The 55,682-nt window shown below is 70.0% G+C and carries 55 protein-coding genes, 1 tRNA gene and 1 pseudogene (2 of these 57 only partly in view); 27 read left to right on the top strand and 30 right to left on the bottom strand.

Features of this window, described 5'->3' with window-relative positions:
- Positions 1–694 carry the 3' end of an NADH-quinone oxidoreductase subunit NuoN gene (nuoN, locus tag ACH34Q_RS18485; protein ID WP_395984189.1) on the top strand. 899 nt of this gene lie to the left of the window's left edge, so the window shows 694 of its 1,593 coding nt (coding positions 900–1,593); its start codon lies off the left edge, out of view; the stop codon is at positions 692–694.
- A gap of 9 nt (positions 695–703) precedes the next feature.
- A complete protein-coding gene (locus ACH34Q_RS18490) occupies positions 704–1,726 on the top strand; it encodes a polyprenyl synthetase family protein (RefSeq protein WP_395984190.1) in 1,023 nt (340 codons plus the stop codon).
- Positions 1,727–2,139: 413 nt separating this feature from the next.
- On the opposite strand, the gene ACH34Q_RS18495 is transcribed toward ACH34Q_RS18490, so the two are convergent.
- The 9 genes from ACH34Q_RS18495 to rarD all read right to left on the bottom strand — a co-directional run bounded on the left by ACH34Q_RS18495 (position 2,140) and on the right by rarD (position 12,361).
- On the bottom strand, positions 2,140–2,736 hold the full coding sequence (locus ACH34Q_RS18495; protein WP_395984191.1) for a GTP-binding protein: 597 nt from the start codon (positions 2,734–2,736) through the stop codon (positions 2,140–2,142).
- Positions 2,717–3,133, bottom strand: coding sequence for a DUF742 domain-containing protein (locus ACH34Q_RS18500; RefSeq protein WP_395984192.1), 417 nt, complete (start codon positions 3,131–3,133; stop codon positions 2,717–2,719). Before ACH34Q_RS18500 ends, ACH34Q_RS18495 begins: the two co-directional genes overlap by 20 nt.
- On the bottom strand, positions 3,133–3,558 hold the full coding sequence (locus tag ACH34Q_RS18505) for a roadblock/LC7 domain-containing protein (RefSeq protein ID WP_395984193.1): 426 nt from the start codon (positions 3,556–3,558) through the stop codon (positions 3,133–3,135). The genes ACH34Q_RS18500 and ACH34Q_RS18505 overlap by 1 nt, the downstream gene beginning before the upstream one ends.
- The gene (locus ACH34Q_RS18510; RefSeq protein WP_395984194.1) at positions 3,558–6,119 is read right to left on the bottom strand and encodes a nitrate- and nitrite sensing domain-containing protein; all 2,562 of its coding nucleotides are present in this window, start codon (positions 6,117–6,119) and stop codon (positions 3,558–3,560) included. The genes ACH34Q_RS18505 and ACH34Q_RS18510 overlap by 1 nt, the downstream gene beginning before the upstream one ends.
- A gap of 277 nt (positions 6,120–6,396) precedes the next feature.
- Entirely contained in the window at positions 6,397–8,268 is a 1,872-nt protein-coding gene (locus tag ACH34Q_RS18515; RefSeq protein ID WP_395984195.1) for a prenyltransferase/squalene oxidase repeat-containing protein, read from the bottom strand.
- A complete protein-coding gene (locus ACH34Q_RS18520; RefSeq protein WP_395984196.1) occupies positions 8,265–9,188 on the bottom strand; it encodes a terpene synthase family protein in 924 nt (307 codons plus the stop codon). Before ACH34Q_RS18520 ends, ACH34Q_RS18515 begins: the two co-directional genes overlap by 4 nt.
- Positions 9,185–10,555 (bottom strand): cytochrome P450, encoded by a 1,371-nt coding sequence (locus tag ACH34Q_RS18525; protein ID WP_395984197.1) that lies wholly within the window; start codon positions 10,553–10,555, stop codon positions 9,185–9,187. Before ACH34Q_RS18525 ends, ACH34Q_RS18520 begins: the two co-directional genes overlap by 4 nt.
- 449 nt (positions 10,556–11,004) lie before the next feature.
- Positions 11,005–11,394, bottom strand: a complete 390-nt coding sequence (locus ACH34Q_RS18530) for a hypothetical protein (protein WP_395984198.1) — start codon at positions 11,392–11,394, stop codon at positions 11,005–11,007.
- Positions 11,395–11,434: 40 nt separating this feature from the next.
- Entirely contained in the window at positions 11,435–12,361 is a 927-nt protein-coding gene (rarD, locus tag ACH34Q_RS18535; protein WP_395984199.1) for an EamA family transporter RarD, read from the bottom strand.
- Positions 12,362–12,437: 76 nt separating this feature from the next.
- On the opposite strand from rarD, the gene msrA reads away from it, so the two are divergent.
- The 3 genes from msrA (at position 12,438) to ACH34Q_RS18550 (ending at position 14,408) form a co-directional block, all read left to right on the top strand.
- Positions 12,438–13,082 (top strand): peptide-methionine (S)-S-oxide reductase MsrA, encoded by a 645-nt coding sequence (msrA, locus tag ACH34Q_RS18540; protein WP_395984200.1) that lies wholly within the window; start codon positions 12,438–12,440, stop codon positions 13,080–13,082.
- Positions 13,083–13,481: 399 nt separating this feature from the next.
- Positions 13,482–13,961, top strand: a complete 480-nt coding sequence (locus ACH34Q_RS18545; protein ID WP_395984201.1) for a hypothetical protein — start codon at positions 13,482–13,484, stop codon at positions 13,959–13,961.
- Between the two features lie 90 nt (positions 13,962–14,051).
- The gene (locus ACH34Q_RS18550; RefSeq protein WP_395984202.1) at positions 14,052–14,408 is read left to right on the top strand and encodes a DUF4288 domain-containing protein; all 357 of its coding nucleotides are present in this window, start codon (positions 14,052–14,054) and stop codon (positions 14,406–14,408) included.
- A gap of 64 nt (positions 14,409–14,472) precedes the next feature.
- On the opposite strand, the gene ACH34Q_RS18555 is transcribed toward ACH34Q_RS18550, so the two are convergent.
- A complete protein-coding gene (locus ACH34Q_RS18555) occupies positions 14,473–14,661 on the bottom strand; it encodes a hypothetical protein (RefSeq protein WP_395984203.1) in 189 nt (62 codons plus the stop codon).
- A 414-nt stretch (positions 14,662–15,075) separates the two neighbouring features.
- On the opposite strand from ACH34Q_RS18555, the gene ACH34Q_RS18560 reads away from it, so the two are divergent.
- Together ACH34Q_RS18560 and ACH34Q_RS18565 are read left to right on the top strand one after the other, a co-directional pair.
- Positions 15,076–15,927, top strand: coding sequence for a helix-turn-helix domain-containing protein (locus ACH34Q_RS18560; protein WP_395984204.1), 852 nt, complete (start codon positions 15,076–15,078; stop codon positions 15,925–15,927).
- A 253-nt stretch (positions 15,928–16,180) separates the two neighbouring features.
- Positions 16,181–16,363 (top strand): DUF397 domain-containing protein, encoded by a 183-nt coding sequence (locus ACH34Q_RS18565; RefSeq protein WP_395984205.1) that lies wholly within the window; start codon positions 16,181–16,183, stop codon positions 16,361–16,363.
- Between the two features lie 17 nt (positions 16,364–16,380).
- Here ACH34Q_RS18565 and ACH34Q_RS18570 read toward each other — a convergent pair whose 3' ends face one another.
- Positions 16,381–16,995 (bottom strand): hypothetical protein, encoded by a 615-nt coding sequence (locus ACH34Q_RS18570; RefSeq protein WP_395984206.1) that lies wholly within the window; start codon positions 16,993–16,995, stop codon positions 16,381–16,383.
- 353 nt (positions 16,996–17,348) lie between these two features.
- Between ACH34Q_RS18570 and ACH34Q_RS18575 the strand changes: the two genes are divergently transcribed.
- Entirely contained in the window at positions 17,349–17,702 is a 354-nt protein-coding gene (locus ACH34Q_RS18575; RefSeq protein ID WP_395984207.1) for a thioesterase family protein, read from the top strand.
- Here ACH34Q_RS18575 and ACH34Q_RS18580 read toward each other — a convergent pair.
- The gene (locus ACH34Q_RS18580) at positions 17,680–18,195 is read right to left on the bottom strand and encodes a GNAT family N-acetyltransferase (protein ID WP_395984208.1); all 516 of its coding nucleotides are present in this window, start codon (positions 18,193–18,195) and stop codon (positions 17,680–17,682) included. The genes ACH34Q_RS18575 and ACH34Q_RS18580 overlap by 23 nt on opposite strands.
- Positions 18,196–18,481: 286 nt before the next feature.
- Here ACH34Q_RS18580 and ACH34Q_RS18585 point away from each other — a divergent pair, with 286 nt between their 5' ends.
- Positions 18,482–19,726, top strand: a complete 1,245-nt coding sequence (locus ACH34Q_RS18585; protein ID WP_395984209.1) for an MFS transporter — start codon at positions 18,482–18,484, stop codon at positions 19,724–19,726.
- 410 nt (positions 19,727–20,136) lie between these two features.
- On the opposite strand, the gene ACH34Q_RS18590 is transcribed toward ACH34Q_RS18585, so the two are convergent.
- From ACH34Q_RS18590 to ACH34Q_RS18600, 3 genes are all read right to left on the bottom strand, one after another.
- Positions 20,137–21,024 (bottom strand): ABC transporter permease, encoded by an 888-nt coding sequence (locus ACH34Q_RS18590; RefSeq protein ID WP_395984210.1) that lies wholly within the window; start codon positions 21,022–21,024, stop codon positions 20,137–20,139.
- A 34-nt stretch (positions 21,025–21,058) separates the two neighbouring features.
- Positions 21,059–23,614 carry an alpha/beta fold hydrolase gene (locus tag ACH34Q_RS18595; protein WP_395984211.1) on the bottom strand — a complete coding sequence of 852 codons (2,556 nt, stop codon included), beginning with the start codon at positions 23,612–23,614 and terminating at the stop codon, positions 21,059–21,061.
- Positions 23,615–23,774: 160 nt separating this feature from the next.
- Positions 23,775–24,431, bottom strand: coding sequence for a TetR family transcriptional regulator (locus ACH34Q_RS18600; protein ID WP_395984212.1), 657 nt, complete (start codon positions 24,429–24,431; stop codon positions 23,775–23,777).
- 125 nt (positions 24,432–24,556) lie between these two features.
- Between ACH34Q_RS18600 and ACH34Q_RS18605 the strand changes: the two genes are divergently transcribed.
- Entirely contained in the window at positions 24,557–27,094 is a 2,538-nt protein-coding gene (locus ACH34Q_RS18605) for an MFS transporter (RefSeq protein ID WP_395984213.1), read from the top strand.
- Between the two features lie 44 nt (positions 27,095–27,138).
- Complete coding sequence (locus ACH34Q_RS18610; RefSeq protein ID WP_395984214.1) at positions 27,139–27,966, top strand: YceI family protein; 828 nt, start codon at positions 27,139–27,141, stop codon at positions 27,964–27,966.
- A gap of 135 nt (positions 27,967–28,101) precedes the next feature.
- On the opposite strand, the gene ACH34Q_RS18615 is transcribed toward ACH34Q_RS18610, so the two are convergent.
- The 4 genes from ACH34Q_RS18615 to ACH34Q_RS18630 form a co-directional block, all read right to left on the bottom strand.
- On the bottom strand, positions 28,102–29,532 hold the full coding sequence (locus tag ACH34Q_RS18615) for a hypothetical protein (RefSeq protein WP_395984215.1): 1,431 nt from the start codon (positions 29,530–29,532) through the stop codon (positions 28,102–28,104).
- Positions 29,533–29,622: 90 nt separating this feature from the next.
- Positions 29,623–29,826, bottom strand: a complete 204-nt coding sequence (locus ACH34Q_RS18620) for a DUF397 domain-containing protein (protein WP_395984216.1) — start codon at positions 29,824–29,826, stop codon at positions 29,623–29,625.
- Positions 29,827–29,890: 64 nt separating this feature from the next.
- Positions 29,891–30,106 (bottom strand): DUF397 domain-containing protein, encoded by a 216-nt coding sequence (locus ACH34Q_RS18625; RefSeq protein WP_395984217.1) that lies wholly within the window; start codon positions 30,104–30,106, stop codon positions 29,891–29,893.
- An 18-nt stretch (positions 30,107–30,124) separates the two neighbouring features.
- On the bottom strand, positions 30,125–30,979 hold the full coding sequence (locus tag ACH34Q_RS18630; protein ID WP_395984218.1) for a helix-turn-helix domain-containing protein: 855 nt from the start codon (positions 30,977–30,979) through the stop codon (positions 30,125–30,127).
- 183 nt (positions 30,980–31,162) lie between these two features.
- On the opposite strand from ACH34Q_RS18630, the gene ACH34Q_RS18635 reads away from it, so the two are divergent.
- Genes ACH34Q_RS18635 through ACH34Q_RS18645 form a run of 3 tightly spaced genes read left to right on the top strand, consistent with a single transcriptional unit; the run spans position 31,163 to position 32,315 of the window.
- On the top strand, positions 31,163–31,486 hold the full coding sequence (locus ACH34Q_RS18635) for a hypothetical protein (RefSeq protein ID WP_395984219.1): 324 nt from the start codon (positions 31,163–31,165) through the stop codon (positions 31,484–31,486).
- Positions 31,483–31,905 (top strand): ATP-binding protein, encoded by a 423-nt coding sequence (locus ACH34Q_RS18640; RefSeq protein ID WP_395984220.1) that lies wholly within the window; start codon positions 31,483–31,485, stop codon positions 31,903–31,905. Before ACH34Q_RS18635 ends, ACH34Q_RS18640 begins: the two co-directional genes overlap by 4 nt.
- Positions 31,902–32,315, top strand: coding sequence for a hypothetical protein (locus tag ACH34Q_RS18645; RefSeq protein WP_395984221.1), 414 nt, complete (start codon positions 31,902–31,904; stop codon positions 32,313–32,315). The genes ACH34Q_RS18640 and ACH34Q_RS18645 overlap by 4 nt, the downstream gene beginning before the upstream one ends.
- A 6-nt stretch (positions 32,316–32,321) precedes the next feature.
- Here the strand turns inward: ACH34Q_RS18645 and ACH34Q_RS18650 are convergent, their stop codons facing one another.
- Entirely contained in the window at positions 32,322–33,116 is a 795-nt protein-coding gene (locus ACH34Q_RS18650) for an SDR family oxidoreductase (protein WP_395984222.1), read from the bottom strand.
- Positions 33,117–33,228: 112 nt separating this feature from the next.
- Here ACH34Q_RS18650 and ACH34Q_RS18655 point away from each other — a divergent pair, with 112 nt between their 5' ends.
- Positions 33,229–33,753, top strand: coding sequence for a hypothetical protein (locus ACH34Q_RS18655; RefSeq protein WP_395984223.1), 525 nt, complete (start codon positions 33,229–33,231; stop codon positions 33,751–33,753).
- A gap of 101 nt (positions 33,754–33,854) precedes the next feature.
- On the opposite strand, the gene ACH34Q_RS18660 is transcribed toward ACH34Q_RS18655, so the two are convergent.
- From ACH34Q_RS18660 to ACH34Q_RS18690, 7 genes are all read right to left on the bottom strand, one after another.
- Positions 33,855–34,274 (bottom strand): DUF2809 domain-containing protein, encoded by a 420-nt coding sequence (locus tag ACH34Q_RS18660; RefSeq protein WP_395984224.1) that lies wholly within the window; start codon positions 34,272–34,274, stop codon positions 33,855–33,857.
- 283 nt (positions 34,275–34,557) lie between these two features.
- Entirely contained in the window at positions 34,558–35,334 is a 777-nt protein-coding gene (locus ACH34Q_RS18665) for a SecDF P1 head subdomain-containing protein (RefSeq protein ID WP_395984225.1), read from the bottom strand.
- Between the two features lie 128 nt (positions 35,335–35,462).
- Positions 35,463–36,539, bottom strand: coding sequence for a 2-oxoacid:ferredoxin oxidoreductase subunit beta (locus ACH34Q_RS18670; RefSeq protein ID WP_395984226.1), 1,077 nt, complete (start codon positions 36,537–36,539; stop codon positions 35,463–35,465).
- A complete protein-coding gene (locus ACH34Q_RS18675) occupies positions 36,532–38,370 on the bottom strand; it encodes a 2-oxoacid:acceptor oxidoreductase subunit alpha (RefSeq protein WP_395984227.1) in 1,839 nt (612 codons plus the stop codon). The genes ACH34Q_RS18670 and ACH34Q_RS18675 overlap by 8 nt, the downstream gene beginning before the upstream one ends.
- A 273-nt stretch (positions 38,371–38,643) precedes the next feature.
- Complete coding sequence (locus tag ACH34Q_RS18680) at positions 38,644–38,793, bottom strand: putative leader peptide (RefSeq protein WP_395984228.1); 150 nt, start codon at positions 38,791–38,793, stop codon at positions 38,644–38,646.
- Positions 38,794–38,855: 62 nt separating this feature from the next.
- Positions 38,856–40,064, bottom strand: a complete 1,209-nt coding sequence (locus ACH34Q_RS18685) for a hypothetical protein (protein ID WP_395984229.1) — start codon at positions 40,062–40,064, stop codon at positions 38,856–38,858.
- Positions 40,065–40,376: 312 nt separating this feature from the next.
- Positions 40,377–41,504: a hypothetical protein gene (locus ACH34Q_RS18690; RefSeq protein ID WP_395984230.1), complete on the bottom strand. Its 1,128-nt coding sequence runs from the start codon at positions 41,502–41,504 to the stop codon at positions 40,377–40,379.
- A 354-nt stretch (positions 41,505–41,858) separates the two neighbouring features.
- On the opposite strand from ACH34Q_RS18690, the gene ACH34Q_RS18695 reads away from it, so the two are divergent.
- The 4 genes and pseudogenes from ACH34Q_RS18695 (at position 41,859) to nuoH (ending at position 45,003) form a co-directional block, all read left to right on the top strand.
- On the top strand, positions 41,859–42,230 hold the full coding sequence (locus tag ACH34Q_RS18695; protein ID WP_395984231.1) for an NADH-quinone oxidoreductase subunit A: 372 nt from the start codon (positions 41,859–41,861) through the stop codon (positions 42,228–42,230).
- A 76-nt stretch (positions 42,231–42,306) separates the two neighbouring features.
- A pseudogene (locus ACH34Q_RS18700) lies at positions 42,307–42,789 on the top strand (NADH-quinone oxidoreductase subunit B); the annotation flags it as partial.
- A gap of 698 nt (positions 42,790–43,487) precedes the next feature.
- The gene (locus ACH34Q_RS18705) at positions 43,488–44,054 is read left to right on the top strand and encodes an NADH-quinone oxidoreductase subunit C (RefSeq protein WP_395984232.1); all 567 of its coding nucleotides are present in this window, start codon (positions 43,488–43,490) and stop codon (positions 44,052–44,054) included.
- Positions 44,047–45,003 carry an NADH-quinone oxidoreductase subunit NuoH gene (nuoH, locus tag ACH34Q_RS18710; protein WP_395984233.1) on the top strand — a complete coding sequence of 319 codons (957 nt, stop codon included), beginning with the start codon at positions 44,047–44,049 and terminating at the stop codon, positions 45,001–45,003. The genes ACH34Q_RS18705 and nuoH overlap by 8 nt, the downstream gene beginning before the upstream one ends.
- Positions 45,004–45,036: 33 nt before the next feature.
- On the opposite strand, the gene ACH34Q_RS18715 is transcribed toward nuoH, so the two are convergent.
- The gene (locus tag ACH34Q_RS18715) at positions 45,037–45,939 is read right to left on the bottom strand and encodes a ComEA family DNA-binding protein (RefSeq protein WP_395984234.1); all 903 of its coding nucleotides are present in this window, start codon (positions 45,937–45,939) and stop codon (positions 45,037–45,039) included.
- 171 nt (positions 45,940–46,110) lie between these two features.
- On the opposite strand from ACH34Q_RS18715, the gene ACH34Q_RS18720 reads away from it, so the two are divergent.
- The 7 genes from ACH34Q_RS18720 (at position 46,111) to htpX (ending at position 53,431) form a co-directional block, all read left to right on the top strand.
- Entirely contained in the window at positions 46,111–46,581 is a 471-nt protein-coding gene (locus ACH34Q_RS18720; RefSeq protein ID WP_395984235.1) for a 4Fe-4S binding protein, read from the top strand.
- Positions 46,578–47,228, top strand: coding sequence for an NADH-quinone oxidoreductase subunit J (locus tag ACH34Q_RS18725; RefSeq protein ID WP_395984236.1), 651 nt, complete (start codon positions 46,578–46,580; stop codon positions 47,226–47,228). Before ACH34Q_RS18720 ends, ACH34Q_RS18725 begins: the two co-directional genes overlap by 4 nt.
- Positions 47,228–47,614 (top strand): NADH-quinone oxidoreductase subunit NuoK, encoded by a 387-nt coding sequence (nuoK, locus tag ACH34Q_RS18730; protein WP_395984237.1) that lies wholly within the window; start codon positions 47,228–47,230, stop codon positions 47,612–47,614. The genes ACH34Q_RS18725 and nuoK overlap by 1 nt, the downstream gene beginning before the upstream one ends.
- Complete coding sequence (locus ACH34Q_RS18735; protein WP_395984238.1) at positions 47,611–49,539, top strand: NADH-quinone oxidoreductase subunit L; 1,929 nt, start codon at positions 47,611–47,613, stop codon at positions 49,537–49,539. Before nuoK ends, ACH34Q_RS18735 begins: the two co-directional genes overlap by 4 nt.
- Entirely contained in the window at positions 49,536–51,047 is a 1,512-nt protein-coding gene (locus ACH34Q_RS18740) for a NuoM family protein (protein WP_395984239.1), read from the top strand. The genes ACH34Q_RS18735 and ACH34Q_RS18740 overlap by 4 nt, the downstream gene beginning before the upstream one ends.
- 1 nt (position 51,048) lies before the next feature.
- On the top strand, positions 51,049–52,503 hold the full coding sequence (locus tag ACH34Q_RS18745; RefSeq protein WP_395984240.1) for an NADH-quinone oxidoreductase subunit N: 1,455 nt from the start codon (positions 51,049–51,051) through the stop codon (positions 52,501–52,503).
- Between the two features lie 73 nt (positions 52,504–52,576).
- Complete coding sequence (gene htpX, locus ACH34Q_RS18750) at positions 52,577–53,431, top strand: zinc metalloprotease HtpX (protein ID WP_395984241.1); 855 nt, start codon at positions 52,577–52,579, stop codon at positions 53,429–53,431.
- Positions 53,432–53,558: 127 nt separating this feature from the next.
- Here the strand turns inward: htpX and ACH34Q_RS18755 are convergent, their stop codons facing one another.
- Positions 53,559–54,047, bottom strand: a complete 489-nt coding sequence (locus tag ACH34Q_RS18755; RefSeq protein WP_395984242.1) for a YajQ family cyclic di-GMP-binding protein — start codon at positions 54,045–54,047, stop codon at positions 53,559–53,561.
- Positions 54,048–54,225: 178 nt separating this feature from the next.
- Here ACH34Q_RS18755 and ACH34Q_RS18760 point away from each other — a divergent pair.
- A tRNA-Tyr gene (locus tag ACH34Q_RS18760) sits at positions 54,226–54,307 on the top strand.
- A gap of 121 nt (positions 54,308–54,428) precedes the next feature.
- Here ACH34Q_RS18760 and ACH34Q_RS18765 read toward each other — a convergent pair.
- Positions 54,429–55,682, bottom strand: partial view of a tyrosine-type recombinase/integrase gene (locus ACH34Q_RS18765; protein WP_395984243.1) — the 3' portion only. Its footprint extends 135 nt past the window's final position; the window shows 1,254 of its 1,389 coding nt (coding positions 136–1,389); its start codon lies beyond the right edge, outside the window; the stop codon is at positions 54,429–54,431.

The raw sequence follows: 55,682 nt of genomic DNA on the forward strand, positions 1-55,682 counted from the left end.
CGGCGCGATGCTGCGGGTCTACTACGTCGCGCTGGAGACCCTCCGGTGGGACTGGCGGCCGGCGATGTGGGGCGTGGCCATTCTCACAATGGTGGCCGGCTCGGTGATCGCGATCACCCAGACCGACATCAAGCGGATGCTGGCCTACTCCTCGATCGCGCACGCGGGCTTCCTGCTCATGGGCGTGATCGCCACCTCCGAGAACGGGCTGTCGAGCACGCTGTTCTACCTGGTCGCGTACGGCTTCACCACGGTCGGCGCGTTCGCCGTCGTCACCATGGTGCGGGACGCGGGCGGCGAGGCCGGGCACCTGTCCCGGTGGGCCGGGCTCGGCAAGCGCTCCCCGGTCGTGGCGGGGGTGTTCGCCTTCTTCCTGCTGGCCTTCGCCGGTATCCCGCTGACCAGCGGTTTCACCGGAAAGTTCGCGGTCTTCAAGGCGGCGATCGAGGCCGGTGCCACCCCGCTGGTCATCGTCGGCGTGCTGTCGTCGGCGATCGCGGCGTTCTTCTACGTCCGGGTGATCGTCGTGATGTTCTTCAGCGAGCCGGAGGCCGACGGTCCCTCGGTCGTCGCCGGACCGGCGACCGCGGCTGCGGTCGCGCTCGGTCTGACGGCTACTGTGGTACTCGGTGTGCTCCCTCAGCCAGTGCTGGACCTTGCGGGGCATGCCGCGACACAGATGTTCGTCCGGTAGGGGGCTTGGGTGAGTGCAGTTTCCGGCGGGGGCACGGGGGAAGGGCCTTTCGGCCTGCCCGTCGACCAGGGTCTGGCGGCCGACGTGCAGGAACGGATCGCCGCGGTCGAAGCGCTCCTGCTGGATTCGGTGCACAGCGACGACCCGCTGCTCGCCCAGGCGTCCAAGCACCTGGTCGAGGCGGGCGGGAAGCGGTTCCGGCCGATGCTGGTGCTGCTGGCCTCCCACTTCGGCGACCCCGCCGCGGCCGGCATCGTCCCGGCCGCGGTGGTGGTCGAGCTGACCCATCTGGCGACGCTCTACCACGACGACGTGATGGACGAGGCGACGGTCCGGCGCGGTGAGCCCTCGGCCAACTCCCGCTGGACCAACACGGTCGCCATCCTGACCGGCGACTACCTGTTCGCCCGCGCCTCCGACCTGCTGGCCGACCTCGGTCCCGAGGCCGTGCGGATCCAGGCACGGGCGTTCGCCCGCCTGGTCCGCGGCCAGATCCAGGAGACGGTCGGGGTCGCCCCCGAGGCCGACCCGCTGGCGCACTACCTGCAGGTCGTGGCGGACAAGACCGCCTCGCTGATCGCGGTGTCCGGCCAGTTCGGCTCGCTGCTGGCGGGCGCCGACCCGCGGGTGGTCGAGACGATCACCGACGCCTGCGAGAAGATCGGCGTCGCGTTCCAGCTGTCCGACGACATCCTGGACATCTCCTCCGAGGCCGAGCAGTCGGGCAAGACCCCCGGCACCGACCTGCGCGAGGGCATCCGCACCCTGCCGATGCACCACGTGCTCGCCGGCATCGGCTCCGGTCCCGACGACGCCCGGCTCCGCGAGCTGCTCGTCCAGGACCTCACCGACGACGCGCTCCACGCCGAGGCCCTGGCGCTGCTGCGCGACCATCCGGCGATGGACCGGGCCCGCGCCGACCTGCGCGACTGGGCCGAGAACGCCCGCACCCAGCTCCTCACCCTGCCCGAGATCCCCGCACGAGAAGCCTTCACCGGCCTCTGCGACTACGTGGTCTCCCGTACGGGCTGATCTTGTCATTGTGGGGGGCGACCCCCCACGCCCCCCGGCGGGGCGCGCACACCCTGCGCTCGCTGGCGCTCGCTCCGGGTGCACCCGCCCCTTGGCAGGGGGCTCCGCCCCCCGCACCCCCCGCTGTGGGCTCCGCCCCCTAGCCCCCCAATGTGCAACGCTGAACGCCCGTCCCAGAGGTCTGGGCGGGCGTTTCGCAATTTCTACGACCCCTGACCCCGGCCGGGGGTCCAGGGGGCGGAGCCCCTTGGCGGGGGTGCGGGGGCGGAGCCCCTGCCAAGGGGCGGGTGCCCCTGAAAGGAGCGCCAGCGACTGGAAGGGCGCGCGCCCCGCCGGGGGGTGTGGGGGGTCGCCCCCCACACTTGGAAGGTGTGCGCGCCCCGCCGGGGGGCGTGGGGGGTCGCCCCCCCACATCAAACAGGTGTCAGTCCCCGGGTTTTCATGGCGTGCAGGACCATGTGGATGAGGACCTTTTTGCAGGACTCCAGGTTGCGGGCGTCGCAGAGCATGACCGGGACCTTCGGGCCCAGGTTGAGGGCCAGCTGGATCTCCTCCAGGTCGTACTGGCGGGCGCCCTCGAAGCAGTTGACGGCCACGACGAACGGGGTGCCCCGCCGTTCGAAGTAGTCGACGGACGGGAAGCAGTCCGACAGCCGGCGGGTGTCGGCCAGGACGACCGCGCCGAGGGAGCCGAGCGCGACCTCGTCCCACATGAACCAGAAGCGTTCCTGGCCGGGAGTGCCGAAGAGGTAGAGGACGTACTCGTCCCGCATGGTGATGCGGCCGAAGTCCATCGCGACCGTGGTGGTGTTCTTGCGCTCCACCCCGGAGACGTCGTCGACGCCGACGCTCTCGTCGGTGAGGATCTCCTCGGTACGCAGCGGCGCGGTCTCGGAGACGGTGGCGACCATGGTGGTCTTGCCCACGCCGAAACCGCCGGCGATCACGATCTTGACCGCGGTGGGGAGCCTGCGGCCGTGCGTGTCGGGACTAGAGGGCCCGGAGACCATCGATCACCGCCTTGTAGAGCCTGATGTCGTGCATGTCCGCCTCGGGCTCGGGCTCCTGCATGGTGACGAACCCCTTGTCGAGGAGGTCGCTCAGCAGGACCCGTACGGTCGCGACGGGCAGGTTGAGATGGCCGGTGAGCTCGGCGACCGACAGCACCGACTGGCACAGCTGCAGGATCGCGCGGTGCTCGGGACCCAGGCCGACGTGGCCGTCGGTGTCGCCGGCGATCGCCACCACCAGGGTGATGAGGTCGAAGTCGCCCCGGGTGGGCTCGATCCGGCCGCTGGTCATCACGTACGGGCGCACCATCGGCCCGGCGCGGTCGTCCAGCAGCCGGTCGTGCTGTGCGGGATCGCCGGGTCGTTGCTCCTCGAACGGATCCTCGGGCGGCATCATCAGTTGGCCCGGCCTTCCCTGGCGGCCAGGTCCGAGCGCGACGGCGTGCTCAGGTGGTGGCCCATGGCGGTGACCAGCATCGCCATCTCGTAGGCGATCAGGCCGACGTCGGCCTCCTCGTCGCTCAGCACCGCCAGGCAGGCGCCCTTGCCCGCGACCGACACCAGCAGGAACGCCGACTGCATCTCGATGATGGTCTGCCGGACGGGGCCGCCGCCGAAGCGGGTTCCGGCGCCCTTGGCCAGGCTCTGGATTCCGGCGGCGACGGCGGCGAGATGCTCCCCGTCGTCCTGGGTGAACGCGCGGGAGGAGGCCATCAGCAGGCCGTCCGCCGAGAGCACGACCGCGTGCTCTGCGTGCGGGAGCCGGCCCACCAGATCGTCCAGCAACCAGCTCAGGTCTGCCGAAGAACCGGTCTTCTGCATCACTGCTCGTCCTCGCCTTCTGCTGCGTTGTCGGTACCGGACCTGGCGGCCTCGGACCGGCCGCGGCGGGTGCCGCGTTGGTAGGAGCCCATGATCCGCAGGATGTCCTCGGGCGAGCGGCCCTGGTCGGGCTCGGGCTCGGGCTCCTGCGCCGTGAGCGGCTCGTCCGTGCGCAGCGGTGGCGCCAGGCTCGCCTGCGGTACCCGGACGGGCAGGCCGGACGGGGTGCTGTCGATGTCGGGCACGGGGGGCAGGTCCTCCGGGGTCGCGGTCTCGGGACGCGCGGCTCCTTCGGGCACGGCGTCATTCGGATCGGTCACCCGGCCGGTGGCCGGGCCATGGTCGTCGCCCGGCGAGGCCGGTCCGGCCGCGCCGAGCGGTCCCGTCTCGGACGGTGAGGGCGCTGCCGGTGAGGGCGCTGCCGGTCGGGGCGCCGCCGGGTGGGGCGGGTCGGGCACCGCCATCAGCGAGGGCGCCGTGTGCCGCGCCCCGGGATTCGTGCTGGAGCCGGCGGCGAGGTCCTGCCCGGCGGCCGTACCGCCCTGAGGGAGGTCCACGTCCGGTGCGCCCGCACCGACCATCGTCGGCTGGCGGACGATGAGGCCGTTCTCCGTGGTGGCCCCGGCGGGGACGGGACGCGGGCCCGGTGACACGGCGTCGGCCTCGCTACCGGCCTCGGCTCCGGCGGTCGTACGGGCCACGGCGGCGGCACCGGACACGGGCGCGGGGTCGTCGGCGACCAGCTCGCGCGGGATCACCACGACGGCCGTGGTGCCCCCGTACGCCGAGCGCTTGAGCATGACGTGCAGGCCGTAGCGTTCGGCGAGCTTGCCGACCACGAACAGGCCGAGCTGGACCGAGCTCTGCAGGTTGAACTCGGGCGGGTCGGCGATCCGCGCGTTGACGTCGGCGAGCTTCTCGTCGGTCATGCCGAGCCCGCGGTCCTCGATGTCGATCGCGAAGCCGCTGGCGACCAGGTGGCCGCCGATCTGCACGACGGTGTCCGGCGGCGAGAACGACACCGCGTTCTCGATCAGCTCGGCCAGCAGGTGGGTGACGTCGCCGACCGCGCGGCCGGACAGCTCGATCGGGCCGAACGGCAGCACCTGGACCCGGGTGTAGTCCTCGACCTCGCCGACCGCGGCGCGGACCACGTCCACCATCGGGACCGAACGGCGCCAGCCGCGGGCCGGGATGGCGCCGGACAGGACGATCAGGTTCTCGGCGTTGCGCCGCATCCGGGTGGCCAGGTGGTCGAGCCGGAACAGCTCCTCCAGGTCCTTGGTCTCGATGTCGCGGCGGCGCTCCATCGTGTCCAGCATGCTCAGCTGCCGGTGCACCAGGGTCTGGGTGCGGCGGGCCAGGCTGAGCAGGACGTCGCGGATGCCGCGGCGCAGTTCGGCCTGCTCGACCGCGGTACGGATCGCGGTCTCCTGCACGGCGTTGAACGCCTTGCCGACCTGGCCGACCTCGTCGTCGCCGAACCGCAGCGGTGGTGCCTCGGCGGCCACGTCGACCTTCTCGCCGTGCCCGAGCCGTTCCACCACGCTGGGCAATCGTTCCTCGGCCAGTTCCCAGGCCGCGCCGCGCAGCTTCTCCAGCTGCCGGACCAGCGCCCGCGCGGTGTTGATCGACACGACGATGGACATGATGACCGCGATCAGGCCGAGGCCACCGGCCAGCAGCAGCCGGACCACGACCCAGATGCCGATCGGGGTGGCGCGCTCGACCAGCCGGTCGCCGGCGGCCTGGACGATCTTCCGCGTCTGGGCGAGCGCGGACTCGGTGGTGGCGCGCCACTGCTCGGGGCTCACCCGCGGGCGCTGGCCCGGGCGGCTCTTGAGCAGGACGTCCTCCAGCGCGCGGACCTTGGCCAGTTCCCGGTTGCCGGACATCTCGGTGAACTGGCGGGGCTCCACGTCCCGCAGGTCGGCCATCGCGCGGTCGTGGGCGTACCGCCGGATGCCGATGGTCTGCTGGATTCCCTGCAGGTCGGCGGGGCTCGCCCTGCCGCCGGCGAGCACGCCCGCGACCTGCGCGTCCTCGAGGGAGAGCAGTTCCCAGGTGCGGTTGGCGGCGATCTGGGCGCGGAGGGTGTCGGTGAACCCTTCGTCGTCCAGGGTCGCCATCGCGTCGTACATCCGGAAGTTGGCCTCGTTGATCCGGGAGTACTGCTGGAACGCCTGGTCGCGGGTCACCGCGCCGATGTCGATGGCCTGGCGCTGCTTGCCGAGCCCGCGGAGCAGGCCCATGGCCTCGTCGATGCGCCGTTCCAGCGAGTCGTCGGCGGCGCGCTTGATGGAGCCGCTCGCGGCCCGCTTGAGTACCACCGCCACCGTCTTGTCGGTGGTGGCCCGCTGTGCCACCAGGGCATCGCGTTGCTGCTGCGAACGACTGGCGAGATAGACCACGGTGAGCCGTCGCTCCTGCTGGAGCGAGACCAGCATGGGGTCGCTCGGCGCGACGACGCTGTCCAGCGTGCTCACCCAGAGGAGGTTGATGCCTTCTCGGGCCGTCACCCACGCCGCGAACGCCCACAGGGCGGTGAGGGACAGCAGCATCGCCGTAATCTTGGTTCGCAGTCGCGAGTTGCGAAAGCGCATTGAAATCGCCCAACAATTATCAAGGTGCTTGCAATGCGCGGTGACATCCCGGTTGCAAGGCACGTGCGGCAGGTTGCGGGGAACGCCGGCGTCAACCGGTTTGGTGCACGCAGAACCTTACCAACGTACTCATAACGCCTCAAGGTGAATCGTTTACTTCGGTAGATTCCCCGCACTGCCGGGAGAAGGTGAGGTAATTCATACTACCGAAACGTGCTCGACACCTGAGTGCCTGTCACCTGAGGCTTGTCACCTGAGTAAGGTGCAGTGCGGCCAGCGTCACCGCCTTGACGATGGTGATCGGGTGATACGTATCTTTGTCATGCCAAAGGGGTGTTTTGTTGGCTTCGGCGATGAAAGACGTTGTTAGTCCGATTTTTGCGCCGGGGACAGGGGTGGGGACAAGGCCGTTGACCGGGCCGGGACCGGCCGCCGGGCCCTCGGCCGCCGGCATCGCCGCCCGCAGGTAGGCGGCTCCGCGGGCGACCGCCGGGCGGGCCTCGTCCGCGAGCGGCGGGCCGAGCAGGAGGACGTGCAGCGCGTACGCCGTCTCCTCCGGGGTCCCGTCCCAACGGCCCCACGAACCGTCCGGACGCTGCGTCTCCAGCACCCAGCGCGTGGCACGTTCCGCCGCGAACGCGGCACCATTCGCAATCCCGCCATCGGCATCGCTCGGGGCGCCGCTCGGAACGCGTATCGCACCACCACCGAACCGCGCAAGGGCCGCGGCGGCACAGGCGGTCGCGTAGTACGGCGAGGCGTGCCAGCGATCCCTCCACGCGCCGTCCGCGTCCTGCTGTTCGCACAACCAGTTCGCCACTTTGGCCACCGTGGCGGCATGGCGGGGCCCGCCGCGACCCGTGCTCTGCATGTAGTGACCGAATGCTTCCAGCACGTGCGCATTGGTGGTGATGGAATGGCCGTTCTCGCCCTGCCAGGTGCACATGTGCGTGGACGTCTCGTACTCCCACAGAAGATCCGGCGGATGCGGGCGTCCGAGCAGGGACAATGCGTACAGGACACCGGAACTGCTGTCGGCGTCGGGCGGCAGACCGGACCCGCCGCCGGTCCCGGCGCCGCCCAGACTGGCGCTCATCTCGTCCAGCATCCGGGACGGCACCGACAGGGGGATACCCGCGCGCGCCAGCCAGCTCAGCACCCAGCCGCGCTCGAACTCGGTGATCGGCGCCGCGACGGGGACCGGACCGCCGTGCCGCTCGACGGTGTCCTCCAGGTAGCGCAGCGCCGCCGACCGGTCCGCCGCGTCCCCGCCCCCGGGGCCGCCGTCGCCGGGACGGTCGTCGCCCAGCCAGGCGGCGGTGGCCGCGGGGGAGGCACCGACCGTTCCGGAAGGCTCGGGACGCACCGCACGCGCCGCCCTCGCCGACCCGTCGGCGATCTCCAGTGCGTGCAGCAACTTCGCCGGGACGGCCGTGCCCCGGTCGAGGAGCTCCCGGACCAGCGACGCCGTTTCTCCGGTCATGCCGGCGGGCGCCCGCAGCGGCCCCGACTCCCCCCACGACTCCAGGCCCGAGGGCGGGTGGGCGCGTACCGCTTCCAGCCGCCGGTTGATCAGTTCGATCAGGTACGGGGTGATGTGCTCGATCGCCGGCATGTCGGGCACCTCGACCGGCCCGCCGCCCCGCGGATCCGCTGCCCCGTCCCCGGGCGTTCCGGCACCGAGTCCGGGCAGGAGCCGTCCGGACACCATGCGCAACGCCTCGTCGACGGCCTTCACCAGCTCCGCCTGTGGCACTCCGGGCACCGCCTCGGGCGGGACGCCGGGAGCACTCGGGTGCGCGCCTTGCCCGGCCGGCGTGGGGACGAGGACCGAGAGCAGGGCGTCCGTCGCGCTCAGCGTCGGGGTCAGCGCGTACCCGTCGTCCGGCAGGCCCCAGCCGCCGTCCGGACGCTGCGCCGCCAGCAGGAACCGGACCCGTTCGGCATGCCCGGCCAGCCAGGGCGCCAGCGACACCAGCCGGCCCGTCTCGTACACCGAAGGGGAGGAGCGGCCCCCGGGATGGGCGATCAGCTCATCGACGATCCGCGCGGCGGCCGCGGCGGCATCGACCAGGCCCGCCTGGTGCGGCGCCTCGTCCACGGTCACAGCGACCCCCAGTAGTCGCTCACTCCGTAGAACGCCGTGCTGTAGCCGATCTGCCGCTCCAGGTACGCCACCGGCTCGGGGCACTCGTTCCGCAGCGGGGCCAGCAGCGTCCGGCAGCCTTCGACCACCTCGCCGATCCGGGCGGTGATCCCGGCCCCGTCCACGCCGAGCATCTGCGCGTTGAGGTCGCCCCAGGTCATGTCGCGATCGAGCGTGGCCAGATCGTTCAGCAGGCGCAGCACCTTCTGCACCTCCCGGCTGATCGTCTGGAGCGGCCCGGTGTGCGCGAGCGTCGCCGGGTCGGCGCGGACGATCCAGTGCGAGATGTTGACCCAGGCGGACCCGTAGTTGTCGGCGTTGTCGAGGTAGGTATCGAAGGACGGCAGCGCGGCCTTGTCGCCGGACGCGGCGGCGGCCTTCCAATCCCACTCCCGCGCGCCCGCCTCCAGCAGCCGGGCCAGCTGCGCCCGCCAGTCGGCACGCAACTCCGGGAAAGCGGGCGAGGCTGCGACCTCGTCGCGGATCTCGGCGAGGAAGCCGGTGAGGCCGTCCCCGGGCACCGGATCGCCGCCGTCGGCCACGGCCAGGCAGCGCCGGTTGAGGTCCTCGATCTCCTCCCGCGCGGCCGCCTTGTGGTCGACCAGCCAGTCCAGCCCGAAGATCCACAGCGAGGTGCGGTTGGCGACGCGCAGCGCACGGGCGTCCAGGTCGGGCGAGCCGAAGGCGTTGGCGCAGGCTACGGCGTGGTATGTGGTGGCGTCGATGGGCTTGGCGGAGAACAGATCCGGGTGCGCCTCGGCGCAGGCCACCAGGTCGCGCCCGGCGCGTACCGCCTGGGCCATGACCGCGCCCGCGCCGAACGCCTCCTGCACGAGGTCCGGGGGCCGGTGCCCCGGACCCGGTACGGCCGGGGCCGTCACGCCTGCCGCCGGATCGGGGTCAGCTCCATCTGGATCGGCCGGCTCGGCCGCAGCGTGGCGCCGATGCGCGGCTCGGCCGGAACCGTTTCCAGCAGCCGCGGGCGGAACCGGCTCAGGATGCTGGTCAGGATCAGCTCGGCCTCGAAGTTGAACACGTGCCGGCCGATGCACATGTGCGGGCCGCCGCCGAACGGGAAGTAGGCGTACCGGTGGTGCGAGCGGGCCCGCTCGGGGGCGAACCGCTCGGGGTCGAACTCCAGCGGCCGCTCCCACACCGACTCCAGCCGGTGCGTGAGGTACGGGCTGACCAGCACGGTCTGGCCGGCCTTGACCGGCACGCCGCCGAGGTCGGTGTCCTTCAGCGCGATCCGCGGGAAGATCCAGCCGACCGGGTAGAGCCGCAGCAGCTCCTGGATGACCTGCTTGACGTAGGGCAGGCGGTGCAGGTGGTCGGGACGGACCCGGTCGGTCCCGACCACGCCCTCGATCTCCGCCACGAGCCGGTCGGCGATCTCCGGATGCCGGTCCAGGATGGGCCAGAGCCAGGTCAGCGACACGGTGGTGGTCTCGGTGCTGGTCGCCCACATCGACAGCAGGTTGTTGCGGATCCAGGCGTCGTCCAGCCCGCTGCCCTCGGTCATCCGGGCCTGGCACAGCGCGGTGAAGATGTCGAAGCCCTCGCCGGGATCGTCGCGGTACCGGTCCACCAGTTCGTACAGCGTCTCGTCCATGACCTTGGCTGCCTCGGCGAAGGCGCGGTCGCCGGGCAGCGGGATCTGGCGCGGCACGAACGGCATCAGGAACCGGAACGCGATGGAGGTCGCCACCTTCTCCATCGCCGGGCCGAGCCGGTCCGCCTCGGCCTGCTTGATCTTGTTCCCGAACAGGATCTTGATCACGGTCTCGTTGACGATCCGGTTCATCTCCGGCAGCACCGTGATCGGCTCGCCCGCGCGGGCGGGCGCTTCGAGGGTGTCGACCGAGGTGTTGATGGCGTCGGCCATGCTCTCGGTCAGCGCCCGGACGTGCTTGGTGGAGAACACCGGCTGCAGGATCCGCTTGCTGACCTCCCACTCCTGGCCCTCGGACATGATGCTGCCGCCGAAGAGGCTGTGCAGCGGCTGCCAGAACGTGCCGGCGCGGACGAAGTTCTCCGACTCACCCTTGAGCACCTGCTGGACGTGGTCCGGGTGCGTCGCCACAAAGGGACGGGACGCCCCCAGATCGAGTCTGATGACGTCCCCATTGGCCGTGCGTCCGATGCGTTCCAGTTCCCTTAGTGGATCTCGAACAAATCGAGAGAGTGTTCGATAAAGCGGAAAGGACCTGGCCTTGGACGCCGGGCTCGCAACAACGTCAACGGACATTCTCACTGCCTCTCAGGGGGGCTGTCAGCGGTGTCAGGAGCCGCCTGGGCTCGTAGAAGGCGGCGCGAGCGGGGGGATCGTCGGGCGTTCTCTACGTTCCTGCGAAGGTTGTGCGTTATGTGCGTTTCTGGGGAAGTATCACATGATCAACTAACGGGATCAAGGGTCAGGATGGTAGGAAATATATGCATTTGCGAGTGACCTTCCTCACTTGCCTAAGGAGCGTCAACTGACGTGAAGTAACTAGTCAGAACACCGGCCGTCACCAGAACGCACCAAACGATCACTCAGTGTGATCAAGGTTTGGCGCGGCGCAACAATGGATACTTAGTGGGGGAAAGGATTTTTGGGTCAGGCGGCCGTCGGCCGCGGACCCTTCCTCAGTGCACGCCGGCGAATGAAAATCCTGCCGCGTTCAGCAACGGCCGCGCCATTGAAATGGCGGGAAGTCAGTTGCCCTTCTGGGTCGCGCGCGCCATCTGCGGGTTGAGTGCCCCCGGCAGCAGCGAGGGCCAGGACCGCTCGGTGGAGACGCTGAGCCGCCCGCTGACCTGACGCGTGCCGCAATCGGCCACCACGGTGTAGGTCCCCGCGCCGATGCTGCGCTCCAGCTTGGCCGTACCGGCCCCGTCCTTCAGCCGGACCCCCACGGCGAACGCGGTGGACTCGGCGCTCCCCTTGCAACCCGGGGCTCTCAGCCGGACCCGCTCGCCCGGGTGGGCCACCTGCGGGCTGACGCTCATCCCGTCGCCGACCGCGCCCTCATCGCCCGAAGCCGGGGCCGCGAAGCCGGCCGCGATCACGGCCACTCCCACCACCGTGAAGCTGAGCAGGCGCAACCGGACTCCTCGAACGCGGGGAAGTGTGACCTCCGGCACTTTAGTGCCTCGAGATCCTCTCCTCTAGAGATGCGTCGAAACCGGGCGAAGTTCGACGATCTTCCAGGATGGCGGCCCGTCGAGCGCGCAGCCCGTCCCAGGTCAGTACGGTCAGTGCCGTCCAGACCAGAACGAACCCGGCCCACCGTCCCGGCGGCATCGCCTCGCGCTGGATCAGCAGCCCGATCAGGAACTGCAGCACCGGTGTCAGGTACTGCAGCATCCCGATCACGCTCAGCGGCAGCCGGATCGCCGCCCCGTTGAACAGCAGCAGCGGGATCGCCGTGACCACCCCGGCGCCCACCATCAGCACCACATGCCAGACCCCGTGATGCCCGAACGCCGCGTCCCCCTGCCCCTCCAGCGCCAGCGCGAATCCCACCGCCGGCAGGAACATCACCGCGGTCTCCACCGCCAGGCTCTCCAGCGAGGGCATGTTCGCGAACTTCTTGACCAGCCCGTACGTACCGAACGCCAAGGCCAGCACCAGCGCGATCCAGGGCGGCTGCCCGTAGTCCACGCTCAGCACGACGACGGCGCACCCGCCGAGCCCGACCGCGACCCACTGCCACTTCCGGAGCCGCTCGTGGAAGACCAGGACCCCGAACATCACGCTGATCAGCGGATTGATGAAGTACCCCAGCGCCGCGTCCAGCGTGTGCCCGGAGTTGACGGCGTAGATGTAGACGCCCCAGTTGATCGTGATGACCGTCGCCGCCACCACCAGCAGTCCCGCCTGCCGCCAGGTCAGCCCCCGGATCCACCGCCGGGCGAAGGCGAGCATCACCAGCACGGCCAGCAGCGACCACGTGATCCGGTGCGCCAGGATCTCCACCGGTCCCGACGGCTTCAGCAGCGGCCAGTAGAGAGGGAACAGCCCCCAGATCGCGTACGCCCCGATCCCGAAGAGCAGCCCCTGACGGTTCACGCCCGCCACCGTAGCAGCACGTAATTACCCAAATGCGGTCATGCTGATGTCACCCCACACCGCGTACTCTGAAGGCATGTTCGCGATGACCCAGATGGTGTCTCCGGAGAGTGCCCTGCCAGGCCGCGAAGAGCCGATCCCGGTCCCGCCCCGGCACGAGGTTCTCGACGCCCCCCTCGCCCCGCCCTACCCGGACGGCGCCGAGATCGCCGAGTTCGCCCTGGGCTGCTTCTGGGGCGCCGAACGCAAGTTCTGGCAGACACCCGGCGTCCTGTCCACCAGCGCCGGCTACGAGGGCGGCTACACCCCCAACCCCACGTACGAAGAGGTCTGCAGCGGCCGTACCGGCCACACCGAGACCGTCCGCGTCGTCTACGACCCCGCCCAGGTCTCGTACGAGGACCTCCTGCGCGTCTTCTGGGAGTCCCACGACCCCACCCAGGGCATGCGCCAGGGCAACGACATCGGCACCCAGTACCGCTCGGCCGTCTTCCACCGCGACGACAACCAGCAGAAGCTCGCCGAAGCCTCCCGCGCCGCGTACCAGAAGGTCCTCACCGCCGCCGGCTACGGCACCATCACCACCCAGGTCACCCGAGCCACCGACTTCTACTTCGCCGAGGACTACCACCAGCAGTACCTGCACAAGGAGCCCAACGGCTACTGCGGCATCGCCGGCACGGGCCTTTCCTGCCCGATCGGCGTCGCCCGAGCCGAGTGACCTGGACGGCCGCCGACGAACTCGCGGCCCTGTGGGCGGAACACTTGGGCCTGGCCCTCCCGGACGGGCTGCGATGGCTGGACATGCCGAGCGGCGAGTCGGTAGCGGCCTTGGACACGTACATGGCCGGATGCATCACCGCCTACCTCGGGGAGGGCACCCTCGACGCGCAGAGGCAAAGGATCCTTCGGGACTGCGCCGAGCGACTCGGGGGTGCGCGTCCGCAGGTGAACGGCGTAGACGCCGAATACGTAAGCCGTCTCCTCCGGACAGCCGAACTGGTCGATGCCCTGGCCACGGCCGCGTTCGACCGGGGGGAACACCTGGGTCCTGGACGAGGAAACTCATGATGACCACTGGCGGGCTCAATCGTTCGGCTGGGATCGCGTCGGCCGCCGGATGAGCCCGGATGCATTTCCCGAGCTCCGCTCGCTGATGTCCGGCCTGAGCCCGGAGGAATTTTCGGCGATCGGCATGCTGGACCTGCAACGGCTCAAGGTCGAACAGGCGGGGGTCGGGGCCGCGACCGCCGCGAACATGACGGAGCCGATGTACGGCGTTTTCGCCTGCCTTCGGATGTGGTTCTTCTTGATCCTGCGCATGGAGGAGGGCTGGCCGCGTACGGACTACTACATGGTCTACGAGTATCTGAACGACCTGACGGTCCGCGACGCGATCGAGGACTATCTCGATGCGATGCCGGCGGGGCTCAAGGCGAAAGTGGACCGCCTTGTCGTCCGTCTTGATGAGCGGTACTCGGCGGTGACCGTGGACGACGGGGGAGCCGAACTCGCTCAGTACTGGCGCCCTCTCGCCGAGGGGCGGGAATGCCGCTGGTGGTGGACCCGGAAGCCCGAGCAGCTTCCACCGGGGTGGTGACCTGCCCCGTGGGCGTTGGTCACCGGTCATATGGCCGGAGAGTCCCTGGGAGAACGGGGCTGTCCTGCCTGATCGGGGTAGCCTGAGCGGATGGACGAACCGGGCTGGTACGGAGTCCGCTGCGTCTTCCGCTGGTCTCACGAGGAAGAGCGGTTGTACGAAGAGAACGTGACCATCTGGCGTGCGGCTTCCTTCGACGAGGCCATCGCCAAGGCCGAAACCGAGGCCCTCGAGTACGCGGCGACGTGTAACGGGCGGTACCTGGATTTCGCTCAGGCGTACTTCATCGGCGAGGACGAGATGATCGGCGAAGGCTCCGAGGTCTTCTCTCTGATGCGCACGAGCGAACTCGATCGAGACGCCTACGTCACCAGGTACTTCGACACAGGCCAAGAGCGCCAGCGGATCCTGGCCGAGGATGGACCTTCGGCCGGCCGAGCCGAGTAGCTCTCACGCGAGGCCCTCAGATCGCGCCTTGTGATGGTGATCTCGTGTGCTGTCGGTGGGCTGGTCAACTCGTGACCAGCTCGATGGTTCCGCGAGCGCCGATGAGTATCACGAACAGCGCCGCCATCCCGGAGAGGGATACGAGCTGGGGCCTGAAGTCGATCAGAGTGGGGCTTCGGTACAGGGCGACCGTGCAGAAGACCAGCCCGAGACCGACCAGCAAGGCGCCCGGCCCCCAGAGGAGTTCGCTCAAGGTCTTCCTCTCGCTCGGAGCCGGCGCCCTTCGAAGCCCGTTGACTCGTGGCGTGTTCGGCTCTGGCCGTGTTGTTCCATACGAACACGCCACGAGTCAACGGGTGGCGCGCCGGTGAACGTGGGTGGACACGGTACTGATGCTGGCTCCTGTGTGGGGCGGCCGGCTCTCCGCGGCGGCGGTGCCGGTCGGCGATCCAGTCCGGTCCCGGCGAGGCTGCGCGCTGGTTGCCGAAACGACTGATCAGGTGCGGGGGTATGGGGCGTTCCAGGAAAGTACATGGACGCCTCTATAGCCATCCCGTAGGTGGCGTGATGCACTAGTCTGAACGCCCTAGGCACAGTGCAAGGTCGCTCCATGCCTCATGGCACTTGCGACTCGGGATGCTAAGGACATGTAGAGACAGGTAGGGGCATGCCGGACAGTCCGACCGTGCATCAGCGGCGTCTTCGCATCGAGCTGCGCGCGGCGCGCGAAGCGGCCGGGCTGACCCAGGAACAGGCGGCCAAAGCGCAGGAATGGTCGCTTTCGAAAATCATCAGGATCGAGGCGGGGACGGTCCGGGTCACCGTGACCGACGTCAAGGTTCTGTTGCAGCTCTACGGGGTTCCCGAAGAACGTGTGGGCGATGTGCTGAAACTTGCCCGTGCGGCCCGCGAGCAAGGATGGTGGAACCGTTATCGCCGGGTTCTCGGTCAGCAGATGCTCGATTTCATCGGGTACGAGTCGGCGGCAAAAGTCATCCATGAGTTCCAGCCGCTGATCCTGCCCGGACTACTGCAGACCAGGGCGTACGCGCACGAGATCATCTCCCGGCTGCGCGAGCAGGCCTCCGGTGAGGAGGTCAACGACCTGGTCGACGTCCGGATGCGCCGCCAGGAGATCTTCGATCGAGAGGATCCGCTGGAGTTCTTCTTTCTCATCGACGAATCCGTGGTGCGCCGGCTGGTCGGTGGTACGGCGGTGATGCGGGCTCAGTTGGCGCATCTGCTGGAGATGGCCAAGCGGCCGAATGTGACGATCGAGATCGTGCCGCTGAACGCCGGTGCGCATGGCGGGCTCGTGGGGCAGTTCAAACTGCTCGAGTTCGGCGATGTGCAGGACGATCCCGTGCTCTACCTGGAAGGCGCCCAGGGTGATGTGGTCGGGCGCGACTACCGTGAAGAAATCGCGCTGTACCGGGAGCGGTTCGAGACGCTGCGCGGTATCTCGCTTGGTCCAGTAGGCTCGGCCGTGCTTCTCAGCAACCTCGCCGAAACGCTTTGATTGCACCGCAGGTCCACTGGCGTAGCTGATCTCTCCTATGGCCTGATCTCCGGACAGCGCCTACACTCTGACCTTGACAGGGTGCGACACGGCGTTGTGGTGGACTCTGCAATCCGGCGCGGAAGAGGTGAGCCGAGGTTGATGGCGTTCGCCGAACGTGACAATACGACGTGTTCCCGCGGTCATTCCGCAGGATTATGCCTCTTCGGATTCTGACATCCGTGGTGCGGCGACCGGGCCGTTGGAGAGGGGCGTGCACACGTTGGAGAGGCCACAGTTGAGCTGGCGCAAAAGCCGCCGGAGCGGTGGGGGAGACTGCGTGCAGGTCGCGCGGCACGGGCGCATGGTCCTCATCCGCGACTCCAAGGACTGCGACGACCGTACTCTGGCACTTTCCCGTGCCCAGTGGATCGCCCTCGTCCGTGCACTTTCCTGATCATCGTTCATTCGGTCTCAGTTGTGCCGGGTTCCGGTTTCGTGGTGGATGTAGCCCCGGTAGCGGACCTGCTTGATCTCCACTTCGAGCTGGATGAACGTGTCCGGGGCCAGGACGCAGAAGCCGGTGCGGATCACATCGTCGTAGAGCGACTCCGACACGGCCAGGGCGAGATCCCGATCCGGATGCTCGGTGAGGTAGTCGCGCAGCGGGGCCGCGTCGAGCAGCCGGCAGACGACGATCGGCGCGTCTCCTGCCGGGCCGAGCGGGCCCGAGATCATCGTTCCGTGGTGGAGCGCCAGCCGCAGGCGCAGGCGTGACTCCCGGGGCCGGCGACGGTTGAGGCCGGCGAGCCCGGTCTCCAGGGCCCGGGTGAACGCGCCGACCGTTCGCAGAATGTCGGTGTTCGCCGGGAAGGCCACGAGTTCGCCGTCGCCGGCTCCCTGGCGGTACCAGCCGTTCGTCCCGAGCCCGGTGCGGTGGGCGGACTCGTCGATCAGGCAGCGCAGGTCGTTCTGTGCGGTGAGCTGCCGCTGGGCGTCCAGACGGCTGTATTTCTCCACGTCCACCGCCAGGAACAGGCGGTAGACGAGCCCGTGCGCCGATTTGGGTCCAACTCGCCAAGGCCACATGCGCTGTCCCGGAGGGTGAGGTCGATGTACCGATTCTGCCCTACGCGATGTGCGATGTGGAGTAAGGGAGTAGGTCGGTTAGACATATGGCTCTTTGCCGATAGCACCTGTGTCATTGCCCCCGAAGTGGCCATCTGGCGATGACCAGGGAAAATCGCTGAACGTAACAGCGCATTCGCGAACGTGGTCGCTGTCTGCCATGTGGCTAATCGTCGTATGTCTGAACGCTGCGTTGCAGCACGCCGTCTGGCCGCCCTGCTAGTGGACGGCACGCCGCGATCGTGATCCCATTGCCGCGTCGGCGGCCGTTCGGGTGGAAAGGGGAGCCGGTGGAGGCGGGACTTCGAGGTGAAGTGGAAGTCGTGGTGGGACGGGACGACACCGCTGAGCAGGTGGGGAGTGGTGATCTGCCTGTTCTGGGGACGCCTCGGCTGCTGGCGTTCATGGAGGGCGCGACCGTCCAGGCGGTACGGGGACACCTGGACGAGGGACGGACGTCGGTCGGGACGCGGGTGGAGCTGGAGCATCTGGCCGCCAGTCCTGTGGGCATGCGTGTGACCGTCGTGGCCGAACTGGTGGAGGTGGACGGCCGGCGGCTGGCGTTCGAGGTGAACGCGACCGACGGGAACGGCACGGTGGTCGCCCGGGGGAGGATCGAGCGGGCCGTGGTGGATCAGGAGCGGTTCATGGCGCGGCTTCCTCGTTGACGCTGCGCTTCTGGCCGTAGATGTGGACGGTACGGCCGCGGTACTCGGTGTCGTGCAGGTGGGTGTGCCCGATCCGTTCGGCCACGGCGATCGAACGGTGGTTGCCCGGCAGGATGACCGAGATGACGTCGTCGGCGTCCAGGGCGCTGAAGCAGTAGGCGAGGGCGGCCTGGGCGGCCTCGGTGGCGTAGCCCTTGCCCCAGTGCTCGCGGGCCAGGCACCAGCCGATGCCGAGGCCGGGGAAGCCGTGCGGCTGCCAGGGCCCGGCGTGGCCGGCGAAGCGGCCGGTGTCCTTCTCGATGACGGCCCAGTGGGAGAAGCCGCGGATCTCGTGGTGGCCGATGTACGAGGCGAGGCTGCGCCAGGCGTCGTCGGGGGAGTCGCCCACCGGCTCGGCAAGGCCTCCGGTCACCTCGGGGACGAGCATCGCCGCGAAGTCGTCGAAGTCGGCGCCGGTGAGGGGTCGCAGGATGAGGCGTTCGGTCTCCAGCATGAACGCATTGTGGCCGACTTTCCGGCCAGCGGAAGTTCGCGCAGGTCAGTGGGTCAGGTCTCATCGAACATGGTCCATCGCTCAACGTGACCTAGTGCCTGTCTCAAAGTGGCTTCAGCCACCGCGCGAGCGCGTTACCTGTCCGGTGGGGCGATGCCGGAGGCGAGCGTCATCGGGCAGATCGCGAAGCGATGCCGCGCTCGCACAGGCACGGTCAGGTGCGAGCCGCCAGGCGAGCACCGTGGGCCGGGACTCTGAAATACTGTCTACTCACTGGAGGCCGCCGATGGCGACCCGACTCCCACCCGCCCGTGCCTGGGTACTCCCGCTCTGCTGGGCCGCCGTCCTGCTGGACGGCTTCGACCTCGTGGTGCTCGGTACGGTCCTGCCCGTACTGCTGCGCGAGCACATCTGGGACCTGACCCCAGGTACGGCCTCGGCGGTGACCACCGCCGGGCTGGTCGGCATGATGATCGGCGCGCTGGTGATCGGCGCGGTCACCGATGTGATCGGCCGCCGCAAGGCGCTGATCATCGCCGTGACGTCGTTCTCGATCTTCACCGCGCTGTGCGCGCTGGCGCCGTCGGCGGCGGTGTTCGGGCTGCTGCGGTTCCTGGCCGGGCTCGGTCTGGGCGGCTGCCTGCCGACCGCGATCACGCTGGTCGGCGAGTACGCCCGGCGCGGCCGCAGCGGCAGCGCCACCACGACGATCATGACCGGTTACCACGTCGGCGCGGTGATCACCGCGCTGCTGGGCATCGCGGTGATCCCCGCGCTGGGCTGGCGGGCGATGTTCGTGATCGGCGCGGCGCCCGCGCTGGCGCTGGTGCCACTGATGATCAAGTTCCTGCCGGAGTCGGAATCGTTCCTGGCCGCCGAGCGCACCGCGGAGTCGAGGGCCGGCGTGCCGAGGGCCGGCGTGCGGACGCTGTTCGCGAGCGGCCTCGTCCGGACGACGCTGGCGTTCTGGGTCGCGTCGTTCATGGGCCTGCTGCTGGTGTACGGCCTGAACACCTGGCTGCCGGAGATCATGCGGCAGGCGGGCTACCCGCTCGGTGCCGCGCTGAGCCTGCTGCTCACGCTGAACGTGGGTGCCGTGGTCGGCCTGGTCGTGGCCGGGTACGTGGCGGACCGCAAGGGGATCCGGCCGTCCACCATCGCGTGGTTCGGAGCCGCCGCGGTCTTCCTGGCGCTGCTGAGCGTCAAGCTGCCGAGCGTGGGCCTGTACGCGGTGGTGTTCCTGACGGGCTGCTTCGTGTTCAGCGCGCAGGTGCTCGTGTACGCCTATGTGGGCCGCGCGTACCCGGCGTCCGGGCGGGCGACCGCCATGGGGTCGGCCGCGGGCGTGGGGCGGATCGGGGCGATCTGCGGCCCGCTGCTCGGCGGCTCGCTGCTGTCGGCCGGGCTCGCCTACCCGTGGGGCTTCTACGCGTTCGCGGTGGTGGGCGCCTTCGGTGCTGTGGCGGTGTCGGTCGTGGCCGCGCGTCCCGAACGGGAGTTGGTCGACGTGCCCGCGGAGGCGCGCGCCTGACCGTACGAACGCCGCAGGGCCTCGCCGTCGTCGGCGAGGCCCTGCAGGCTGTGTTCCGGGTCTAGTACGCCAGGGTCTAGTACGGCAGGAGGCGACCGGTCGGAGTCCGGAGGTCGAGCGGGCTCGGTTGACGTGGCGGTCTGGGGCGCTTGACGAGCTGCTGCCGTGCCATGGTGATCATCTCCCCCGTCGGGCCGGGTGTTAACCCGTCGATCGAGCCGATGTCGCGCTCATTTCGTTCGACGCGAACATCGAACGAAAGGTTCGCCGAGCTTATGCGACCGCCTCTGCCGATTCGACCGATTTAACGAAGGATATTTTCACGGAACGTATCGACAATGCTGCGTTCGGTGAGGAATAGGGGTCGATGTCGAGACCGGATCCGGCCACGGTTCTCCACCCGGATCCGGCTAGGAAACGATGTCCTTGCTCTGGAACCGGCGGAACGCCAGGGCCAGCAGCACCGCCGAATAGGCCACCGAGATGGCCGCGCCCTTGGCCATGCCGGTCCATTGGATCGTCGGCTGGAGGGCGTCCATCCAGGCCCACATCCAGTGGCTCGGCAGGAAGTCGCGCCAGCCGCCGAGCGCGGTGACCGCGTCCAGGATGTTCGACACGATCACCAGTCCGACCGCGCCACCGACCGCGCCCAGCGGGGAGTCGGTGACGACCGACAGCAGGAACGCCAGCGCCGCCACCACCAGCTGGACGATCAGCGCGTAGCCGATGATGATCCCCATCCGCTGCAGCGCGGTGCTGACCGGGACGGCGCCGCCGGTGGGCAGCTCGACCGGCCCCCAGCCGAACGCGACCGTACCCGCGATCAGCGACATCAGCGGGAGGACGAGCACCGCGGCCGCCGCGTACGAGAGCGAGACGATCAGCTTCTGGCGCAGCAGCCGGGACCGGGGGACCGGCGCCGCCAGCAGGTAGCGCAGCGACGACCAGCCCGCCTCGCTGGCCACGGTGTCGCCGCAGAACAGCGCGACCGCGACCACCAGCAGGAACCCGGTCGCGACGAACAGGGTGAACAGCGCGAAGTTGAGCGCGCTGGAACTGGCGACGTCGACCAGGCTGGGCATCCCGTCCGGGCCCATCTCCTCGCCGCCGATCTGGAACGCGGCCACGAGTACCCAGGGCAGCGCGAGCAGGATCCCGAACGCGAACATCGTCCGCCGGCGCCGGAATTGCCGGATGAACTCCACCCGCAGGGGAAGCGTCCGCCGTACCCGGTACCCCGCAGCCTTCTCCTCGGCAGCGCTCTGAGAGGGAGCCGGTGCGGTAGTGATGTCGCTCATGTCGCCTCCTTGCGGGATGAGTCGCCGCGCTCGCTCATGAGGTGCCTCCGGTACCGATGATCTCCAGGAAGGCGTCCTCGAGGCGGCGGCTGGAGCCGACGATCTCCGATACCGGGCCGGCGGCGACCCGGCGGCCGCGCGACATCACGACCGCGTGCGTGCAGGTCTGCTCGACCTCGGCCAGCAGGTGGCTGGAGACGATCACGGTGCGGCCGGCCGCGGCGTACTTCACCAGGACGTCGCGCATCTCGCGGATCTGCGGCGGGTCGAGGCCGTTGGTGGGCTCGTCCAGGACGAGCAGGTCGGGCAGGCCGAGCATGGCCTGGGCGATGGCGAGCCGCTGGCGCATGCCCTGGCTGTACGTACGGACCGCGCGGTCCAGCGCCGAGCCGAGGTCGGCGATCTCCAGTGCCTCCGCCAGGTGCGACTCGTCCGCCGGCCGGCCGGTGGCGCGCCAGTAGAGGTCGAGGTTGTCGCGGCCGGTCAGGTGCGGCAGGAAGCCGGGCCCCTCGACGAACGAGCCCAGCCGCGACAGCACGGGTGCGCCGGCCGTGACGCGGTGGCCGAAGATCCGGATCTCGCCCGCGTCGGGGTGGATCAGGCCCATCAGCATCCGCAGCGTGGTCGTCTTGCCCGCGCCGTTCGGGCCGAGGAGCCCGAGGACCTGGCCCTTCTCGACGCGGAACGACAGGTCCGCGACGGCGAGGTGGCCGTTGGAGTACGCCTTGGTCAGCCCGTCGATCTCCAGCGGTACGGAGGCCAGTTCCGCCGAGGCGGTGTCCTTGCCCCGGCGGCCCCGGCCCGTGATCAGTAGTCCGGCGGCGATCGCGAGCGCGACGGCCGGCAGGCCCCAGACCCAGCTGGGCGTCGGGGCGGGGGAGGCGGTCAGCGCGGGCACGGTCGGTACGGTCAGCCCGGACACCGCCGCGATCTTGTACGTGGCGGGCGCGGCGGGCGTCGAGAAGCCCATGTCCGTGGTGGACAGGACGACGCGCAGCCGGTGCCCGCGGTCGAACCGGTAGTCCATGGCGGGCAGCGTGACCGTGACCTCGCGGCCGTCGTCGGCGTTCATGACTTGCAGCGGGGCCGCGATCCGCCGCGCGGGCGAGCCCTGCTTGCTGGACGGCCCGACGTCGTACAGCTTGGCGAAGAGGGGGACGTCGCCCTTGCCCGTCACCTTGATCCGTACGGTCGCGGCACCGGTCACCCGGAGCTCCTCGCGTACCGGGGCGGTGTCGAACGTGGCGGACTGGCCGGGCATGTCGATCGCCATCTGCCCCTCGGCCGCGCCCGCCGCGCCCAGGTCACCGAGGTTGCCGAGGGCGCCGAGGCCGGGCAGGGCCGAGATGGACGCGGGGGTCCCGCCCGCCGGGTTGTGGACGGTCTGCTCGCGGCCGGTCAGCGGCAGCGTCTTGGGAGCGCCGTTCAGGCCCGGGTACGTGTCCGCCTTGGCGGGCTCGACGATGACCTCCTGCGTGGAGGAGTCGATGCCGCCGGCGCGGGTGACGGTGAACGCGGCGGGCCGTTCCTCCGGCGAGTCCGGCGTACGGCCGCGCAGCCGCTGGTCGAACCAGCCGCGCACCAGGCCGCGGACCCGTTCGGTCTCCGGGTCGCCGCCGTCGTGGCCGCCCTGGAACCACACCACCGAGACGGGGGTGCCGTTGCGGGCGATGGCGCGCGCGTTGGCGTCGGCCTGGTCGAGCGGGAAGAGGGAGTCGGCCTGGCCCTGGACGATCAGGGCCGGCGCCTTGATCCGGCCGGCGACCAGCTCGGGACTGGACCGGCGCAGCGTCTCGATCGCCTCGTCGGTCGGCCGCCCGGTCTCGGCGATCTCCTGGTACATCGCGCAGAGGGACGGCAGGAAGCGCCCGCACGCGGAGTCGCTCTCGCCCGCGCCGCTGGTGAAGAAGATCCCGGCCCACAGCTTCTTGAAGACGCCCGCGTCGGCGCCCTCACCCCCCGTGCTTGGAGACACGCCGTTGGGGAAGAGCGCGTCGGGCAGGCTGTGCCAGGTGATCTGCGGGGCGATCGCGTCGACCCGCGGGTCGTGCCCGGCGGTCATCAGCGCGATGGCGCCGCCGTACGACTCGCCGGCCATGCCGACCTTGGGGTCTCCGGGACCGTCGAGCTGGACGTCCGGCCGCTCGGCGAGCCAGTCGATGAGCTGCTTGACGTCCTTGACCTCGTAGTCCGGCGAGTTGAGCGCGATCTCCCCGGTGGACTTGCCGAAGCCGCGCGCCGACCAGGCCAGCACGCCGTACCCGTCGCGTGCGAGCTCCTCGGCCTCCTGCCGGACGTCGTCCTTGGAACCGCCGAATCCGTGCCCGAGCAGGACGACCGGTGCCTTCTTCTCGCCGACCGCGCGGTAGAAGGTGGTGTCGAGACTCACCTTCTGGTCGTTCTTGGGCCCGTCCACGACGTCGATGCGCTGAACCTGGGCCCGTACGGGCTCCGCACCCTCCGCCGCGACACCCCACAGCACTCCGCCGCCCGCGAGGACGATCGCCGTACCCGCCAGCGCCGTCCAGCGTGTGGCCGTACGGGCCGTGTCCCATCGCTCCCGGAGCCGTCGCGCTCCCCCCAGCCTCATTGCAGCAGCCTATGTGCCAGGGGATGCGGGCCTCTCCGCCGCTGAGGTGATCTTCCCTGCGCCCGCTGCCGTACGCGCGTGCCGTGAGTTACCTCTCAAGGCGTAGAGGGCTCGGCGGGCAACCGGCTCGGGCAACCGGCTGGGGCGGCGGGGCGCGGGCTCAGCGGTACGGGGTGAGCGCGGCGTCGAACATCGCGGCGACCCGTTCGGTCAGCTCGTCGGGGTCGGTGGCCCGCAGCGGATCGAGTCCGACGACCCGGCGGATCGGGCCGCCGCCCATGATGATCGTCGTGGCCAGGGTGGCCCGGGTCCGGGCGTCGGGACCGTCCAGCTGGTCGATCAGCGGCCCGATCACCAGCCGTTCCATCTGGTCCTGCAGGATGTCCCGTACCTCGGGATTGCCCACCGAACGGTCGAGCATCCGGGGCACCGGGCTGGCCGGGCCGCGATGGGCCTGCCGGACGAAGTGCCTGGCCAGGCGCAGCGGCAGGGGATCGGGGTCGTCCTCGCCGGCGATCACCCGCTGGATGACGTACTCGCCCTCCAGGACCGTGGCGAACAGCGCAGCCTTGGAGCCGAAGTAGCGGTGCACCAGCGCGACGTTGGCGTCCGCGGCGGCCGCGATCATCCGTACGGTGACACCGTCGTAGCCGTGCTCGCCGAACAGGTCACGGGCGGCGTCCAGCAGGCGCTGCCTCGTCGCCTCCCGGTCGCGCTTGTGCCTGGCTCTGGCCTGGCCCTCCGCCGGTACGTCCGGGACCTGCCCATGAGCCTGCGCCGGGGCCTGCCCGGCCGCGGTCTCCGCCTGATCGAGCACGGTTCCAGTATCCCCTCAGGTTGCAAGTAAACGTGCGACTACATACGATACATGCAGAACACAGATAATGAACGGCAGCCACAGAGGGTGAACGGCAGCACAGCGTGACAGCACATGGGGGCAGAGTGGCTCGGACGAGCGCGGCGGCACCGCCGGTGACGCCGGCGCCGGAGCAGGCGCGACCGATATACACGCACCGGCAGATCCTGAAGATCCTGGCCGGGCTGATGATGGCCATGATGACGTCGATGATCTCGACGTCCGTGGTCGGTACCGCGCTGCCGACGATCGTGGGGGATCTCGGCGGGCAGGAGCAGCTCGCCTGGGTGGCCAGCGCCTCACTGCTGACCATGACCGCCTCGACCCCGCTGTGGGGCAAGCTGTCGGACCTGTTCGGGCGCAAGCTGATGTTCCAGAGCGCCCTCATCATCTTCGTGCTGGCCTCGGTCGCCGCCGGACTCTCCCAGGACATCGGGCAGCTGATCGCCGCCCGCACGTTCCAGGGCCTGGGCGTCGGCGGGCTGTCCGCGCTGGCGCAGGTCATCATCGGGGACGTGGTGGAGCCGCGGCAGCGCGGCCGCTACGCCGGCTTCATGGGCGCCGTCTTCGGCGTCTCGACCGTCGCCGGGCCGCTGCTCGGCGGCTTCATCGTGGACGCCGACGGCCTCGGCTGGCGCTGGTGCTTCTACGTGTGCGTCCCGCTCGCCGTGGTCGCCTTCGTGGTCATCCAGAAGGTCCTCAAGCTGCCGAGGATCAAGCGCGACACCAGCCTCGACCTGTTCGGCGCGTTCACCATCACCGGCAGCGCGACCGTGCTGATGCTGCTGCTCTCGCTGGGCGGCAAGGAGTTCGCCTGGAACTCGGTGTGGACCTACGCGATGGGCGCGGGCGTCGTCGTCCTCATCCTGCTGGCGATCGTGGCCGAGCGCCGCGCCACCGACCCGATCCTGCCGCCCCGGCTGTTCCGCAACCGGACCTTCGTGCTGACCGCCATCGCCTCGCTGTGCGTCGGCATCGCGATGTTCGGCGCCATGATCTACCTGCCGCAGTTCCTGCAGATCGTGCACGGCATGAGCCCCACCGCCTCCGGGCTGATGACGGTGCCGATGGTGCTCGGGATGTTCGTCACCTCCACCGTGTCCGGCCAGATCGTGACCCGGACCGGCCGCTGGAAGATCTTCCCGGTGATCGGGCTGGCCTGCGTGGCCGTGTCGCTGTTCCTGCTGTCGCGGCTGGACACCGAGTCCACCAAGCTGGTGATCGGGCTGGACGTGGCCGTGCTCGGCATCGGCATGGGGCTCACCCTGCAGATCCTGATCCTGGCCGCGCAGAACGCCGCCTCCAACAAGGACCTGGCCGCCACCACCTCGGGCGTCTCGTTCTTCCGCAACCTCGGCGGCGCGATGGGCGTGGCCGCGTTCGGCGCGATCATGACCAGCCGGCTGGCCACCGAGCTGCGCGAGGCGCTGGCCGCCGCGCACGTCACGCCCCCGCCCGGAGCGGCCGGCGAGATGGGCTCGCCCGACCAGATCCACCAGATGCCGCAGCCGTTCCAGAGCATCATGCTGGAGTCGTGGACCAAGGCGCTGGAGATGGTCTTCCTGGTCGGCATCCCGATCGCGGTGCTCGGCCTGATCGCGGTGCTCGTCCTGAAGGAACTGCCGCTGCGCGGCGGCTCGGACCACGGCGCCGCGAAGCCGGAGACCATCGCGCCGGCCCCCGTCCCGCTCGCCAAGACCGCCGCCGCACAGTCCGGCCGCCACGCCCGTGGCCGCCAGGAGCTGGTCGGCGTCGGAGCCACCCCGATGAACGGCAGCGGCCCCTCGCTCAACGGCACCCAGCCGCTCGTACGGGCCGAAACGGCGATGCCGCCCATCGTCGCCCACGACCCACCCCCGGGTGGCGGGATCCCGATCCACGGCACCGTCCGCGACGGCGACGGCACCCCGGTGCCATCGGTCGCCCTGACACTGATCGACGCGGGCGGTCAGCAGCTCGGCCGCGCGTTCACCGGGCCGGACGGCGGCTACTCGCTGCCCACCCCCGGCCCCGGCACGTACGTGCTGATCGCGGCCACCGGTGAGCACGAGCCGCAGGCCGCCACGCTGGTGGTCGGCGACAAGCCGGTCGACTTCGACCTGCGGCTGGCCGCCAGCGGGGGCCTCGCCGGTACGGTACGCGGCGCGAGCGGTGTCCCGATCGAGGGCGCGATGGTCGTGGTGACCGACGTCCGGGGCGAGGTCGTCGGTACGGGCCGTACCGGCAACGACGGCACCTTCCTGTTCAAGGAGATCACCGCCGGCTCGTACACCCTCGCGGTCAGCGCGGCCGCGCACCGTCCGATCGCCGTCCAGGCCGAGATCGCCGGCAACGGCCGGGCCAACCTGGACATCGACCTGCCGCCCGGCGCGCAGGTGCGGGGCACGATCCGCAACGACGCGGGCGAGCCGATCGGCGACGCCCGGGTCACCCTGGTCGACGCGGCCGGCAACGTCGTCGCGATGGTCATCACCGGACCGGACGGGGAGTACGCCTTCGCCGACCTGATCGGCGGGCAGTACACCGTGATCGCCTCCGGCTACCCGCCGGTCGCCACCGCCCTGTCCCTGTCGGGCAACGGCCGCGACGAGCACGACATGAAGCTCGGTCACCCGGACGAGTGAGCATCCCGGGCGAGGAGAGCATCCCGGACGAGGAGAGAAAGAGCATGGACGACGCTCGCGGGCCGCGCGGCGCGATACGTACCAAGGACGGCTGGGCGGTACGCAACGCCATCGTCACGGTGACCGACCTGATGGGCCGGCAGGCCACCCGCGTCCAGGCGGGCGAGGACGGCCGGGTGGCGATGGACCCGCTCCCCGGCGGCACCTACACGGTGATCGTGACCGCGATGGGCTACGAGCCCGCCGCGTCCACCCTGATCGTGTCCAGCCGCGGCACCGCCGACCTCGGAACGCTGGTGCTGTCCCGCGCGGGAGGCGCCGACCTGCCCCCGCCCGGCCCGTGGACGATCGACCCGGTGCACTCCAGCGTCGGCGCCGTCGCCCAGCACCTCGGCCTGTCCAGCGTGCGCGGCCGGTTCGGCGCGTTCGAGGGCCGGATCGAGATCGCCGACCGGATCGAGCGGTCCCGGGTGACGGCCCGCATCGACGCCACGTCCATCGACACCGGCAACAAGCTGCGCGACGACCACCTGCGCTCGCCCGACTTCCTGAACGCCGACGCCCATCCGGTGATCACGTACGAGGGCGAGGGCCTCACCGAGACCGGCCCCGACCGCTGGACCGTCCAGGGCCGGCTGACCCTCAACGGCCACACCTGCCCGGTCGCCCTCGACCTGGTCTACCTCGGTACGGGCCCCGACCCGTGGGGCGGCACCCGCGCCGCCTTCCGCGCCACCACCGAACTGAACCGCCGCGACTTCGGCATCCGCTACAGCCAGATCCTGGAGGCTGGAGTCAACGCCGTAGGCGAGAGCCTCAAAGTCGAACTGGAGATCCAGGCCGCCCAAGGCGAAACCCTCCCCGAACCCTGACCCTCCGGTCAGACCATGCGGCGCCGTGCTCCGGCCAGGCGTTCGCCGGTGCGCCGACACCGCTGGGCGCGCTCAGGCGAAGAGTTCGCCGAGTATCTCGGGGGCGATGGGGAGGTAGTCCCAGCAGCACGCGGGTCAGCGGCGCAGGAGCCTCCGCCAGAGCGAGGGCCGGTGCACTCTGGCGTATCCAGCGCAGTTGATGCGGTCCTCGGGGGTGGCGAGCTCTTCGAAGATGGTGGTGGCCTCCTGGCGGACGGCGGCGTCGTCGTCGTACATCTGCGTGAAGAGCAGGTCGTCGCGCAGCAGGGCGGCGCGGGCACGGGCGCTGATCCGGGAGTCGGCGTGCGAGATCAGACCGTGCAGGGCCCGGACCAGCTCCATGCGGTCCTCCAGTTTCCAGGGGGGCGCCCCCAGGACGAACTCCAGGGCGAGGTGGAGCAACGGGACGTCCGGCTCGGCGGTCCGCTCGGTGATGATGCTCTGGGCCACCTGCATGACCTCGGGCAGGTGCGACATGCGCCGGAGGCTGCCGAGGAGCTCATCGTCATGGCCTGGGGGCAGGCCGCGGGCGGCCAGGGCGATCGCCGCGTGGACGATGTCGGCCGGGGGGAGGGCGCCCATGTCGGTGTCCTGGAGTCGCGGTGCGGGCCTGCCGTCCATGGCGTAGACGGCGTCGACGGCCTCGCGGCTGCCCCTGCCGTCCCTGACGTCCGCCGCCAGGAAGATCAGCGAGTCCCGGATCGCGGACTTGGGAGGCGCCTGGTCGCCGGCCTCGTCCAGTTCGACGAGCAGGTGCCACAGGGTCACCCGTCCCTTCGGCGAGGTCGTGGCCTCGAACCGCTCCCGTGCCGGGTCCGGGGTCAGGCCGTAGTCGCGGAGCGTGCCGAGGATGTCATCGAAGGCACGGTCGTGAGGCTGGACGCGGGCGGCCGCGTCCAGCAGCGCGGGCACGGCCTCGCCGGTACGGACGTCCCGCAGTGCCCGCGCGGCCTTCTGGACGCAGTCGCGGTCGGCCAGCGCGGACACGAGCACCGGAGCGGCCCGTGGGTCGCCGAGCCGGTGAAGCGCCTCGACGACGCCCTGTTTGAGCTGGACGGGGGCCCGGTACTCGTCCCGTATGGACGCGGGGGGAAGGGTCTCGGTACGGACTGTGCGGTAGGGCTCGGTGTCGGCCCTGCCGCCGTGCTCGGCGCGGAGCATGCGGCCCTCGGAGTACCAGGCGTCCCACGCCCGAAGGAGCCAGGTGAGCCGTTCGCGGTGCCGGGCGGAGGCGTCCAGGAGGTCTTCCAGCCGCTGGACGAGCGCCGGAACGGCTTCGGGCCTCCGCTCCTCCAGCGCGGCGATGGCCTTCTCGCGCAGGCTGTCGCCCCCGTAAGCGGGGGTGCTCCAGATCGCCAGGTTGCCGATCAGGACATCCAGATCCTCGGCCAATCCGGTCACCGTCCTTGACGCCGGGGGGACGTAGGCGGACAGTCTCACATGATCAGCGAGTGCGGGCGAGCCCTCGGTGAACCGTCGTTCGCGGAAGTCGCGGTCGAGCCGGTTGAACCCGCCAAGCGGTTCCATAGCGTCATCACAGAGGCCGCGCTCCGATATCGACTGTGCGCGGACTGACTTCGATCTCGAACTGCCCTGCTGGCAGCGACGTGCGGGGCGTTAGCCGTGCCGGCCGTTCCGGACTTGGGTGATGAACGTGGCCCAAGCCTGCGGGCCGAACTTGAGGTGGCCAGCGTCGGGAGCCTTGCTGTCTCGTACACCGATGCTCGTCGAGAGGGCGGCGACCTCGACGCAGGCGCCGCCTGCACCGTTGCTGTGGCTGCTCTTGCGCCATGTCGTGCTGGAAAGACTCGGCGAGGACATGTCGCGCTTCCTCTCAGTCGTCAGGTCAGGGCCTTGCTGAGACGATGCCATGCTGAGGCTGAGGCTAGAGGTCGTACGCACCCGCCTTGACCATCTGGGCGAAAGCCGTCCACGCGTCCGGGTCGAGGGACAGCGCGGATCCCTCGGGGTCCTTGGAGTCTCTGACGGCAGTCACGCGACTGTCACGGAGGGTGCTGTAGGTGCCAACTTCCACACAGTTTCCGGTTCCTCCGCTGTAGCTACTCGTCCGCCAACGGACCGTGGTCAGGTTTGCTCGCATATGCGCTCCTTCCTGCGGTCAGATCGTATCTGCAGCAAGCGCGCCAAGGAGGTCCCGGGAATCTCGCGGGGAGAGCGCCGCCGCGCGGATGTGGTCGAACGCATCGCCGTAGGTCTTCAGGTCGAGTGGTTTCTCCAAGATCAGTGCGCTGTTCATCGTCTCGATGTAGACAGCCTCTGTCTCGTCTTGTGTGGGGAAGTTGTAGAGCGAGAACGAACCGACCATGGCCGGGTGCTCCCCGGCTGTAAAGGGGAGGACCTGGACGACAACGTTGAGCTTGCCCCGGTCTTTGATCAGGTGTCGCAATTGAGCGGTCATGATCGCTGGACTTCCGACCATCTGTCGCGCTGCCCCTTCGTTGATCACCACCCAGAGTTGCGGGGGATCCTTCTCATTGAGGAGCGCCTGACGGGCCAACCGTACTTCCACGCGCTGGTTGATGACTTCTTGTGAGTCGGTGGGGCGTGCGGCACGGATCACCGCGCGGGCGTAATCCGGCGTCTGGAGCAGGCCAGGTATGAGTGCCTGCTCGTAAGTCCGAATCAACGAGGCTTCGGTTTCGATGCCGATCATGGTCCGCGTCTCGGTGGGCAGGGTGGCGCCGTACGACTCCCACCATCCCCGTTCCCTCGCCTTGCGTGCGATGTCCAGGAGGCGTTCAGCCTGCTTGGCATCGTCTACGCCGTAGAGATCGAGAAGTTTGCGTACATCGGTCGTACTGATCCCGATCTGCCGGTTCTCGATCCGGGACAGCTTCGAGCCCTGCCAGCCCAGTCGCGCTGCGACCTCCGTGATCGACAGTCGTGCGTCGGTCCGCATCCGTCGCAGTTCTGAAGCCAGGCGCCGCCGCCGCATGGTCGGAGATCCTGCCATGGTCGCCTCTTTCAAAAAGCAATTTGTTCTCACTGAGCATATTGCACACGCACCGCAAAGCGTGCATGCTTGCTCACACAGCGTGCCACTCGGGCAACGGGTGGCGCAGGAGAACGAACGGCCCCGGGACGGTGTCATCACCACCGTCCCGGGGCCTCAGCCCGACTGGAAGGAGTCGGACCTGTGGGCAATGTATCGAATCCCTCACTCTCCTCAGATGCTGGCCGGTGGCGGCTGGACTGGGACGCGACCGTGCGGCGGATGCGCCTGCTGACCGACCTGGCGCTGGCCTTGGTGGAGCTGGGCCGGGCCTCGCGTGTGCTGGTAGAGGGCAACGGTCAGGTGGTTCTGACCCTCTGCTCCAGCCGTGGGCCGGTCGGCGTCCTGGCGGTGCATGACGCCGGGGGCTGGGCGTACATATGGGGTGCCTCGCAGCGGTACTCGGCGGACGCGGGCCTGGCCGAGCTGCGGCGGGCGGCCTCCGTACTGGCGGAGGTCGAGCGGTGATCGTGTGGGAGCAGGTGCATACCGAGCGGCTGAGCTCGGGCGGGGATCTGGCCGTACGCGGCGTCCGGGCGTACGTGCGGCGCACGCTGGTGGCGGCGCTGGAAGACCGGGCGCACGACTTCGACCTGGACGACATCGACCTGATGGTCTGCGAGATCACGACCAACGCCGTTCGGCACAGCGCGAGTGGTGACGCGGGCCGGGGCGTGTGGGTGACGATCCTGGTCGCCAAGGAGCGGATCCGGGTGGAGATCCAGGACGACGGCGGCTCGAACGGATGCCCGGTGATTCCGCCGCAGGGGTCGGGCTGGGGTGAGTCCGGACGCGGCCTGATGGTGGTGAACGGACTGGCCGACTGCTGGGGCACACTCCCTGGCGCGCGGGGACGGTTCACGGTCTGGTTCGAGGTGACCGGATGAGTTACGGGGCAACCGTGGTGCGGGAGATCGGGAAGGCTTCGACGGTGGTGCGGCAGTGGGCAGCGGCACGGGTGCGACCCGGTGCGGCGATGGCTCAGCTGGAACGACGGCCGTGCGAGTACGCCGCGTACCCGGAGCTGGTGGTCCTGTTCGTGGCGGGGATACCGCCGGAGGCGAAGCGGGTCTTCGAGGTGTTCGCCGAAGAGGCGCGGACGTGGCGGACGCTGGCGGAGATCGACGCCGAACGGGAACGGATGTGGTCGGGTCACGGCCGTACACAGGATGCGGCGGTGTGCGCCGGGCGGGCGCAGGCGTACCGGCAGGCCGCCGACAACATCGAAGAGGTGCTGATGGACTCGCTTGAGCTGTGGGAGCAGTACGAGCGCCAGGTCATCGAGGGAGACCCATGACCTCTGTTACATCACCCAGCGGCGGAAGCCGCCTTCGGAGTTGAGCACCTGGCCGGTGATCCACGCGCTGTCGTCCGAGGCCAGCCAGCGGATGAGGCGGGCGACGTCGTCCGGCGTTCCCCAGCGGCCGGCGGGCAGCGCTCGGCCGACGCTCGCGGTCAGTTCCTCGTCGGCCCAGCCGGTGTCGACCGGCCCGGGATTGACCGCGTTGACCGTGATGCCGCGATCCGCCAGCGCGTCGGCCAGGCTCAGCGTCATCTGGTGGATCGCGCCCTTGCTGATCGCGTACGGCAGTTCGCGGCTCATCGGCGCCAGGTGCTGTCCGGACGTGAACAGCACGATCCGTCCGCCGGGCCGCCGGTCATCGTGGGCGGCGGCGTACGCCTGAGCCAGCAGGACGGACGCGCGGGCGTTCACCGCCCAGCACAGATCCAGATCGGCGGCCGTCACCTCGTCGAGCCGGCCGAGCGCGCTGCGGGCGTGGTTGGCGACCAGGACGTCCACGGCGCCGAACGTGGTCATGGCCCGTTCCACGACCTGGCGCGGGGCATCCGGATCGGCGAAATCGGCGGCGAGGTGGTCCAGTTGCGGGCTCCTGCCGCCCAGAGCCTCGATCACGTCCTCGATCTCGTCGGCGCCCCAAGGCTGCTCCGCATCGTGCGGCGTCCACGACTGCACCAGCACCCGGGCTCCGGCCGCGAGCAGATCACGGGCGAGGGCGAACCCGATCCCGGCCCGCCGGCTGACTCCCGTGACCACCGCGACCCGGTCCGTCAACGGTCCTTCCGAGTGGATCTTCATCTCGATGAGGCTAGTGGCCTGTCATGAAGCGGGGTCGGCCACCGCCATGACGGATCATGCGCCGTAACGTAAAGTGCGGGATCCGATAGAGCCCACATTGCCGGTGGTGCATGTGACGGAATTCTTGGGGCCGTTGGAACGGGTCGATGGCCGATGGGTCATCGGGGATCCGAGCGGGGGGAACGGCTCGTACCTCGCCCTGACCGCCGAAGGCATGGAGCACCACAAGCCCGGAACGGAAGGCCCCGAAACCGTCGTCCCATGGGCCAGGTTCGTGGATCTGGGAGTGGTCGCCACCACGCGGGCCTGGATGACCACGCGCGGTCTGGGCGTGCTCTCCGGTGAAGGACTGACCATGGGCCCCGACGGCTGCGCAGTGGAGGCGTTCCTGCGCCATCCGTACGAGGACTGGACGGCGCCCTACACCCACCACGAGCGCACCTACACCAATCCTCACGTGGCCCTGGTGGACGAGCTGTTCCGAAAGACGGTCGAGGCAAAGGCCGCGTACCGGCTGGGCGACCCCGACTGGCTGAGTGAGGCCGCCACACAGGTGGCAGCGCTGCACATCCCCTGGTACGGGTACCGCAGGGCAGGCCGGAGAGTGGACGAGATCATCAAGAATCTGCTGAGGTAGCCACGACCCAGCCCTCGCCATGCATTGCCTCTGGTCGGTGGGCCTCGAACCGACGATCTCTTCGTCCCGCGTTCCGGCGAGGCCTCCACGGCCGTCCAAGATCATGACGCGAGGGCGGGCGCCGGCTCTGTGCGCGAACGTGTGCGGGCGCGGAGGAACCAATGCGCGGCGGCCAACGCGATGACGCCGACGGGGTACCAGACGACATCGGTGAGGTCGAACTGGGCGCCCAGCAGCTGGCGCGCGAGCCAGCTGCGTTGGGAGAGTGCGCCGGGTATGGGGGTGAGCTGTGAGAACTCGATGAACCAGCAGTAGGCGATGACGGCACCGCCTGCGGGCAGTGGGGAGATCCGCGGCCGTATGAAGATCACTATCGTGTAGACGATGGCCCCGGACAGGGCGGCGCCCGAGTACTGCTCGATGGGCCCGTCCATCATGGCGCGGATGGCGTAGGCCGCGCCTGCGAAGCCGGCTGCCGATACCACCATCAGCAACCGGGTCCAGCGCACTGGGAGCGACATCGCGCAATCCTGTCACCTCTCACGCGAGCGCGCCGGTGAGCGGGCTGGGGTCTGTCTCAACGTGGCCTCAGCCACCGCGCGAGCGCGCTACCTGGCCGGTGGGTCAAAGCCGAAGGCGAGCCTCACCGGCCAGATCGCGAAGCGATGCCGCGCTCGCACAGGCACCGTGGGCCGGGTCTTGAAACACGTGTTGACTCGTGGCGTGTTCGCCTGGAGCGACATGGCCAGAGGCGAACACGCCACGAGTCAACGTAGGCGGCGGGGCGAGCGGGTGGTGAGTGGGCTAGCGGTTGGCGCCTTTGAGGCTGCGGACCAGGCGGTTGGCCTCGGCGCGGTTGGGCGGGCCGGTGATGACGACCTTGCCGTCCAGGATCGGGGTGTCGACGCGCGGGACCGTGACGAGCCGGTCGCGGACGACGAAGGCCAGGTCGCGGTTCAGGGTGGCGCGGGTCAGGGCGGCGAAGGCGCGGCGGTCGTTGGTACGGAGCGTCACGGCGACGTCGTACGCGCCGCGCGTGCGGGCCTTCTGGATCCCCAGGTCGGCGACCTTGCGGATCGCGATGCCCTGGGACAGCTGGTAGCAGGCGAGGCCGCCGGCGGACTGCCCGGTGATGCCCTGCGTGCCGGCCGGGCACTGGCCCGGAACGGTCTGGATCACCGGGTAGATGTGCAGCGGCGAGGCCAGGGTGACCGGGCGGGTGGTCATCGAGGCCGCGAACAGGCCACCCGTGACGACGACGATGGCGATCAGCAGGGCGAGCATGACGATCATGACCAGCAGGGACGAGCGGTGCTCGCGGGACGCCTTGTCCTGGCGGGCGGCGTTCTGGCGCTGGGCGGTACGGCTGCGCTTGGCGTCGGCGGCGGCCCGGCGGCGCTCGGCGGCGCGGGCGCGGCGGCGCAGGGTCTCCTCGCTGGGCCCGGGGCCGAGTTCGGCCGTGTCGATCCCGGTCTGCGGCAGGGGCTTGGTGATGGGAGGCGCCTGCTGGGGGACCGGACTCCTGGGCGCGGCGTCCTGCGGACCCGTACGGTCCTTGTTACGGCGCGGAACGACCCGCATCGTCACCTCCCGGCTGCATGATCTCCCAGTCTGTCAGGACGCGCGAGGCCCTCGCAGCGTTGACACCGTTTCGGGCATGCCGGAAGGCCCGGCCCCTAGGGGACCGGGCCTTCGCGGGACGTTCCTTCTTAGTCGATCCGCCAGGTGTCGCCGCTGCTGAGCAGTCCGGCCAGGTCGCCCTTGCCCTCGCTCGCGGCGGCCTCCTCCAGCTGGGTGCGCATCAGCCTGTCGTACGACGGACGCTCCACCTGCCGGAAGATCCCGATCGGGGTGTGCTCGAACGCGGGCGAGTCGAGCCGCGACAGCGCGAACGCCTGGGACGGGTCCGGGTTGTGCGAGTCGTGCACCGCGATCTCGGACGTGGACACGTCCGCGGTGTTGACGACCTCGAACGACCCGGACGCGTCGCGGCGCAGGGCCTTCTCACCCTCGGCGCCGAACACGATCGGCTGCCCGTGCTCCAGCCGTACCGTGACGTCGTCGCGCACCGAAGGGTCCTTCAGCGGCTCGAACGCGTTGTCGTTGAAGATGTTGCAGTTCTGGTAGATCTCCACCAGCGCGGTGCCCTCGTGCTGGGCCGCCTCCCGCAGCACCGACTGCAGGTGCTTGCGGTCGGAGTCGATCGTCCGGGCCACGAACGTGCCCTCGGCGCCGAGCGCGAGCGAGATCGGGTTGAACGGCGCGTCCAGCGAGCCCATCGGAGTGGACTTGGTGATCTTGCCGATCTCCGACGTGGGCGAGTACTGGCCCTTGGTCAGCCCGTAGATCCGGTTATTGAAGAGCAGGATCTTCAGGTTGACGTTGCGGCGCAGCGCGTGGATCAGGTGGTTGCCGCCGATCGACAGCGAGTCCCCGTCACCGGTCACCACCCACACCGACAGGTCGGGACGGGACGAGGCCAGCCCGGTCGCGATCGCCGGCGCGCGGCCGTGGATCGAGTGGAACCCGTAGGTGTTCATGTAGTACGGGAACCGCGACGAGCAGCCGATGCCGGAGACGAACGTGATGTTCTCCCGGCGCAGCCCCAGCTCGGGAAGGAACGACTGGACCGCGGCCAGGACCGCGTAGTCCCCGCACCCCGGGCACCAGCGCACCTCCTGGTCGGTCTTGAAGTCCTTCATGGACTGCTTCTTGTCGTCCTTGGGCACCAGGGAGAGGGCGGACCGCCCGCTGCCGTTGACGCCGTTGACGCCGTTCTCACTCACTGTCGATCACATCCAGGATGACGCTCTCCAGTTCGGCGGCCTTGAAGGGCAGGCCGCGGACCTGGTTGTAGCTGATGACGTCGATGAGGAACCGGCCGCGCAGGAGCAGCGCGAGCTGGCCGAGGTTGATCTCGGGAACGACGACCCTGTCGTAGGACCGCAGGACCTGCTCGAGATTCGCGGGGAACGGGTTGAGGTGGCGCAGGTGGGCCTGCGCGACCTGCTTGCCGCCGCGCCGGACGCGCCGTACACCGGCGGAGATGGCGCCGAACGTCCCGCCCCAGCCCAGCACCAGCACCCGGGCGCCGTCGGGGTCGTCGACCTCCAGCGGCGCGATGTCGTTGGCGATGCCGTCGACCTTGGCCTGGCGCAGCCGGACCATCAGGTCGTGGTTGGCCGGGTCGTAGGAGATGTTGCCGGAGCCGTCGGCCTTCTCCAGGCCGCCGATCCGGTGCTCCAGCCCCGGGGTGCCCGGGACGGCCCACGGACGGGCCAGCGTGTCGGGGTCCCGCTTGAACGGCTGGAAGTCCTCCTGGTTCGCCTCGGCGAAGCCCGGCTCGATCGTCGGCAGGGTCTCCACGTCCGGCAGCTTCCACGGCTCGGAGCCGTTGGCCAGGTAGCCGTCCGAGAGCAGGATGACCGGCGTCCGGTACTTGACCGCGATCCGGGCCGCCTCCAGTGCCGCGTCGAAGCAGTCGGAGGGGGAACGGGGCGCGATCACCGGTACCGGGGCCTCGCCGTTGCGGCCGTGCATGGCCTGCAGCAGGTCGGCCTGCTCGGTCTTGGTCGGCAGGCCCGTGGACGGGCCCGCCCGCTGCACGTCGATCACCAGCAGCGGCAGCTCGGTCGCCACGCCCAGGCCGATCGTCTCGCTCTTGAGCGCGAGACCGGGCCCGGAGGTGGTGGTGACACCGAGGGAGCCGCCGAACGAGGCGCCGAGCGCGGCACCGACCGCGGCGATCTCGTCCTCGGCCTGGAACGTCCGCACACCGAACTTCTTGTGCTTGGACAGCTCGTGCAGGATGTCCGAGGCCGGGGTGATCGGGTACGAGCCGAGGTAGATCGGCAGCCCGCTCTGCTCGCCCGCCGCGACCAGCCCGTAGGACAGGGCCACGTTCCCGGTGATGTTGCGGTAGAGCCCGGGGGCGTGCTCGGCCGGCTTGATCTCGTACTGGACCGTGAACGCCTCGGTCGTCTCGCCGTAGCTCCAGCCCGCCTGGAAGGCCGCGATGTTGGCCTTCATGATCTCCGGCTTCTTGGCGAACTTGCGTTCCAGGAAGCCGACCGTCCCCTCGGTGGGACGGTGGTAGAGCCACGACAGCAGGCCGAGGGCGAACATGTTCTTGGCCCGCTCGGCGTCCTTCTTCGACAGGTCGAAGTCGGCCAGCGCGGTCACGGTCATCGAGGTCAGCGGCAGCGCGTGCACGCGATACTCGGCGAGGGAGTCGTCCTCGACCGGGTTGGTCTCGTACCCGACCTTGGCCAGGTTGCGCTTGCCGAACTCGTCGGTGTTGACGATCAGGTCCGCCCCGCGGGGAAGATCCCCGAGGTTGGCCTTGAGGGCGGCGGGATTCATGGCGACCAGGACGTTGGGCGCGTCTCCTGGCGTCAGGATGTCGTGGTCGGCGAAGTGCAGCTGGAAGCTGGACACGCCGGGGAGGGTGCCGGCCGGGGCGCGGATCTCGGCAGGGAAGTTCGGCAGCGTCGACAAGTCATTGCCGAACGCGGCCGTCTCCTGGGTGAAGCGATCGCCGGTCAGCTGCATACCGTCGCCGGAGTCACCGGCGAAACGGATGATGACGCGGTCGAGTTGCTGGACCTGCTTGGTCACAGAGGAAGACCTCCTCGACGAGCAGCACCCGTCCTGGGGGAGGCACCCAGGATCGTGATGCTACTTAGGCTTACCTTCATGGTATGTCCGGGATGGAATGCTCTTCTCGGGGGGCGAGTGGCCAGCCCTGTCTCCGCCCGTCATGTGACATCCCTCTTCCAGGGAGTCGCGACCCCGTAACACAAGAATTATCACTTCGGGAACGAGGCGGTGCGACTCCGCGGGTATCGGGCAGGTCCTATCCGGTGGTACGACCTGGACGGTCCCCCGAGTTCACTCCGAACACAGGCAACTGGCCATCCGGCACAGATCGACGTGAAGGCGCCGCACGAGCCGCGGGAGGTCGGATGAGGAGCCGGGACTCCCCGGTGGCACGGAGTTCACGCCCCGAACTATAGACAGAGCCAAAATGGCGCGGTCCATCCGGCCCCGAATCAGGCAGGCCACAGTCCTGTACGAGCGATTCGCGGCCTGCCCTCGGCGGGCTACGGACCGGCCACGGGCGGCTCGCTGGACGCGCCGCCCGACGGCACCAGGGCGGCGCTCTCCTTGTCGACCAGGCCGAGCAGCCTGGTCAGGTCGGCGGCGGCCACGGCCTCGCCGATCACGCGGGCGTGCGCCTCGTAGCGGTGCGCGCCCGGATCGTCCTGGGCCGCCTGCATCCAGGTCCGCCAGCCGCGGGTGGCGACCGTACAGCGGAGCGTGGCCCGGCGGTCGGCGGGCACCGCCACCGACGCGGTGCAGCGGCCCAGCGTCCGGCCCTCGGTGGTGATCGTGGCCAGCAGCGCGGCCCGGGCACCCTCCGGTACGGAACCGGCCGGGACGGTCAGCGTCGCGAGCACGCTCAGCGTGCAGCCCCTCGTGTTCTCGTTGCAGTTGATGAACTCCGGCTTGCCCGGCTGGAAGCGCAGCGCCGGATCGGCGGCCCCGCCCAGCGCGGCGACGCGCGGCCGCATCTGCCGGAACGCCAATGCCGGGTCGGCCAGCGGCGCCACGGCGAGCGGCGGGCCGTTCTGGCCGCCCGTCTGGACCCGCAGCAGCTGGTGCGGGGACGCCGTGGCGAGGAAGTAGTCGGCCTTGGAGGTCTTCACCCGGTACGCGGGGGTCGCACCGACGTTGACGGTCGCCGGCTTGCGGGTCGCCTTGGTCAGCGCCTCGGCGATCGCCTCAGGCCCCAGAACGTCCCGTACGGAGGCCAGGCCGGGGAACGACGCGGGGACCTTGGTCCACCGGTTCGCGAAGCTGTCGGCGCGGGCCGCCTCCTCGGTGTAGGTGCGCCAGAAGACCGAGCTCCCCTTGACGTACGTGGAGGCCCCCGCGGTGACGAGGTCGGCCTGCACCGCGCCGGTCGTGCCGGCCGTGAGCGTTCCGGTGGCAAGGCCCGAGCGGGTCACCTTCAGCCGTAACTGGACGGGCTGCCCGTTCATGGTGACGGTCCCGTCGTACCGGAGACCCGGCAGCGCCGTCAGCTGGCGGCCCGCTTCCTTGGTCCAGGCGGCCGGGGTGGGGGTGGCCGTCCCGCCGGGCTCGCGGGCCTCGTCGCCGCCCGTCGCCATGACGCCGAACGCCACGATGGCGGCGGTGACGGCCACGACCGCGATCGCGACGATCACCAGCCGGCGCTTCGAGCGGCCGTTGCGCTGCCGCCTGTCGCCGTTGGGCGGACCCGGGAACGGAAGGGGCGGCGCTCCCATCGGCGGCCCCGACTGCGGCGGCCCCGACTGCGGGGGACCCGGCTGCGGCGGACCCGTCGGCGGGGGCCCCATCGGCGGCGGCGATCCCTCGGGCGGAGGCGCCCACAAAGGCGGCGGAGGAGGCGGGGACAGCGGCGGCGGAGCCGTTCCGCGTCCCGGATCGGCAGGTCGGGGACCCAGCGGAGGCCGCCCCCCGCGGTCGACGCTCACTCGGCGCTCATTCTGCTGACAACCGGCATCACAGACATAAGAGTGCCGGACGATCCGAGCCCTCGCAGCAGGACCACTGATCGTCCGGCACTCACCGGACCGCTATTCGGCGTCGAGCCCCTGCTGGAGGGCCCGGACATCGGCCGAGGTGGCCGCGATCGCCATCGGCGCCGCCGACACCCACACGCGGCGGGCCTTCTTGCCGTGCTTGGCCCAGTCACCACCGGAGATCGTGCACTGGACGGTCACGGGAGTGAGGCCGGTCACGGTGCCGGTGGCCTCGCAGTTCCCGTAGTGCCGGCCGCCGCCCTGCTCCGAGGTCAGCTTGAAGTTCACCTTGACCTGAACGGAGCTGTCACCGGTGCGGGTACTGGAGACCCTCACCTTCACCGTGCACGGCGCGCCGCCCTTGTCGCAGGAGACGAACTCCGGCTTGGCCGCGTTGCTCGCCGTCGTGCCCGCGTCGAAGGAGTCGGTCAGCTCGCCCATCGTGGTGCGCATCTGGCCGATCGGCCCCGAGCCGTCCCGGGTGGACTGGACGGTGACGTCCGCCGAGACCCGCGGCGAGGACCCCTTCTCGTACCGCAGCAGCTCCGGCTCTTCGCCATCGGACACGTAGAAGGTGGTCAGCGATGTGCTGATCTTGTGCGCCTTCTCGCCGCCGACGGTGGTCTCGGTCGACGTGAGGCCGGTGCGGAGCGCCAGCCGCCGCATCTCGGTCGCCAGGGCCGCCGGAGTGAGGTCCTCATGGAACTTCACGCTCAGCTCGCTCTCCCTGACCTGGCCCCACTGCTCGCCCTCCTTGAGGAACCGCTCGGCCACCGTCGAGGTGAGCTTGTCCTCCCAGTAGTCCTTGGGGGCCTTGACGAACACCTTGTCCTCGGCCGACAGCACCGTCACGTTGTCGCCGGTCCAGTCGACCTGCCCGGTGGCGCGGCCGCCCTTTGTGACGAGCATCTCGCCCCGCAGGTTGTCGGAGCCGGCGCTGAACGAGCCCTTGTACGTCACGGCGCGCGCGGTGTTCAACTCGTTCGAGGCGAGGGTCAGCCGCTCCTTGGTCGACGGCCCGCTGTTGATGGCCACCACGACGACCACCGCCACGATGATCAGGACCACGGCCAGCACGCCGCCGACGATGATGCCGATGAGAGCACCGCTGCCGCCGCGCTTGGGCGGCGGCCCCATCATCCCGGGGCCGGGCATCCCCATGCCGGGTCCGGGCATCCCCATCCCAGGTCCGGGCGGTCCCATTCCGGGTCCGGGCGGCGGCGGGAACGGCGGCGGGGTGTTGGGTCCGCCGAAACCACCCGGCCCGGGAGCACCAGGCCCGGGCGGCGGGGGGCCTGGCGGCCCACCCGGTCCCGCCGGCGGAGGCGGCGGCCACGAGGGTCCAGCGGGTGGCTCCCAGCCCGGTGGAGGCGGAGGGTTGCTCATCCGGTCACGTCCTTCCAGGTCAACTGACCCCACATGGCTCTCTAGTTTGCAGCAAAGGCGGACAATCCGCTCAACCGGTTAGATGCGCGGCCGGGGCGCCGGTTCACTGTGCACTCAGGGATACTTGACGCTGGAACCAGGGAGGTCGGCGTGCCTGACTATTTTGACGGATACCTCGCCGTTGTCGCGCTGACCCTGGTCGGCGCGGTCTTCGTCGGGGGCGGGCTGGGCGCCAACCGGATGCTGCGCCCGAACCGTCCCACCGAGGAGAAGCTCACCACGTACGAATGCGGCGTGGACCCCGTCGGTGACGGCTGGGCGCAGTCCTACGTCCGCTACTACGTGTTCGCCTACCTGTACGTGGTCTTCGCCGTCGACGCGGTTTTCCTGTTTCCCTGGGCCACGATTTTCTCCGACCCCGGTTATGGCATGACGACCCTCGGGGAGATGTTCGTCTTCCTGGGCTTTCTGGCCACCGGCCTGCTGTACGCGGGCAAGAAGGGCGTCCTGTCGTGGGTCTGATCCTCGCGCGCACGCCTTCTGGCCGGCCGGGTGCGGGCTGTAAGAATGCTCTTGTGAGCACCAGCGGAGCGAGCCGATGAGCGCAGTGGACCTTCCCCCGCCCAGCATCGGGCCGGTGTCGCGGCTGGCGCCCAAGCCGGTCAAGTTCGTCCTCAACTGGGGCCGCCGCTACTCGCTCTGGGTCTTCAACTTCGGCCTGGCCTGCTGCGCCATCGAGTTCATCGCCACCTCGATGAGCAGGCACGACTTCATCCGGCTCGGCGTGATCCCGTTCGCGCCAGGGCCGCGCCAGGCCGACCTGATGGTCGTCTCCGGCACGGTCAGCGACAAGATGGCGCCCGCCGTCCGCCGGCTGTACGAGCAGATGCCCGAGCCCAAGTACGTCATCTCGTTCGGTGCCTGCTCCAACTGCGGCGGCCCGTACTGGGACTCCTACTGCGTCACCAAGGGCGTCGACCAGATCGTCCCGGTGGACGTCTACGTACCGGGCTGCCCGCCCCGTCCCGAGGCACTGCTGCACGGCATCGTCCGGCTGCAGGAGAAGATCGCCGGTGAGTCGCTGGGCGACCGCTACAACGGCGGCGGCGAGCCCGTCGCGCCCGCCCCGCCGCCCCGTCCGCTTTCGGCCACCGTCCTGCGCCGCCCGATCCAGCCCCCGCCGCCGACCCAGGACGACATCCCGACGATCGGCCTGACCACGCTCCCGGACGAGCCCGCCGAGCCGGCAGGGTCGGCGGAATCGGTGGCGCCGGACGAGTCTGCCGAGCCGATGACCTCAGCCGAGCCTGGGGCGCCGGGCAGGCAGGCCGGGCCCGTGGCGCCGGACGAGCCGGAGGCTAGGGGCGAGCACCGGGAGCCTCCGGGCGGCCCGACCCACATGACTCAGCCGGTGACCCCGGTCGACGAGCCGGACGCGCCCGTACCGTCAGCGGCACCCGACGACATCACCATCCCCGTTGAGCACCTTCCGGACGAAACGGTGGAGCTGGAGCAGGCCACGGAAGCCGCAGAGACTCAGCCGAGGGAGTCCGAGAAGCCGGAGGAGTCCGGGGAGTCGGAGGAGTCCGGGGAAGAGGCGCGACCGTCGGCCGGACGCGCCGCGCCGCGCCGCCGGCCCAGAGCCCGCGACCGGCAGCGGGAACGTGAGCAGGACCGCGAACGCGACCACGACCCGTCGATCATCCCCGGCCTGACCGACGACACCGACGACAGCGACGAAATAGACGACACCGACGACGGCAGCGGACGGACCGGCCGGTGAACGGGAAGAACACGGCGGCGGAGCTGACCGGCGCCTGGCACGGGCGGTACGGGGACGAGGTGACCAGCGAGGAGACCACCGGCGGCCTCGCGGTGGGCGTGCCGTCCGAGACCTGGCTGGATGCGCTCGCCTTCGCCCGCGACGAGCTGTCCTGCGACTTCTTCGACTGGCTGACCGGCGTCGACGAGCTGGACGACGGGTTCGCGATCGTCGTGCACGTCTACTCGCTGGAACGGCGCCATCACCTGCTGATCCGTACCCGCGTACCGCGAGAGGCACCGGTCCTGCCGACCGCGACCGGGATCTACCGGGGCGCCGGCTGGCACGAGCGCGAGACGTACGAGATGTTCGGTGTGGTCTTCGAGGGCCATCCCGATCTCAAGCCGCTGCTGCTGCCCGACGGCTTCGAGGGGCATCCGCTGCGCAAGGAGTTCGTGCTGGCCGCGCGCGTGGCCAAACCGTGGCCGGGCGCGAAGGATCCGGGCGAGTCGGGCGAGGGCGCGCCCAGCCGCCGCCGCGTCCGCCCGCCGGGAGTACCGGACGACTGGGGTCCCCATGCTTGAGATCGTCATCAAGCTGGCGCTGGTCGCCGCCGCGTTCGCCGTGCTGCCGCTGCTGGTCGGGCAGGCCGAGCACAAGGTCATGGCGCACATGCAGGGACGCCTCGGCCCCATGTACGCCGGGCGCTTCCACGGCTGGGCCCAGCTCGTCGCCGACGGGGTGAAGTTCGCGCAGAAAGAGGACGTGATCCCGCGCGACGCCGATCGCCGGATCTTCAAGCTGGCGCCCGCCATCGCGCTCGTGCCGTACCTGCTGGTCCTGATCGTGATCCCGGTCGGCCCCGGCGGCCAGGTGGCCCTCGACCTCGGGCTCGGGCTGTTCTTCGCGCTGGCGGTGATGGGCGTCGGCGTGATCGGCGCGATCATGGCGGGGTGGGCCAGCGCCAACAAGTACTCGCTGCTCGGCGGGATGCGGGTCGCCGCCCAGCTGATGTCGTACGAGCTGCCGATGGTGTTCGCGGCCTCCTCGGTCGCGATGGCCGCCGGGACGCTGTCGCTCAGTGGCATCGTGAACGAGTGGCAGTGGTGGTGGCTGCCCTGGCAGGCGGTCGGCGGCGTGGTCTTCTTCATCGCCGGGCTGGCCGAGCTGCGCCGGCCGCCGTTCGACATGCCGGTGGCCGACTCCGAGATCATCTTCGGCCCGTACACCGAGTACGGCGGGCTGCGGTTCGCGCTGTTCATCCTGGCCGAGTACGCGGGCATCGTGGTGCTGTGCGCGCTGACCACCGTGCTGTTCCTGGGCGGCTGGAACGGCCCGTTCCTGGACACCGAGCTCGGCTGGCTGTGGACGCTCCTCAAGACGGCCGCGCTGGCGTTCGTGGTCATCTGGTTCCGGGTCAGCTACCCCCGGATGCGCGAGGACCAGCTGCAGAAGCTCGCCTGGGTCTACCTGGTCCCGCTGTCCCTGGCCCAACTGGCCCTGACCGGCGTCATCACCGTAGCCATCGCCTGACCGCCCCAGGCGGCGCTCTCAACGGAAGGCGGGCTACGGGAGGAAGATGGCGTACTCGGACAGCTGGGGGAGCAGCGCGGGCGGCAGGTCGACGTCGACGGCCAGCTCCTCGGCGGAGAAGAAGCCGCCATGCTCCTCGCGGTGCCGCACGATGCGTTCGACCAGGGTCTCCTCGAGGCCGGGCAGCAGGGCGAGCGTCTCCGGCGGCGCGTGGTTGACGTCGATCAGCCCGCCGTCGTCGTAGCCGCGCGGCAGGTCGGGCCGGCCGATCCGCAGCTCATGGGCCAGCGCGGGGTCCTCGCCGGCCAGCGTGCGCGCGTCCTCGCGCAGGATGCGGCGGTACTTGGCGAGCTTGATGGCGTGCTCGTTGCGCTGGTTCTGCGGGGCGGCGCGCGGAAAGATCGACGGCCGCACCGCGAAGGCGTGCACGCTGCCGGAGACCCAGAGCATCAGGAACATGATGGCGCTCAGCGCGGCGAGCACGGGGTCGCCGGACGCCGCCATCACCATCGCGCTGCCGGTCGCGACGCCGTACCCGGTCGCGGTGGCGCCGAGGTTCCACGACTGCCGGCGCAACGCCGCGTACAGGAACGAGAAGGGCGTACCGAAGCCGAAGCTGAGGAACGGGACGAACGCCCACAGGATGCCGCGCGGCTCGCTCGGTGCCGGGGGGAACATCGGGATCGGCTGCGGCGGGGGCGGCGGCTGCGGGGGTATCGGGTACTGCCGGCGCCAGGCCGGTGTCATCGGCGGCGGTGGCGGCCCCGGCATGTGCGGCGGCCCCGGCACGGGCGGCCGGCCCGGCATGTTCGGTGGTTTCGCGAGATTCGGCGGCTGCGCCGGACCCGGTGGGCGGGGCGGGTACGAAGGGCGTCCCGGGGACGTCTCGTTCGGGTCGCCGTCCTGGTCGTAAGGGCCGCCCACGCTGTGACTCACGTCGCCTCCCTCACGCCTCGGTGAGCGATCGGAGCCGACCGCTCACGCCTGGTTCGACGAACGCAGGGGCCACTACGTTCCCCCGCGGCCCTGAGTACGGAATCATGGTGTCCTGTGGGACGGCTACCAGGAGGCGGGCTGGCCAAGGGGCTGGCGGTCACGTTTCGGACGATGACACGACGCTCCATCACGCGACAGTACCCCGAGGTGCAGCCGGATCTGCCCCCGCGCAGCAGGGGGGTGATCGCGCTCTTCGAGGAGAACTGCACCGTGTGCATGCTCTGTGCCCGCGAGTGTCCGGACTGGTGCATCTACATCGACTCCCACAAGGAGACGCTGCCCGCCGAAGGCGGCGGCCGGGCCCGTACGCGCAACGTGCTCGACCGGTTCGCCATCGACTTCGCGCTGTGCATGTACTGCGGGATCTGCATCGAGGCCTGCCCGTTCGACGCGCTGTTCTGGTCGCCGGAGTTCGAGTACGCCGAGTACGACATCGGCGAGCTCACGCACGAGCGCGACCGGCTGCGCGAGTGGATGTGGACGGTGCCGCCGCCGCAGGCGCACGATCCCGGCGCCGAGCCGCCCAAGGAGGTCACCGCCGCCGAGCGCGGCGGGGCCAGGGGCGCGCGGGGCCGGCCATGACCGGGCAGGAGATCGTCTTCTCGCTGCTGGGCGTGGTCGCCGTCGGGTCGGCGATCCTGGTGGTCACGACCCGCAAGCTGGTGCACGCGGCGCTGTGGCTGGTGGTCTCCTTCGGTGCGCTGGCGGGCGGCTACCTGGTGCTGACGGCCGAGTTCGTCGCCTGGGTCCAGGTGCTGATCTACGTGGGCGCGGTGATCGTCCTGCTGCTGTTCGGGATCATGCTGACCCGGGCCCCGATCGGGGAGTCGGCTGACCTGGACTCCGGCAACCGCTGGGCCGCGCTCGCGGTGGCCGTCGCGACCGCCGCCGTGCTGGTCACGGTGATGGTGATGGGCTTCCACGACGCGTACACGCCGCTGACTCCGGGCGGCGGATCGGCGGAGGCGCTGGGCGCGGGCGTCTTCCGTACGTGGGTGCTGCCGTTCGAGGTGCTGTCGGTGCTGCTGCTGGCCGCGCTGGTCGGCGCCATCGTGCTGTCCCGTTCCGACATCGGCCCCGGGCCTGCTCCCGACCCTGAGACGGCTCCGACTCCCGCTCCGACTCCGACTCCGACTCCGACTCCGGCTCCGGAGGCCGCGCCGGAGCCGGCTTCCGAGCCCGCTTCGGACCCTGGTCCCGCCGCTGACGCAGGAGAGGACGAGCGCTGATGCACCTGGCCTATCCCCTGGTGGTCGCCGCGCTGCTGTTCTCGATCGGCGTGTACGGGGTACTCGCCCGCCGCAACGCCATCCTCGTCCTGATGTCGGTCGAGCTGATGCTGAACGCGGTCAACCTCAACCTGGTCACGTTCGACGTGTGGCTGCGCGATCAGCTGCACGGCGGGCAGGTGCTGACGCTGTTCACGATCGTGATCGCCGCGGCCGAGATCGGCCTGGGGCTCGCGATCGTGCTGCTGCTCTACCGCAACCGCGGCACGATCGACATCGACCGGCTGCGCGATCTGGCCGAGGACGGCACGGTCCGTCCCGCGTCCGAGGCCGTCGAGGAACGCGCGGAACCCGCCGCGCTGACCGAGGAGGGCGCCGTCCGATGATCGCGTCCGCCTCGCTGGTGATCCTGCTGCCGTTCGCCGCCGCCTTCGCCGGGTTCCTGTTCGGCCCCCGGCTCTCCCGGCTGCTGCGCGTCCGTACGACCGGCCCCGTCCCTGGTGGCGGCCCGCGCGTCCCCGAGCGCGAGTGGAAGGACGCGGCGCAGACGGCCGAACGCTCCCCGCTGCGCAACGGCCCCGCCCTCCTCGCCTGTCTGCCGATGGCCGTGGCCACGGTGCTCGCCGCGATCGTCGCGTTCGGTGTCTGGCGCGATCCCGGCGCCCGCACCGGCACGCTCGCGCTGATCCCGACCGGCACCGTCCAGATCGAGATCGGCCTCCAAGTGGACGGCCTCGCGGCGGCCGTCGGGCTGATGGTCTGCTGCGTCGCCCTCGCCGTGCACCTCTACTCGATCGCCTACATGGCCAAGGACCCGCGCTACTCCTCGTACGCGGGGTTCGTCTCGCTGTTCACCGCCGCGATGCTGCTGGTGGTGTACGCGGGCGACCTGCTGCTCCTGTACGCGGGGTGGGAGGTCATGGGCATCTGCTCGTACTTCCTGATCGGGCACCACTGGGAGGACCGGGCCAACTCGCGGGCCGCCGTCAAGGCGTTCCTGGTGACCCGGCTGGGCGATGTCGGCTTCCTGCTGGGGATCATCGTCCTCGGGCTCGGTGCCGGAACGTTCACGGTCGACGGCGTGCTCGACCGGGTCGGCGAGATGCCGCACACGACGGTCACGGTCGCGGCGCTGCTACTGCTCGCCGGGGTCGCGGGCAAGAGCGCGCAGTTCCCGCTGCACACCTGGCTGCCGGACGCGATGGCCGGCCCGACCCCGATCAGCGCGCTGATCCACGCGGCCACGATGGTCGCGGCCGGGATCTACGTCGTCGCCCGCCTGTTCCCGGTGTTCCTGGAGGCCCCGGCGGCGCTGACCGTCCTCGGCCTGCTGGCGGTGATCTCGATGGTCGGCTCGGCCCTCGCCGCGCTGGCCCAGGACGACCTCAAACGGGTGCTGGCGTACTCCACGATCAGCCAGCTCGCGGTGATGGCCGCCGGCCTGGCGGTCGGTGCCGACATCGGCGCGATCTTCCACCTGCTCACGCACGGCGCGTTCAAGGCCCTGCTCTTCCTCGCGGCCGGCTGCGTGATCCTGGTCGCCGGGTCCAACATGCTCAGCGACTACGGCGGGCTGCGGCAGAACATGCCGATCACGTTCTGGTCGATGACGATCGGACTGGCCGCCCTCGCCGGGGTACCGCCCACCAGCGGCTGGTTCAGCAAGGACTCGGTCATCGAGGCCGCCCAGCACGCCGCCCTGCACGGCGCGGACATCCCCGGGGGAGCGGCCTGGATCATCTACGTCGGGCTGCTGCTCACGGTGGCGCTGACCGCCGCGTACGCGATGCGGACCTGGCTCCTGACCTTCTTCGGCGAGCCGCGCGGCTCGTACGAGATCAAGGAAGCACCGGCCCTGATGTCCTGGACGGTGGCGGCGCTCGCCGTACCGGCCGCGATCCTCGGTTTCTTCGGCCTGGGAGCCTCCGAGTTGCGTCCGCACGTGGGAGCGGCCCTTCTCGGCCTTGTCTTCCTGGTCGCTGGGGGCGGGGCAGTTTTCTTGTTCTGGAACAAGGATCCGGCCCTTGATCCCGCGCGCGCGCTGGGCCCGGCTCGTACGGTCTTCGCGCGGGCCTTCTACGTGGACGAGGCCTATGAACTGGTCATCGTCCAGCCCATGCGGGCTCTCGCGCGGCTGGTCGTCACGTTCGACACCCGTGGGATCGATGCCGTGGTGGTCGGTGTCGCCAAGGGGGCGCGCAGGCTCGCCGACCCCTTGCGGATACCGCAGAACGGCAACCCGCAGACCTACCTGACCGGACTGCTCGCCGGAGTCGTCATCATCACGGCCGGAGTGGTGATCTTCCTGTGATCCTCGTTCTGCTGGCGGCGATCCCCCTCGCGGGTGCCCTGCTGCTGCTCGTCCCGCCCTCCTTCCTGCCGCGCTTCCTCACCGGCGACACCGCCGTACGCCGGTACGGCCTCGGCGTCTCGGGCGCGACCCTCGCGGTCGCGATCTACGCCGTCACCGCCTTCGACTACTCCGCGCCGTCCCGGATGCAGTTGGAGGTCGACCGGGCATGGGCCCCGGCCATCGGGCTGCGCTTCCACCTCGGCACCGACGGGATCTCGCTGCCGCTGGTCGTGCTGACCGCGCTGCTGACGTTCCTGTGCTTCGTCCACCTGACCAAGCACCCGCCGGCCGGCGGCTCCGCCCGCCTCCTCGTCGCGCTGCTGCTGCTCCTCGAGGTCGGCCTGCTCGGTACGTTCGTCGCGCTCGACATGGTGCTGTTCTTCGTCTTCTTCGAGATCGTCCTGATCCCGATGTACCTGGTGATCGCGCAATGGGGCGGCCCCGGGCGGCGCGCCGCCGCGTACAAGTTCATCCTCTACACCCTGCTCGGCTCGGGCCTCCTCCTCGCCGGGATGCTGCTGGTCGCGGTCAACGCGGGCACCCTCGACATGACCGAGCTGGCCGCCCGGCACGGCGCGGGCGTCACCCACGGCGTCCAGATCGTCGCGTTCCTCCTGATGGGCCTCGGTTTCGCGGTCAAGGCCCCGATGTGGCCGCTGCACACCTGGCTGCCCGACGCGCACACCGAGGCCCCGACCGTCGGCTCGGTGCTGCTGGCGGGCGTCCTGCTGAAGATGGGCACGTACGGCCTCGTCCGCGTCGCCCTGCCCGCGGCCCCCGAGGGCGCCGAATTCTGGGCGCCGTACCTGGGCCTGCTCGCGGTCATCGGGATCGTGTACGGAGCGCTCGCCTGCCTGGCCCAGCGCGACCTCAAACGGATGATCGCGTTCTCCTCCGTCGGCCACATGGGCTTCGTCCTGCTCGGCATCGCCACCCTCACCCCGGTCGGGATCAACGCCGCGCTCTTCGGCAACATCGCGCACGGCCTGATCACCGGCCTGCTGTTCTTCCTGGCGGGCGCGATCAAGGACCGGTACGGCACCGGCGACCTGGACGCCCTCGGCGGCGGCATGCTCGGCACCGCGCCCCGGCTGGCCTCGTTCCTCACGTTCGCCTCGATCGCCAGCCTCGGGCTCCCAGGCCTGGCCGGCTTCTGGGGCGAGATGCTGGCCCTGGTGGGCGCGTACCGTCCCCACTCCGGCCTCCCGCGCGAGACGTTCGTCACGTTCATGGCCGTCGCCGCTCTCGGCGCCGTGCTGACCGCCGCCTACTTCCTGCGCCTGCTGGCCAAGATCACCCACGGCCGCCGCTCCGACCCCACCGGCGCTCCGGTCGCGGCGATCACCCCGTACGAGTACGCGGCGTGGACCCCGCTGATCGCCCTGGTCCTGCTCGTCGGGCTGTGGCCCAAGACCTTGCTGGACGTGACCACCGCGCCGGTCCGCGCACTGTTCGGAGGCGGCTGACTTGATCCAGGGCATCGACTACGCGGCGATCGCGCCCCCGCTGATCCTGGCGCTGGCGGCGGTCGCCCTCCTCCTGGCGGACGCGTTCGACGTGCCCCGCCGCTTCCTGGGCCTGCTCGCCGGCGCGGCCCTGCTCCTCGGCCTGGCCGCGGTGATCGTCCTGGCCCAGGGCGACCGCCGGGCCACCTTCTGCCTCCCCACGCAACTGCGCGGCGACGGCCCCCGCTCCTGCTCGTACGTCTCCGACGACTTCACCCTGCTCTTCCAGGGCATCGTGCTGGCCGCCGCCGTGATCGTCGTCCTGCTGTCGTTCCGGGAGATCACCGAGGCCCGGATGCCCGCCGGCGAGTACTACTTCCTGCTGCTCGCCGCGATCGTCGGGGCGCTCACCCTGGTCGCCGCCCGCGACCTGATCCTGCTCGTGGTCGCGCTGGAGACCCTCTCGCTCCCGGTGTTCGCCCTGGTCGCCCTGCGCCGGTACGACGGCGCCGCGTCCGAGGCCGCGCTGAAGCTGTTCCTGGTCTCGGTCGTCTCCGCCGCGATCATGCTGTTCGGGATCAGCATGATCTACGGCGCGACCGGCGCCATGCACCTCGACCGGATCGCCCCCGCCCTCGAGAAACTCCCGGCCGACCTCGACCCGGTCGCGGCCGTGGGCATCGTCCTGGTCCTCGTCGGCTTCGGCTTCAAGGTCGCCGCCGTCCCGTTCCACTTCTGGGCCCCCGACGTCTACCAGGGCGCCCCGCTCCCCATCGCCGCGTTCCTCTCGGTGATCTCCAAGGCCGCGGGCTTCGCCGGGCTCGCGATCGTCCTCGCCCTCGGCTTCCCCTCGTACGGCCACGTCTGGGGCCCGGTGATAGCGATCATCGCCGCGATCACCATGACCCTCGGCAACCTGCTGGCCCTCCGCCAGCGCACCGCCATCCGCCTGCTGGCCTGGTCCTCGGTCGCCCAGTCCGGCTACATGATCGCCCCGCTCGCGGTCGGCGCGCACCGCCTCCCCGAGGCCGTCGCCGCCACCACCGCCTACGTCGCCCTCTACGCGGTCATGAACCTCGGCGCGTTCGCCGTCGTCACCGCGTACCGCCGCAACGCGACCCTGGACGACTTCCGCGGCCTCGCCCGCAACAACCCGGCCACCGCCGCCGCCCTCGCCTTCTTCCTCATCTGCCTCGCGGGCCTCCCGCCGGGCGTCATGGGCCTCTTCGCGAAGGTGGTCGTCTTCCGAGCCACCGTCGCCGGCGGCGTCACCTGGCTCGCCGTGATCATGGCGATCAACACCGTCATCGGCCTCTACTACTACCTGGCCTGGGCGGCCCGCCTCTTCGTCGGCCCGGCCACCGAAACCCGTCCCACCCCCGCCATCAGAGCCGCCGTCGCCGCCACCCTGACCGCCGCGATCGTCCTCTCGGTGGCCCCTCAACTGGTGCTGCAGACCGTCCGTTCGGTCACCTGACCAGGGGAACGTTCAGGCAGGTCAACCCGTTGTGTCCGACAGAGCCGGACAACAGCGGGGAGGACGAACGGACGTGCGCTTCAACGGCGTCAAGACCGCGGCACTGATCGCTGCGCTGTCGGCATTGATGCTCGCCGTGGGCTGGACCCTCGGAGGCTCCATGGGCCTGGCGATCGCCCTGATCGTCGCCCTGGGCACCAACGGCTTCGCGTTCTTCTTCAGCGACCGGATCGCCCTGCGTTCCATGCGCGCCCACCCCGTCGGCGAGGTCGAGGCCCCGATCCTCTACCGCCTCGTCCGCGAGCTGTCCACGTCCTCCCGCCAGCCGATGCCGCGCCTCTACATCTCCGAGACGATGCAGCCCAACGCCTTCGCCACCGGCCGCAACCCCCGCAACGCCGCCGTCTGCTGCACCCGCGGCATCCTCAAGATCCTGGACGAGAACGAGCTGCGCGCCGTCCTGGGCCACGAGCTGTCGCACGTCTACAACCGCGACATCCTCATCTCCTCGGTCGCCGCCGCGATCGCCACGGTGATCACGTACCTCTCGCACCTGGCGATCTTCCTGCCGATCGGCCGTACCGACGACGATGACGGCCCCGGCCTCGTCGGCGCGCTCATGATGCTGATCCTCGGCCCGCTCGCCGCCGCCGTCGTCCAGATGGCGATCAGCCGTACCCGCGAATACCAGGCCGACGCCGCCGGCGCCAGGCTCACCGGCGACCCGCTGTCCCTCGCCTCGGCCCTGCGCAAGATCGACGCCGGCACCCGCGCGCTGCCTCTCCCGCAGGACCCCGAACTGGCCACCACCAGCTCCCTGATGATCGCCAACCCGTTCAGCGGCGCCGGCATCGGCCGCCTGTTCTCCACCCACCCGCCCACCGCCGAGCGCGTGGCCCGGCTGGAACGCATGGCGGGACGCCGCTGATGTCACCTACAGGTGCCAACGATGTTTCCCGCGAATTCCCCCGAACCAGCGGGCACCCGGCCACGTCCTAACCACTGAGAGCGCGCCGGTCTCCCTCAGCGGGGGAGGGGGATCGGCGCGTTTCTCATCACCGGTAGTTCTGGAACTGCAACGCCACGTCGAGGTCCTTGCCCTTCAGCAGCGCGATGACCTCCTGCAGATCGTCCCGCTTCTTCGAGGTGACCCGCAGCTCCTCACCCTGGATCTGGGCCTTGATCCCCTTCGGCCCCTCGTCCCGGATGATCTTGCCGATCTTCTTGGCGTCCTCCTGGGAGATGCCCTCCTTCAGCGCCACCACGATCTTGGTGACCTTGCCGGACACCTTCGGGTCCCCCGGGTCGATCGCCTTGAGCGAGATCTGCCGCCTGACGAGCTTGTCCTTCAGCACGTCCAGCACGGCCAGCGCCCGCTCCTCGGTGTTCGCCTGGATCTCGATGGCCTCACCCGACCACTTGATCCCCGCGTCCACGTTCCGGAAGTCGAACCGGTTGCCCACCTCCTTGGCCGCCTGGTTCAGCGCGTTGTCGACCTCCTGCCGATCCAGCTTCGACACCACATCAAACGAACTGTCGGCCATTGCACCCAAGTCCTTCTCTGGAGTCCGCCCGCGAGGCGGCATGATCTTGATGCGCACCGGGCCCCTCTCACCCGTCCCGGGCGCCCCATCAGCGTAGCGACCGCGCCCGCACCCCTGCGATGTCACGACCACTCCCCAGGTCCGCTATTCTTTCCAGTGCGTCGCAGTGCGACGCCACGGCGGGTTGCCCGAGTGGCCAATGGGAGCGGACTGTAAATCCGTCGGCTTAGCCTACCCAGGTTCGAACCCTGGACCCGCCACACCAGCAGAAACGGCCCCTGACCAGGCAAAACCCGGTCGGGGGCCGTTCTCGTTGTGTCCGGCTGTTAACGGCTCTGGGCGGTCTCCTACGGCCGTCTGTGCCGAATACGTGCCGAAGTTCTAAGGCGCCTTTGGCCTGGTCGCCTCAGCAATTCTCCGCTTGGCGTCGTCCTCTTGACCGGCTACGCACTTGGCATAGACCCGCAGCAGCACGGCCACACTGTGCCCGGCCCACTCGGCCACCTGAGCCGCCGGAACCCCGGCCCCGAGCCACGTGGACACGGCCGCGTGTCGGAGGGCGTACGGCGTCTCAGCCAGCGGCGAAGCCGCCTCTTGCGGAGTCAGCGCCTTCTTACGGGCCGTGTGCCAGGCGCTGAGGTACGTCCGGTCGGTCATGATCCCGCCGCGCGGCCCGACGAAGAGCCGGCCACCCTCCGGGATGTTGAACGCCTTGATGTGATGCCGCAGGAGCGTCACCAACTCCGGGTGGATCGGCACCGGCCGAGTCTCCCCAGGCGCCCGATGCTTGAGAGGCTGCCTGTCCCGCGGCTTGCCGCTGTTGGTCCACCGGGAGCCGCTACGGGGCTCAGCGTGCGTCAGCCGCATCTCGCCCCACCCATCGTCCGGCAAGCTCACCAGGTGGTCACGGCGCAGGTCTACGGCCTCCTCGGGCCGCAGGGCCGCGTAGTACATGACGGCGAAGAACCCCACCATGCGCTCACCGCGCTTGCCCTGACTGCGAACGGCGTCCAGTAGCCGCCGTGCCTGGTCAGGATTGGCGACCACCCGCAGGTCCAGAGTCTGCGCGACCCGTGGGCGAGTCCACTTCACCAGCGTCAGCGGGTTGACCGGCAGGATCCGCCGCTCGCAGGCGTACTCCATGGCGTTGTTGAACGTCGCCCGCTTCCTGGTCGCCGTGCTCCCCGCCGCAGGCGAGCCGTCCTGACACCGACTCAGCCGGTCGAGCACCTGCCGTGCGATCTGCGGCCCCTGCTGGTCCGGCAACAGGTCTCGCATGTCGACGGTGTTCTGTTCCAGCCAGCGCAGCGCCGGAACCAGATGTTCAGGTGGTTCGCCCCCGTTCTGCAAGCGTCCGCTGTACGCCCAAGCCCGCAGAGCCTCGCGGAGCAGCACCCCGCTCGGGATTCTCTTGGACGAGGTGAGCAGAGCCTCTGTCGCGTCCGTCAGGGCCTCAGCGATGCCCCGCCGGTGGTTGGGGGAGGCGTACGGCCATTTCATGGCGCAGTAGTCCAGCGAGAACGTGTACCAGGTGAGCGAGTCCTCTTCCCGCTTCCACGACACGGGACGGCCGGTCTTGAGGCTGAACGCGTCGCCCTTGCGAGCCGCACTGAGGAGGGACGAACGGAAGCTGTC

Origin of the sequence: Actinomadura sp. 9N407 (genome assembly GCF_044326315.1) — a bacterium.
Classification (GTDB): Bacteria; Actinomycetota; Actinomycetes; order Streptosporangiales; family Streptosporangiaceae; genus Spirillospora.

Excerpts from the sequence above, each read along its gene's own strand:
- ACH34Q_RS18735 (WP_395984238.1), top strand. The coding sequence starts at position 47,611 with ATGATCGCGTCCGCCTCGCTGGTGATCCTGCTGCCGTTCGCCGCCGCC.
- ACH34Q_RS18685 (WP_395984229.1), bottom strand. The coding sequence starts at position 40,064 with ATGGGAGCGCCGCCCCTTCCGTTCCCGGGTCCGCCCAACGGCGACAGG.
- ACH34Q_RS18570 (WP_395984206.1), bottom strand. The coding sequence starts at position 16,995 with ATGTGGCCTTGGCGAGTTGGACCCAAATCGGCGCACGGGCTCGTCTAC.
- ACH34Q_RS18645 (WP_395984221.1), top strand. The coding sequence starts at position 31,902 with ATGAGTTACGGGGCAACCGTGGTGCGGGAGATCGGGAAGGCTTCGACG.
- ACH34Q_RS18560 (WP_395984204.1), top strand. The coding sequence starts at position 15,076 with ATGCCGGACAGTCCGACCGTGCATCAGCGGCGTCTTCGCATCGAGCTG.
- ACH34Q_RS18595 (WP_395984211.1), bottom strand. The coding sequence starts at position 23,614 with ATGAGGCTGGGGGGAGCGCGACGGCTCCGGGAGCGATGGGACACGGCC.
- nuoH (WP_395984233.1), top strand. The coding sequence starts at position 44,047 with ATGCTTGAGATCGTCATCAAGCTGGCGCTGGTCGCCGCCGCGTTCGCC.
- nuoK (WP_395984237.1), top strand. The coding sequence starts at position 47,228 with ATGCACCTGGCCTATCCCCTGGTGGTCGCCGCGCTGCTGTTCTCGATC.
- ACH34Q_RS18620 (WP_395984216.1), bottom strand. The coding sequence starts at position 29,826 with ATGTCCTCGCCGAGTCTTTCCAGCACGACATGGCGCAAGAGCAGCCAC.
- ACH34Q_RS18630 (WP_395984218.1), bottom strand. The coding sequence starts at position 30,979 with ATGGCAGGATCTCCGACCATGCGGCGGCGGCGCCTGGCTTCAGAACTG.
- ACH34Q_RS18725 (WP_395984236.1), top strand. The coding sequence starts at position 46,578 with ATGACCGGGCAGGAGATCGTCTTCTCGCTGCTGGGCGTGGTCGCCGTC.
- ACH34Q_RS18680 (WP_395984228.1), bottom strand. The coding sequence starts at position 38,793 with ATGGACCGCGCCATTTTGGCTCTGTCTATAGTTCGGGGCGTGAACTCC.
- ACH34Q_RS18615 (WP_395984215.1), bottom strand. The coding sequence starts at position 29,532 with ATGGAACCGCTTGGCGGGTTCAACCGGCTCGACCGCGACTTCCGCGAA.
- ACH34Q_RS18495 (WP_395984191.1), bottom strand. The coding sequence starts at position 2,736 with ATGGTCTCCGGGCCCTCTAGTCCCGACACGCACGGCCGCAGGCTCCCC.
- ACH34Q_RS18660 (WP_395984224.1), bottom strand. The coding sequence starts at position 34,274 with ATGTCGCTCCCAGTGCGCTGGACCCGGTTGCTGATGGTGGTATCGGCA.
- ACH34Q_RS18610 (WP_395984214.1), top strand. The coding sequence starts at position 27,139 with ATGGACGACGCTCGCGGGCCGCGCGGCGCGATACGTACCAAGGACGGC.
- msrA (WP_395984200.1), top strand. The coding sequence starts at position 12,438 with ATGTTCGCGATGACCCAGATGGTGTCTCCGGAGAGTGCCCTGCCAGGC.
- ACH34Q_RS18525 (WP_395984197.1), bottom strand. The coding sequence starts at position 10,555 with ATGTCCGTTGACGTTGTTGCGAGCCCGGCGTCCAAGGCCAGGTCCTTT.
- ACH34Q_RS18585 (WP_395984209.1), top strand. The coding sequence starts at position 18,482 with ATGGCGACCCGACTCCCACCCGCCCGTGCCTGGGTACTCCCGCTCTGC.
- ACH34Q_RS18665 (WP_395984225.1), bottom strand. The coding sequence starts at position 35,334 with ATGCGGGTCGTTCCGCGCCGTAACAAGGACCGTACGGGTCCGCAGGAC.
- ACH34Q_RS18690 (WP_395984230.1), bottom strand. The coding sequence starts at position 41,504 with ATGGGGATGCCCGGACCCGGCATGGGGATGCCCGGCCCCGGGATGATG.
- ACH34Q_RS18590 (WP_395984210.1), bottom strand. The coding sequence starts at position 21,024 with ATGAGCGACATCACTACCGCACCGGCTCCCTCTCAGAGCGCTGCCGAG.
- ACH34Q_RS18650 (WP_395984222.1), bottom strand. The coding sequence starts at position 33,116 with ATGAAGATCCACTCGGAAGGACCGTTGACGGACCGGGTCGCGGTGGTC.
- ACH34Q_RS18625 (WP_395984217.1), bottom strand. The coding sequence starts at position 30,106 with ATGCGAGCAAACCTGACCACGGTCCGTTGGCGGACGAGTAGCTACAGC.
- ACH34Q_RS18500 (WP_395984192.1), bottom strand. The coding sequence starts at position 3,133 with ATGATGCCGCCCGAGGATCCGTTCGAGGAGCAACGACCCGGCGATCCC.
- ACH34Q_RS18580 (WP_395984208.1), bottom strand. The coding sequence starts at position 18,195 with ATGCTGGAGACCGAACGCCTCATCCTGCGACCCCTCACCGGCGCCGAC.
- ACH34Q_RS18720 (WP_395984235.1), top strand. The coding sequence starts at position 46,111 with ATGACACGACGCTCCATCACGCGACAGTACCCCGAGGTGCAGCCGGAT.
- ACH34Q_RS18755 (WP_395984242.1), bottom strand. The coding sequence starts at position 54,047 with ATGGCCGACAGTTCGTTTGATGTGGTGTCGAAGCTGGATCGGCAGGAG.
- ACH34Q_RS18510 (WP_395984194.1), bottom strand. The coding sequence starts at position 6,119 with ATGCTGCTGTCCCTCACCGCCCTGTGGGCGTTCGCGGCGTGGGTGACG.
- ACH34Q_RS18505 (WP_395984193.1), bottom strand. The coding sequence starts at position 3,558 with ATGCAGAAGACCGGTTCTTCGGCAGACCTGAGCTGGTTGCTGGACGAT.
- ACH34Q_RS18545 (WP_395984201.1), top strand. The coding sequence starts at position 13,482 with ATGAGCCCGGATGCATTTCCCGAGCTCCGCTCGCTGATGTCCGGCCTG.
- ACH34Q_RS18550 (WP_395984202.1), top strand. The coding sequence starts at position 14,052 with ATGGACGAACCGGGCTGGTACGGAGTCCGCTGCGTCTTCCGCTGGTCT.